47 protein-coding genes and 1 tRNA gene (2 of these 48 cut by a window edge) are annotated in these 57,671 nt (G+C 32.3%); 22 read left to right on the top strand and 26 right to left on the bottom strand.

The features are described 5' to 3' along the window. The 6 genes from DG508_RS03770 to DG508_RS03745 all read left to right on the top strand — a co-directional run. Positions 1–136 carry the 3' portion of a hypothetical protein gene (locus tag DG508_RS03770; protein ID WP_108866857.1) on the top strand. It extends 59 nt beyond the left edge of the window, so only the last 136 of its 195 coding nucleotides appear in the window; its start codon lies off the left edge, out of view; the stop codon is at positions 134–136. Between the two features lie 12 nt (positions 137–148). Beyond that, a complete protein-coding gene (locus tag DG508_RS03765) occupies positions 149–385 on the top strand; it encodes a DUF4248 domain-containing protein (RefSeq protein ID WP_108866856.1) in 237 nt (78 codons plus the stop codon). Positions 386–564: 179 nt separating this feature from the next. Next, positions 565–879 (top strand): hypothetical protein, encoded by a 315-nt coding sequence (locus tag DG508_RS03760; protein WP_108866855.1) that lies wholly within the window; start codon positions 565–567, stop codon positions 877–879. Then, positions 872–1,372: a hypothetical protein gene (locus DG508_RS03755; protein WP_108866854.1), complete on the top strand. Its 501-nt coding sequence runs from the start codon at positions 872–874 to the stop codon at positions 1,370–1,372. Before DG508_RS03760 ends, DG508_RS03755 begins: the two co-directional genes overlap by 8 nt. A 580-nt stretch (positions 1,373–1,952) precedes the next feature. Next, positions 1,953–2,111, top strand: a complete 159-nt coding sequence (locus tag DG508_RS03750) for a hypothetical protein (protein ID WP_159090649.1) — start codon at positions 1,953–1,955, stop codon at positions 2,109–2,111. 19 nt (positions 2,112–2,130) lie between these two features. Next, a complete protein-coding gene (locus tag DG508_RS03745) occupies positions 2,131–2,799 on the top strand; it encodes a hypothetical protein (protein WP_108866852.1) in 669 nt (222 codons plus the stop codon). Positions 2,800–2,813: 14 nt separating this feature from the next. Here DG508_RS03745 and DG508_RS03740 read toward each other — a convergent pair whose 3' ends face one another. Further along, positions 2,814–3,410 carry a hypothetical protein gene (locus DG508_RS03740; RefSeq protein ID WP_108866851.1) on the bottom strand — a complete coding sequence of 199 codons (597 nt, stop codon included), beginning with the start codon at positions 3,408–3,410 and terminating at the stop codon, positions 2,814–2,816. 296 nt (positions 3,411–3,706) lie between these two features. Then, complete coding sequence (locus tag DG508_RS03735) at positions 3,707–4,759, bottom strand: exodeoxyribonuclease VII large subunit (RefSeq protein WP_108866850.1); 1,053 nt, start codon at positions 4,757–4,759, stop codon at positions 3,707–3,709. Between the two features lie 163 nt (positions 4,760–4,922). Here DG508_RS03735 and DG508_RS03730 point away from each other — a divergent pair, with 163 nt between their 5' ends. The 4 genes from DG508_RS03730 to DG508_RS03715 all read left to right on the top strand — a co-directional run bounded on the left by DG508_RS03730 (position 4,923) and on the right by DG508_RS03715 (position 8,939). Further along, positions 4,923–6,134, top strand: a complete 1,212-nt coding sequence (locus DG508_RS03730; protein ID WP_108866849.1) for a DNA cytosine methyltransferase — start codon at positions 4,923–4,925, stop codon at positions 6,132–6,134. 65 nt (positions 6,135–6,199) lie between these two features. Then, the gene (locus tag DG508_RS03725) at positions 6,200–7,411 is read left to right on the top strand and encodes an antirestriction protein (protein ID WP_108866848.1); all 1,212 of its coding nucleotides are present in this window, start codon (positions 6,200–6,202) and stop codon (positions 7,409–7,411) included. A 21-nt stretch (positions 7,412–7,432) separates the two neighbouring features. Then, a complete protein-coding gene (locus tag DG508_RS03720; protein WP_159090647.1) occupies positions 7,433–8,092 on the top strand; it encodes a hypothetical protein in 660 nt (219 codons plus the stop codon). Positions 8,093–8,195: 103 nt separating this feature from the next. Further along, positions 8,196–8,939, top strand: coding sequence for a hypothetical protein (locus DG508_RS03715; RefSeq protein ID WP_108866846.1), 744 nt, complete (start codon positions 8,196–8,198; stop codon positions 8,937–8,939). Between the two features lie 38 nt (positions 8,940–8,977). On the opposite strand, the gene DG508_RS03710 is transcribed toward DG508_RS03715, so the two are convergent. From DG508_RS03710 to gyrA, 3 genes are all read right to left on the bottom strand, one after another. Further along, on the bottom strand, positions 8,978–10,195 hold the full coding sequence (locus DG508_RS03710; protein WP_108866845.1) for a site-specific integrase: 1,218 nt from the start codon (positions 10,193–10,195) through the stop codon (positions 8,978–8,980). 484 nt (positions 10,196–10,679) lie between these two features. Beyond that, complete coding sequence (locus tag DG508_RS03705) at positions 10,680–11,951, bottom strand: tetratricopeptide repeat protein (RefSeq protein WP_108866844.1); 1,272 nt, start codon at positions 11,949–11,951, stop codon at positions 10,680–10,682. A gap of 27 nt (positions 11,952–11,978) precedes the next feature. Beyond that, the gene (gene gyrA / locus DG508_RS03700) at positions 11,979–14,522 is read right to left on the bottom strand and encodes a DNA gyrase subunit A (protein WP_108866843.1); all 2,544 of its coding nucleotides are present in this window, start codon (positions 14,520–14,522) and stop codon (positions 11,979–11,981) included. A 377-nt stretch (positions 14,523–14,899) separates the two neighbouring features. Between gyrA and DG508_RS03695 the strand changes: the two genes are divergently transcribed. Together DG508_RS03695 and DG508_RS03690 are read left to right on the top strand one after the other, a co-directional pair. Continuing rightward, complete coding sequence (locus DG508_RS03695) at positions 14,900–17,461, top strand: ATP-dependent Clp protease ATP-binding subunit (protein WP_108866842.1); 2,562 nt, start codon at positions 14,900–14,902, stop codon at positions 17,459–17,461. Between the two features lie 200 nt (positions 17,462–17,661). After that, positions 17,662–17,922, top strand: coding sequence for a hypothetical protein (locus DG508_RS03690; RefSeq protein WP_108866841.1), 261 nt, complete (start codon positions 17,662–17,664; stop codon positions 17,920–17,922). Between the two features lie 235 nt (positions 17,923–18,157). Here DG508_RS03690 and murA read toward each other — a convergent pair whose 3' ends face one another. From murA to DG508_RS03655, 7 genes are all read right to left on the bottom strand, one after another. Then, positions 18,158–19,474, bottom strand: a complete 1,317-nt coding sequence (gene murA / locus DG508_RS03685) for a UDP-N-acetylglucosamine 1-carboxyvinyltransferase (RefSeq protein ID WP_108866840.1) — start codon at positions 19,472–19,474, stop codon at positions 18,158–18,160. A gap of 42 nt (positions 19,475–19,516) precedes the next feature. Beyond that, positions 19,517–20,173, bottom strand: a complete 657-nt coding sequence (locus DG508_RS03680) for a DUF4290 domain-containing protein (protein WP_108866839.1) — start codon at positions 20,171–20,173, stop codon at positions 19,517–19,519. 273 nt (positions 20,174–20,446) lie between these two features. Next, positions 20,447–20,731 (bottom strand): DUF493 family protein, encoded by a 285-nt coding sequence (locus DG508_RS03675; RefSeq protein WP_416354240.1) that lies wholly within the window; start codon positions 20,729–20,731, stop codon positions 20,447–20,449. A gap of 81 nt (positions 20,732–20,812) precedes the next feature. Then, a complete protein-coding gene (locus tag DG508_RS03670) occupies positions 20,813–21,430 on the bottom strand; it encodes a nucleotidyltransferase family protein (protein ID WP_108866837.1) in 618 nt (205 codons plus the stop codon). Further along, the gene (locus DG508_RS03665; protein WP_108866836.1) at positions 21,408–22,469 is read right to left on the bottom strand and encodes an XdhC family protein; all 1,062 of its coding nucleotides are present in this window, start codon (positions 22,467–22,469) and stop codon (positions 21,408–21,410) included. The genes DG508_RS03670 and DG508_RS03665 overlap by 23 nt, the downstream gene beginning before the upstream one ends. A gap of 12 nt (positions 22,470–22,481) precedes the next feature. Continuing rightward, positions 22,482–24,629: a xanthine dehydrogenase family protein molybdopterin-binding subunit gene (locus DG508_RS03660; RefSeq protein WP_108866835.1), complete on the bottom strand. Its 2,148-nt coding sequence runs from the start codon at positions 24,627–24,629 to the stop codon at positions 22,482–22,484. A gap of 20 nt (positions 24,630–24,649) precedes the next feature. Then, positions 24,650–25,111 (bottom strand): (2Fe-2S)-binding protein, encoded by a 462-nt coding sequence (locus DG508_RS03655; RefSeq protein ID WP_108866834.1) that lies wholly within the window; start codon positions 25,109–25,111, stop codon positions 24,650–24,652. A gap of 176 nt (positions 25,112–25,287) precedes the next feature. On the opposite strand from DG508_RS03655, the gene DG508_RS03650 reads away from it, so the two are divergent. The 5 genes from DG508_RS03650 to DG508_RS03630 all read left to right on the top strand — a co-directional run bounded on the left by DG508_RS03650 (position 25,288) and on the right by DG508_RS03630 (position 29,842). Continuing rightward, positions 25,288–25,830 carry an AAA family ATPase gene (locus DG508_RS03650; protein ID WP_108866893.1) on the top strand — a complete coding sequence of 181 codons (543 nt, stop codon included), beginning with the start codon at positions 25,288–25,290 and terminating at the stop codon, positions 25,828–25,830. Continuing rightward, on the top strand, positions 25,830–27,728 hold the full coding sequence (locus tag DG508_RS03645) for a RecQ family ATP-dependent DNA helicase (protein WP_108866833.1): 1,899 nt from the start codon (positions 25,830–25,832) through the stop codon (positions 27,726–27,728). Before DG508_RS03650 ends, DG508_RS03645 begins: the two co-directional genes overlap by 1 nt. 4 nt (positions 27,729–27,732) lie before the next feature. Next, the gene (gene fmt, locus DG508_RS03640; RefSeq protein ID WP_108866832.1) at positions 27,733–28,680 is read left to right on the top strand and encodes a methionyl-tRNA formyltransferase; all 948 of its coding nucleotides are present in this window, start codon (positions 27,733–27,735) and stop codon (positions 28,678–28,680) included. A gap of 187 nt (positions 28,681–28,867) precedes the next feature. After that, positions 28,868–29,140: an HU family DNA-binding protein gene (locus DG508_RS03635; RefSeq protein WP_103068624.1), complete on the top strand. Its 273-nt coding sequence runs from the start codon at positions 28,868–28,870 to the stop codon at positions 29,138–29,140. A 141-nt stretch (positions 29,141–29,281) separates the two neighbouring features. Beyond that, complete coding sequence (locus DG508_RS03630; RefSeq protein WP_108866831.1) at positions 29,282–29,842, top strand: YqgE/AlgH family protein; 561 nt, start codon at positions 29,282–29,284, stop codon at positions 29,840–29,842. On the opposite strand, the gene DG508_RS03625 is transcribed toward DG508_RS03630, so the two are convergent. Together DG508_RS03625 and DG508_RS03620 are read right to left on the bottom strand one after the other, a co-directional pair. Beyond that, positions 29,839–30,687, bottom strand: a complete 849-nt coding sequence (locus tag DG508_RS03625) for an aminotransferase class IV (protein WP_108866830.1) — start codon at positions 30,685–30,687, stop codon at positions 29,839–29,841. The genes DG508_RS03630 and DG508_RS03625 overlap by 4 nt on opposite strands. A gap of 62 nt (positions 30,688–30,749) precedes the next feature. Then, a complete protein-coding gene (locus tag DG508_RS03620; RefSeq protein ID WP_103863922.1) occupies positions 30,750–31,142 on the bottom strand; it encodes an START-like domain-containing protein in 393 nt (130 codons plus the stop codon). Between the two features lie 176 nt (positions 31,143–31,318). Here DG508_RS03620 and DG508_RS03615 point away from each other — a divergent pair. Further along, positions 31,319–31,392: transfer RNA gene (locus DG508_RS03615), tRNA-Met, on the top strand. A 401-nt stretch (positions 31,393–31,793) separates the two neighbouring features. Here the strand turns inward: DG508_RS03615 and DG508_RS03610 are convergent. The 9 genes from DG508_RS03610 to DG508_RS03570 form a co-directional block, all read right to left on the bottom strand. Continuing rightward, positions 31,794–32,537, bottom strand: a complete 744-nt coding sequence (locus DG508_RS03610) for an SDR family NAD(P)-dependent oxidoreductase (RefSeq protein ID WP_108866829.1) — start codon at positions 32,535–32,537, stop codon at positions 31,794–31,796. Beyond that, a complete protein-coding gene (locus DG508_RS03605) occupies positions 32,534–32,728 on the bottom strand; it encodes a tautomerase family protein (protein WP_108866828.1) in 195 nt (64 codons plus the stop codon). Before DG508_RS03605 ends, DG508_RS03610 begins: the two co-directional genes overlap by 4 nt. A gap of 116 nt (positions 32,729–32,844) precedes the next feature. Continuing rightward, positions 32,845–33,408 (bottom strand): Crp/Fnr family transcriptional regulator, encoded by a 564-nt coding sequence (locus DG508_RS03600; RefSeq protein WP_108866827.1) that lies wholly within the window; start codon positions 33,406–33,408, stop codon positions 32,845–32,847. Between the two features lie 9 nt (positions 33,409–33,417). Then, positions 33,418–33,984 carry a cysteine hydrolase family protein gene (locus DG508_RS03595; RefSeq protein WP_108866826.1) on the bottom strand — a complete coding sequence of 189 codons (567 nt, stop codon included), beginning with the start codon at positions 33,982–33,984 and terminating at the stop codon, positions 33,418–33,420. A 257-nt stretch (positions 33,985–34,241) separates the two neighbouring features. Continuing rightward, positions 34,242–36,461, bottom strand: coding sequence for a nitric-oxide reductase large subunit (locus DG508_RS03590; RefSeq protein WP_108866825.1), 2,220 nt, complete (start codon positions 36,459–36,461; stop codon positions 34,242–34,244). A 395-nt stretch (positions 36,462–36,856) separates the two neighbouring features. Then, entirely contained in the window at positions 36,857–39,913 is a 3,057-nt protein-coding gene (locus DG508_RS03585; RefSeq protein ID WP_108866824.1) for a basic secretory protein-like protein, read from the bottom strand. A gap of 371 nt (positions 39,914–40,284) precedes the next feature. Further along, on the bottom strand, positions 40,285–41,124 hold the full coding sequence (locus DG508_RS03580; protein WP_108866823.1) for an alpha/beta hydrolase family protein: 840 nt from the start codon (positions 41,122–41,124) through the stop codon (positions 40,285–40,287). 124 nt (positions 41,125–41,248) lie between these two features. Next, entirely contained in the window at positions 41,249–42,235 is a 987-nt protein-coding gene (pfkA, locus tag DG508_RS03575) for a 6-phosphofructokinase (RefSeq protein ID WP_108866822.1), read from the bottom strand. A gap of 45 nt (positions 42,236–42,280) precedes the next feature. After that, complete coding sequence (locus tag DG508_RS03570) at positions 42,281–46,687, bottom strand: translocation/assembly module TamB domain-containing protein (RefSeq protein WP_234418165.1); 4,407 nt, start codon at positions 46,685–46,687, stop codon at positions 42,281–42,283. A 105-nt stretch (positions 46,688–46,792) separates the two neighbouring features. Here DG508_RS03570 and tsaD point away from each other — a divergent pair, with 105 nt between their 5' ends. Next, complete coding sequence (tsaD, locus tag DG508_RS03565) at positions 46,793–47,815, top strand: tRNA (adenosine(37)-N6)-threonylcarbamoyltransferase complex transferase subunit TsaD (RefSeq protein ID WP_108866820.1); 1,023 nt, start codon at positions 46,793–46,795, stop codon at positions 47,813–47,815. 58 nt (positions 47,816–47,873) lie between these two features. Then, positions 47,874–48,578, top strand: coding sequence for a 16S rRNA (uracil(1498)-N(3))-methyltransferase (locus tag DG508_RS03560; RefSeq protein ID WP_108866819.1), 705 nt, complete (start codon positions 47,874–47,876; stop codon positions 48,576–48,578). A gap of 140 nt (positions 48,579–48,718) precedes the next feature. On the opposite strand, the gene DG508_RS03555 is transcribed toward DG508_RS03560, so the two are convergent. Beyond that, complete coding sequence (locus DG508_RS03555; RefSeq protein ID WP_108866818.1) at positions 48,719–50,401, bottom strand: T9SS type A sorting domain-containing protein; 1,683 nt, start codon at positions 50,399–50,401, stop codon at positions 48,719–48,721. A gap of 894 nt (positions 50,402–51,295) precedes the next feature. On the opposite strand from DG508_RS03555, the gene DG508_RS03550 reads away from it, so the two are divergent. Next, entirely contained in the window at positions 51,296–52,741 is a 1,446-nt protein-coding gene (locus tag DG508_RS03550; protein WP_108866817.1) for a hypothetical protein, read from the top strand. Between the two features lie 102 nt (positions 52,742–52,843). Further along, positions 52,844–54,118, top strand: a complete 1,275-nt coding sequence (locus DG508_RS03545) for an SH3 domain-containing protein (RefSeq protein ID WP_108866816.1) — start codon at positions 52,844–52,846, stop codon at positions 54,116–54,118. 302 nt (positions 54,119–54,420) lie between these two features. Here the strand turns inward: DG508_RS03545 and DG508_RS03540 are convergent, their stop codons facing one another. Both DG508_RS03540 and gltB read right to left on the bottom strand, forming a co-directional pair. After that, complete coding sequence (locus DG508_RS03540; protein WP_108866815.1) at positions 54,421–55,884, bottom strand: glutamate synthase subunit beta; 1,464 nt, start codon at positions 55,882–55,884, stop codon at positions 54,421–54,423. Positions 55,885–55,898: 14 nt separating this feature from the next. Beyond that, positions 55,899–57,671: the 3' end of a glutamate synthase large subunit gene (gene gltB / locus DG508_RS03535; RefSeq protein ID WP_108866814.1), read on the bottom strand. It continues 2,727 nt past the right edge of the window; the window shows 1,773 of its 4,500 coding nt (coding positions 2,728–4,500); the start codon falls outside the window, past its right edge; it ends in the stop codon at positions 55,899–55,901.

Raw genomic sequence — 57,671 nt, 5'->3', positions numbered from 1 at the left:
ATTTATCATTGCTAAAAAATATGCTCCTAAAGAAACTTATCCCTTTATTCTTATTGGTGGGTTTTTGGGTAATGTAATTGGAGAGGAGTTGATTTCTCAAGCTCCATATGAAAATCAAACTACTGCTCTTCCTTAAAAAAAATGAAACATGAATCAAAATAAAAAGACATCACAAGGAATCTATTTTGCAGGAGAAGAGCCTGTTAAAATCAAAGCGTATTATAAATATGAATTGGCGACTATGTATGATGTGTCTACTAAAACATTTTCTACATGGATTAACACTTATATAAAAGAGCTACAACAGTTTGGTTATAAAAAAACCACAAAACTATTGCGTCCCGAAGTAGTGCGGTTTCTTTTTGAAAGAATTGGAGAGCCTTGAAAAACATAAAATATGAATTTCAAATAATTATAATATTTAATCGTTTGTTTTGAGGTTTTTTCGGTTAATTCTTATAAATATTAGTTTTTTTTATGAGTAAATGGTAAAGTAATTTATATTTACAAATAATTTTACTATTTTACATACAGAATATTTTCTACGAGTTTAATTAAGCAACTATGTTTTTAAACAAAAAAAAATCTTTAGAGACTCCTAATGCCTTGGATGAGGCTTATGAGATGATGATAAAGATGGTTTATGATTATGCTCAAAAAACAAATTTGTCTGAAACAGATGTACAGGAAATAAAAGATATGATTGATGAAGTTTATGTAGAAAAGAAGAGGGAATACCTCTGTGAAGACAAGATTGAGGCGATTAATGATAAGATAAAAAAAGTTGCTTCTATTTTAGACACTTCTTCTGAGAAAAAAAAACAGAATCGAAATTTTTTATACTACAAGAATAAATCCCATTCCTTAAGTTATGAGTGATGAATTATCACAATCTAATCAAGAATTAAGTAATACTGAAGATACAGCTACCAATCAAGAGGCTAAACAAAAATTCAAGGGAGTTTTAGCAGAAATGGAAATGATGATGTCATGGCAAAAAAGTCATCAATCGAATTCAGATTTAGCTGGTTTAAATGAGAAACAGAAAGATAAGTTAATTGAGTCCGTTTTAATTAATGAGCAAAATCATTTTGAATTTAGTAAACAAAAATTAGAGGCGGAAGAGAGAGTTGAACTAAAAAGAATTGAGGCTACAACAGTTAATCAGAGAACTAAGAGATATGTAATGCTTGGAGGATTGTTTTTTATTGCAATTCTGTCAATTTTAATATTAATGCTGCAAAATGAATATTTTGTTAGTTGGTTAACTTTTCTGACAGGAATATTAGGAGGTATTGGAGTTAGTAAATCTGGAATACTTAATAATCAAGATGTAAAAAGCAATTCATTTTCTTCAGATGAAAATGAGTAGGAAGGTTAATTCCTCTATTCCTATTATTAACCCGACGGGCACAAAACTAGATTTTTAATCATGTAAAATTTTGAAATTAAGCTTTTTACGCATAATTCAAATCATGATTAATTCAAGTCAGGTTAATACTATTGAATAAAATCAAAACTTTTACAAAAAATATTATACCAGACTAAATCTTATAGTTAAAATAAAAATATTGAGGTATTCACTTTTTTTATGGTTTTGTGTAACTACACTATATTTCCTCCTTTTAATATTACCAACATTTTTTACATAAAAGTTATAGAGAAGATTTATTGTAACATATCATGTATAAGATCAATTTTATAATTTTACTAAATTATGCTAATACCGTATATAAAATATGGTTAAAAATCATTATATTGTCGTAGTTAATAATAATTTTTTTACGGCTATTCCACAAGATCATTTTTTAGGGGAAATATCTTACTAAAAAATAATCTATTTATTTGATTTATTGAGGTTTATGTTTAAATTTATCAGACTCTTTAAACTGTATTTTTAAATTAAAACCAACTTAATAATGAAAAAGATAGTATTATATCCCATTCTATTTATGATGATCATGATTGGATTTATTAGCTGTGAAGTCAATAATGTAGAACAAGAAAATATTGCCCCAGAGAATTATGATCAAGAATTTTTTGCAACTGATAAAGACCAAACTCGTCCGCTTGGAAGTTCTTCAGACGACGATGACGACGAATACTATTAAAAAATATTTTATAGGTTTTATGGTTTTATCTGGAACAATGGCCTCACTAGCTCAGGTTTTTGCTGAAGGTAACCCAAAAGATATTGTTCTTGCTAAAAAAGAATTTAAGAAGTATCGTAGCTTACGAGATGAAAACAGAAGCTATGCTGTTCTTTTATTGAAAGAAATAGCAAGTAATTCTAATGTGATTACTCCAGAAAAAAAGAATAAAGCTCTAAATTTGGTTAAAGAACATGATCTTAATCAAAAAAAATTATCTAAGCAATATACAAACCTTCAAAACCGTAAAGCTTATCATAAAATAAGAAGTTTTAAGACTTTAAATGCTTTTTTAAATGGTATTGGATTACCTGTTTTTATTTTTATGATTGGGTTTGTTTTTACGGTTTTATATGTTAATAATAAAAATATTAACTGGAATGAGATGGTGAAAATTTTCCCGCTAGTCGCCTTAATGTGTTTTATTATTTCCATGGTGTATATAACATGGGCATTAAGTCCCGAATTAGATATAGATCCATCATCCTATATTACTGGATTAATTGTTGTCTCAATTGTGTCCGTATTTTTTATTAGAAGAATAATAGCTAATTTATTCAAAATCAATCTTGATGGATTTACTATGAAAGAAGGGGTGAAAAAGTTGTTTGAAATGCAACTAAATAATAAAAAAAATAAGAATCAATAAACTATTTAAAGGCTTTATCTGTTATTCAACTCCAGAAAAAGCATAATTTCAGAAAAAGACTTCTTATTGGGAGGGATAGCACTTTGATAAGAGCATTTTTTTAGAATATCTATAGCTTTATTTACTGTATATTTTCGTGTTAGTTTTCCTTTAGGGATTCTTTGTTGATCTATTATTATTAAATTATTGAAATCTACTTTTAATTTAAGTTCAAACTTCAAAGCATTTTTACTTTTCTCCTCTATGCAGTATATTTTATATATATCTTCATCATTTCCAACTAAGTATACTGTTCCAATGCAAAAGTTATCTTTAATTTTATTCCATTTATCTGAGTTAAAAACCGTAAAACAATAACTAACGATATCTTCTATTTTTTTTACAGGAGTGTTTTTACAATATTCTTTAAACTCACTTAAAAAATCTCCGAATATCTCATGGGTACCTCCCATCATAGTTTGAAAATCTATGTATTTAATAAGGTTGTCAAAAGATTTATCAATGGGAAGACTAGAATCATTGATAATATCGCATGCCAAATTTTTATATTTGTCATTTTTAGACATCTTTAATATCACAAAATTTTTAAAAGCTACTTTTCTTGTTTCCATTTGATTACTTCATTTCTTTTTAACTGATAAAATTTTAAATCAAATTTAAGTGTTTAAAATAAAACCTATTATTTGACCTAGAGAGTCTAGGTGGATTAATTTATATAGAATGTAAACAGATTACAAAGAGTAGTCCTTTTAAAAATATTATATTAGAAAACGAATTTGCTTGTGCTTATCAGGATAAAAAGCGTACTATCAAAACTGCTAGATAGACTATAGTTAAAAAATAGAATTATTAATTTGGTTTGCTAAATTCAAAAATAGATTATTCCTTACTTAACAATTTATGATTACTACTTTAAAAAAAGTAAAACAATAATTACAAATAGCATGATGCCTATTGCAATCATAAAATTTTTAGATTGAGATTTTCTTTTTATTTCTAGATATTCTAGTTCCAACCTGTATTCTTCATCTTTTTGATTTAGAAGCTTTTTATTGAACAGATTCTTTTTATCCATTTCATTTTCAAGGGAGACAATATGGCGTTTGTAATCAATATCTTTTTGAACCAATTGTTCAAGAGCGTTGCCAAAAGCAGTCGGGGTTGCATATGATTTGTCAGCTGTTTTCTCCAGCATAGTTTTATCAGCTTCATGTCCAATGGCAGTAATAAAAGGGATGCCTATTTCTAAAACCTTTTTACAAACATCTTCTTGATCAAAAAAGCCAAGACCACTCCCTCCTCCACGAACAATTGCTAGATAATCATATTCACTTTTAATATGATCAAGAGTAGAAAAAAAATAGTTTTTATTTGAAAAATTAGTTTGTAAGGAATCTATCTGATAATATTCAGGATGGTGTAAAGCTTTTAAATAATCTCCTTCAATTTTTGCAGTTTTACCCGTTAAAACAAGAATTTTTGGATTAATACTATTCCATAATTTTTGACTAATATCGTTTTCTATATCAAAAAAGCCTTGATCGTAACGATCTTTGACTAAATTATATTCATTTTCTGTAATGAATTGTTTCTCATCTTTACTTACATCAACATTGGAAACATATAAAAGTATATCTATAGAACCAGACCGAATTTCCCTGTGTAATTGTATTTTTCCAGTAAATTGATAAGGTTCTCTGTTCTTCAGGTATTTTCTAAATTTTTTATGTAAGAATAAAGTAATATGTTTTCTAGTATCTTTATCCATTACACGATCATAATAATACATATTATTGTGATATGCCTGACTACTTACTTGTTCATAAATACCACTAAAGGTAAAAGTATGCCCATTTAAACTGGATGAGATAGAATCTCTAAACAAGACCAATAATTCAGGAATATTCGTATTAATAATATCTGGTAACGTGGTTAAAAAGCCTTTTTCTTCTTTCTTCATTGTGTTAAGTTAATACAATCTCTTTCAAATTTAGGATATAATACACACGCTTACAATTAAATAAACCGTATTTATTAACAATAAAGAGGAATGAATATGATTCATATCGAAATCGTATTTATTCATAAATGTATCATTACTCATTGTAATTTAAAATAAAGAAATGGTACTATTAGATTTATTCTCTGGAACTGGTGGTTTTGCTTTAGGGTTACAACAGGCAGGGCTAAGTTTTACAAAGCATTACTTCAGTGAAATTGATAAATATGCCATAGCCAATTATCGGTATAACTTTAAAAAGTCAATATATGCAGGCGCAATCGAGAAAATCAAAAAAGGACAACTTTCAACACCAGACATTGTTACTTTCGGATCTCCATGCCAAGATTTATCAATTGCTGGAAAACAAAAAGGAATCCGAGGAAGTAAAAGCAAGCTTTTTTTTGAGGCAATTAGAGTCTTGGACATATATCGTCCCCGTCTGTTTATCTTTGAAAATGTCAAAGGGCTTTTCTCCAGTAACCAGGGTAAAGACTTTGAAATCGTACTTAAATCGATTGCCAACATTGGGGTATATGAGTGTCAATGGCAATTGCTTAATACTGCCTGGTTTCTCCCCCAAAATCGAGAGCGAATCTACCTTGTCGGATCACTTAGAGAAAAACCCAGACCCCAAATATTTCCTATCGGAGAAAGCTGTAAAGCGATTAAAGATTGCTCTAGAGAAAGGCTCTCGAAAGCCAACATTACTCCGACAATTGTAACAGGAGTTGGCGATACCAGTGTAATGACCAATCCATTTATTATGGCACTCAGAGGAGGAAGAAATGTATCTGGAAAGAAGAAAGTAAAATTCAGAAAAGATGGGAATACAAATTGTATTACTGGGATAGATCAAGATAATTTGGTATTACCAAGTTGGAAACCTTTAGGAGTTGAACGAACAGAAAAAGCAAAAATGATTCGTAAAACAAATAGAAAAAAAGGAAAAGATTATGCTCCTTTTCGAGAAAAAAAGTTTACCCCAAGAGATGATAACAGAATAGGAACAATCACAGCACACCCTCAAAATGAAAACCTATTATTGAATCTTAATAATGTAAGAAAACTAACACCTTTAGAATGTGAAAGACTTCAAGGGTTTCCTGATAATTGGACTAAACATGGAGTCATTGATGGAAAAAGAAATGAATTAAGTGATAGTAGAAGATATCAATTATTAGGCAATGCAGTAAGCGTTCCTGTAGTACAATCTGTTGGAAAACGGATTATTAATAATTTAGAAAAGAATGACAAAGGAATTCATGGTTTGAGAACATCTAAACTTATTATAAAAGCTAAAGCGCTCAGATTACAACTTACTTTGTTAAAATAACTCCTAAAGAGAATCAAACCGAACTATCCCGAAAGGATCATATGTCTATTTTATAAAATTGAGCTATGAAAAATCAGTTTATTTGTTTTGATACCTATGAATCAGGAATTACATCTGTACATATTCCAGACTTACCAGAAGTATTACAAAAAGGGCATCACTTTTTTATGGAAGCTAAAGAGTTTTATAGGGAAGATGACCATATTAAAGAAACTATTGATCTCTATCTTGAAAGGCTAAATACATATTTATCTGCCCCACCAATAGTAAACACACTGTTATCAAAAGTAGAGGCTTATTTTTTACAACGATTCTTAGCGATGCATAAAACCATTCTCTCCAGAGAAGAATTAAAGCAATTCATATATGATTTTCAAAATGCTATCCTTAAAAAAGAAATTACCAAAGAATCTATAGTCGCCCATCATTTAGGAGAAATACAAGATAAAATCATACAGGAGCATAATAAACTTCCATATGATGGGAAAATAGAAATTGTACTTAACAAAAAATGGAGATCAGCACTTCATGCTATTCTTGATCATAAACAAAAGGAAACATTACAAGGTTATAATGATGTAATCCCTGATAGTTCTGTAAGTATCCCAAAATCAAAAAGTGCTTCACTCTTTACCCCAATCAACAAAGCCCATCAAAGAACTATTGAAAATACATTTCGTTTAAATGGAACTTTAGGAGAGTTGTTAGGAGATTTAGAAAAATTTGAATTGGCAGTTACCATTGAAGGAGATCAAGGCGGGGGGAAAACAAGATTTACCTATCAACTGGCAGATGCCTTTGCTGATATAGGAAATCGTATTGCTATATTTTCTCTGGAAATTGGAAGTCGATCTGATTTGATTACTCGTATGAAAGAACAATACCTGGAACCTGTAAACCAAGATCATATTTTTATTACGGATCAATTACCTGAAGGATATACTACTATTTCAAATGTAGCCAACGATTTTGATGTAATTGTTATAGATAGTTGGAACAAAACAGGACTGCCTTCACAAGATTTTGATCGTTTACGAAAACAACATCCAGAAACTATATTCATTGTCATTTTTCAGCGTACTACACAAAAAACAATCCGTGGAGGAACGGCTCCTCTTTTTGATGCAGGAATTAATATCGAAATTGTGAAAGCAGATGATACTTTTAAAAACAACTATGCAGTAACTACCAAAAACAGATATGGAGTCACTGGAATTAGATACAATATCTCCAGTAAAGAACTTATCGAAACAACACAGTTATCTCCCCAGCTATAAACTTCCTTAAATTGATACCTTATGAGCCGTTATATCGATCCTTTGAAAATGATCTGGAAACTACTACCTATTGCCCTAATCATTGCGCTAACGACCCTATTCTTTTTCTGGAAAAAAGAACGTCAAAAAGTAAATGATTTTCAGCAAATCCAACATGCACAATTTCAGGAAATCAAAAAATGGAAGGATAAAGAAGGTAAAAGTCGTACCAGAGCAGAAATAGCAGAAATCAATGCTAAAAATGCTAAATTGGTCATGAATCAGGAATTACGACAAATGCTAAAAAAAGAAGTAGGAAACTTAAAACGTAATCTAATCAGTTATTCAGCTGTTACAGCTTCAACAAAAGGACATTTTAAAACAAAAGGAAAAGATACTGTGTATGTGATTAATAATCTGAAACCACTTCCTGCCAAAAGATTTGATATACATACCTCTAATCTTAATTTTGAAGGGGTCTATATTCCTCAACTAGATACTCTACTGGCTAACTATAAGATCACTCATAATTTTGACCTCTACTATTACTATAAAAAACCAGGCAAATCACCTTGGAACCTATTTTGTAGAAAACGAGCTGTGGCGGAGATTAAATTTCATAACCACGGATCTCAAGCGGATAGTTTGTTTACTGTGGTTCTGGAACGTAAGAAAGGGGGGCTAAAAAGGGTTTTTAGATAATATAAATCATTAATTTCATAATTAGTTCTTTAAATATGGAGGGGTTTACTAAAAAAATAAAAAAAATAATTCATTAGAAATCATTAACTTATGAGTAATATATATGCAAAATAATGTTAAAGGTGTTATTATGACAAATCATAAATTAAAGAAGCTTATATCATATGTCATCAATATCATTATTATAATGGGTATAATCTTATTATTAGCTTTAGTTTTTTATCTTGATATAACATGGCTTAATTATTTTATCTTTTTTACAATAATTATTATACTAATTTGTATAATTCGTTCTCTATTTAAATTTAAAAAAACAGCTGAAGAATATAAAAAAGGACCTATCGAATTAATAAAAAATTTCGCAGAAATAGTAGTGTTTTTTTGTGCAGGCTTATATTTTATCTATCAATTTATTGGTAATTCTGACATAACTCCTTTGAGTACAGAAGTTATCTTAGAAAGAACTCGTACTAAGGGAAATTATGATCACTTAGTTATAAAAGCTAAATTGAATAATGGTTCAATTGCATCTCTTCGTTTGAGCAGTATAACAGCATATACAACCAACCTAAAATCCCAAGACATAACTTCTATAAATTTTCATGGTTTGAAAAAAAAATCAATAGCATCAAAATGTTCAAAGTATCATTTAAAATGTAATGAAAACAATAGATATCATTTAGCAGCAAACGAATCTACAGAATTCTCTACTCATATAATTATTGATTCAAATCAAGTTTATAGAGTTGAGATTTTAATTGTTGGGGAACGAAGAAAGTTTTTACACAAAGTATGTTCTCAATTTCAAGCATCAGCCGTAACTGTTCCTATATATAAAAATAAATGACTTGATTAATTAATAAAAGATTAGGCCTTAGAATCCGATTAAAAATCTAAAACATTGTTCAAAGCTTCATCCGTTTGAGAATGGTCAAAATTACTTTGATATCCAATTGTAGTACTTAAATTAGAATGACGATATAATTTCTGTAGCATCCTTATAGGGATATCGCTTCCAGCAATATTTCCAAAACTATGTCTTGCTATGTGAGGAGTAATTTTTTTTTCAATTCCTGCTAGTTTAGCAATTGTTTTTAGCTTGCTACTAAAAGATGCTGCTGTAGCGTTAACTTTTTTAGTAACGGCTTCTATATCTGTTCTGTCTATTCCTTTTAGTTCAGGAAATACATAATCAGTTGTACAATTTTTATCTTTCTGATAAATGGCTAAAATACATTTTACCTTTTCTGGAACTACAAGAGAATCTGCTTTTTCGTTTTTTTCCATTTGATAATACAGCCTTCCATTTTGAAAATTACTCCACTTGATCCGTAAAACATCGGAGATTCGTATTCCTGCAAAATAAAAAGAAAATAAAAAGACGTTTCGCGCATGGTCAAGTACAGGCTTTTCTGAAAGGTCTAGCTGTTCAAGGCTCTTGATCTCTTCTTTGTTCAAACCTATTTTTAGAGTTTTTACTTTACTGAAGCAAATCCCACCTCTGGAAAAAGGATAGTATTGTCGACCTACATATCCTTCTCTAATTGCTCTATTAAATAATTTCCTTACCAGAGACAAATGACCATTGATTGTCGCAGTTGCAGAATTACCATTGTTTTTCAAGTATATTATAAACCTTTTCAAAAACCCTTCTGTGATTTCCTCAAAATGAACATCTCGATTGTTTGTGTATTTTTTTAAATTATTAAAACGTATTTTTTCAGATCTATGATGATTATATTTAGAAGGAATATTAATTTCTTTAAGATAGAGATCAGTTAATTCAAAAAATGTTTTGATAGTATCTCCTTTTCCTTTTAAGATATTTATGATCTGTACTGAAGAATATTTCTTGTTTTTGGCATCATAATCTCTTACTAAGTTTGAAGCTCTGGTTTTTTCATTATCACATAAATTATTTAATAATTTATAATCTCTGTTTGAACCTCTTACTCTGGTTTTTTCTGCATTCCAATCTTTCAGATGTATGTATTCAAGAAATTTATAACTTGGCTTTCGGTCTTTGATAATACGTAAAGCTAAAGGGTGTTTTCCTTCTTTATTTTTTTTACCTTTGAACAACACAATTTCAACGGAAGTCATATCTTATATAGTATTGATTATTAGTCAAATATAAGAGAACCGTTTAAAAAAACAAGTAAAACATAGGTAAAACAAATGGAGGTTTCTAAATGAAATTAAATGATCTTAAATAGAAATAAAAACCTCCTAAACCCTTTGTTTATTAGTGATTTACGTTATTTAAAGTCATTTAGTGTAATTTTATATGAAGTTTAAACCACTTCATAATACGATTCTTAATTAGAACTATTTTTTAAAATTGTTTCCTTTTATCTCATACTTTAAAATAAAACAATCTCTGAATTTACTTAAACTTATATAACTTTTAAAATATATTGAAAACGAGCTGTTTTTCAACAAAACCTTAAACTCCACATTATCTCTAACTAAAAAATAATCGATTTAGCTAGTTTGCCTATATCCAAAATACAAGCAATAAAAAAGCGGAATAGGTAATAACCTATTCCACTTTTCTTATTTATTATAAGAATACACCTTTAATTCATTAGTTGCCTCCTTCAATTGCCTTAAGCTTATCTTTCATTTCTCCAGCTTTAGGGTCATCTAATTGATAGAATATATTCATCAAAGTACGGATTGCCTCAACATTGTCAGGGCTATTCTTTAAAGCTCCTTCTAAATAAGGGACTGCATTTTTGTACAAATCCTGTCTCTTCTTAGAAAGTTCATCATATTTTCTATTATCACTTGCAGATGTTCCAAGCGCATTCATTTCATCTACAATTTTAGTTTCTCCACCAAGAATTATTGAAGCAATATTAATTTGTGCAGCAGCATAATCAGGCTTTAACTCTAAAGCTTTTTTATAATACCCTACAGCTTGTTCATTATCACCAAGACGAGAAGCACTTACTCCTAAGTTGTATAATAAATCTGGATTTTCAGGATCGTTAGCTACGATTTTCTCCATAATTTCTTTATACTTAGCTACATTTCCTAATTTATAATATACATCTGCTTCTGCTTGCATTAATGCAGAATCATTAGGGTTTTCTTTCTTAGCATCATCTATTGCAGCAATAGCCTCTTCATCTTTTCCTTGACTCATATATATCAAAGCGATATTTTTTGCTATCTCTCCTTTTTTAGAATCAGAAACACGTACATCAGGCTTGATATACTCTCCTGATTTTACAGATAAATCTCTTATTTGCTTTGACTCAAACACTTCAACTTTAGCAGTTTTCTTATTTGTAGCTATAAATTCCTTTTTCACTCCATTAAATCCAAGAGTCTTAAGTTCTTCATAATATTTTAATGCTGTATCATAATCTTTAGCATTTACAGAATTACTAGCAGCATAATACAAATATGTTGTATCAGCCTTATTAGTAGTATATCCTAAATAAAGTTTTTCAGATGCACCTTTATAATTCTTAGCATTCTGATCTTTAATTGCATTTTCAACCAAAGCTTGACGTAGCAATTGTAATTTCTGAAAAGTTTCAGCAGTATACTTAGCCGAACCAGAAGCTTTTTCTATTTCAAGAGTTTTATTATATGCTGTTGCAGCTTTTTCTATCTTTTCTAAAGAGTCCCCTGCCCCAGAAGCCAATACTTGACCTTTTAGGAAATAATATTGAGATTTCATTTTTTCATCAGCAACATTTAATAACGCCTCAGTTTGCTTAAGCGCTTTAGATGCTTCTTCAATATTACCAGACTTTAAAGCTTTGGAAGCTGCTTTTAATTCCTTTTTTTGAGAAAATCCTATAGCACTTGTTAGTAAAAGTGCTACGATAAATTTAGTCTTCATTACTTGAGTTTTTAAAATGGGATTTATTTATTGTTTCGTTTCATTATCAATATTCGTGCCATCAGAAGAATTCCCTTCATCTATTACAGAAGAATCAACATCTTCTACATCTTCATTTTGGTCAATATCATCTTCATCATGCATTACTTTTGCTACTGCAGCAATAGAATCTTTTCCTTTTAAGTTAATAAGACGCACACCTTGTGTCGCACGCCCCATAACACGTAGATCCTCTACTGCCAATCTAATCGCAATTCCTGATTTATTGATAATCATCAGATCATCTAAATCAGTTACATTCTTTATAGCAACAAGACTTCCTGTCTTATCCGTCACAGAAATTGTCTTAACTCCTTTTCCTCCTCTATTGGTTATTCTATAATCTTCTAGTTTAGAACGTTTACCATATCCATTCTCTGACACTACAAGAATATTACTATCCATTTCATTCATAGCAACCATTCCGATTACTTCATCCTTTTCATCTGCAAGACGTATTCCTCGTACTCCAGAAGCTCCACGCCCCATAGGTCTTGTTTTTTCTTCTTCAAAACGTATCGCCTTACCAGACTTGACGGCTAGCATTACATGACTCTTACCATCAGTTAATTTTGCTTCTAGGAGCTCATCATTATCTTTTATAGTAATTGCGTTTATACCATTTGTTCTTGGTCTAGAGTATTGCTCTAAGGATGTCTTTTTGACCTGACCCTTTTTTGTTGCCATTATGACATAATGAGAATTGATATACTCTTCGTTTTTAAGATCCTGAGTGCAAATAAAAGCTTTTACCTTATCATCATTATGAATATTTATCAAATTCTGAATAGCTCTACCTTTAGAAGTTTTACTTCCTTCAGGTATTTCATATACCCGCATCCAGAAACATTTTCCTTTTTGAGTAAAGAATAACATATACTGGTGGTTTGTTCCTACAAACAAATGCTCAAGAAAATCTTCGTTACGTGTCGTACTACCTTTTTGCCCTACTCCTCCTCTATTTTGTTTCTTATATTCGTTAAGAGAAGTTCTTTTTATATACCCTGCATGAGAAATCGTAATCACTACTTTTTCATCAGGAATCATATCTTCAATACTCAAATCTCCTCCTGCATATTCTATTTGAGAACGACGCTCATCACCATACTTTTCTTTAACTTCTGCTAATTCTTCTTTAATGATCTCCATTCTGCGTTCTTTCTTCGCTAAAATATCTTTAAGATCATCAATTGTTTTCATTAACTCATCATATTCTGCACGCAACTTATCTTGCTCCAGACCGGTTAATTGACGCAAACGCATCTCTACAATTGCTTTTGCTTGTAATTCAGAAAGTTCAAATCGTTTGATCAACTTTTCACGAGCTTCATCTGCATTTGCAGAAGATCGTATCAAAGCAATTACTTCATCTATATTATCAGAAGCTATAATTAATCCTTCTAAAATATGCGCTCTTTCTTCAGCCTTTCTTAATTCATATTTTGTTCTACGAACCACAACTTCATGTCTGTGTTCTACAAAATAATGAATCATTTCTTTTACATTCAATAACAGTGGTCTTCCATTAACCAGTGCAATATTATTTACACTAAAAGAAGATTGTAATGCCGTATATTTATATAAAAGATTCAGTACTATATTAGGTATTGCATCACGTTTTAATATATATACAATACGCATTCCTTTTCTATCAGACTCATCGCGAATGGTGGCAATTCCATCTATTTTCTTATCATTAACCAGATCAGCAGTCTTTTTAATCATATCTGCTTTATTGACCTGATAAGGAATTTCACTTACAATGATACACTCTCTACCATTCACTTCCTCAAAACTAGCTTTGGCACGTATAACAACTCTACCCCTACCTGTTTTAAAAGCTTCTCTTACACCATCATATCCATATATAGTACCACCTGTAGGAAAATCAGGAGCCTTGATGTGTTGTATCAACTCATCAATTTCTATATCATTATTATCTATATAAGCTATAGTACCATCAACTACTTCACTTAGGTTATGAGGCGGCATATTTGTTGCCATACCCACAGCAATACCTGACGCTCCATTAATCAATAGTCCTGGAACTCTTGTTGGTAATACCGTTGGTTCCTTTAAAGTATCATCAAAATTAAATGTATGATCTACGGTTTCTTTTTCTATATCCGCCAACATATCCTCAGATATCTTACGCATTCTTGCTTCTGTATAACGCATTGCGGCTGGACTATCACCATCTACAGAACCAAAGTTACCTTGACCATCAACCAGCATGTATCTCAAACTCCATTCCTGAGCCATACGAACCATTGTATCGTACACAGAGGTATCCCCATGTGGGTGATATTTACCAAGTACCTCACCTACAATTCTTGCAGATTTTTTATGAGCACTATTTGCTTTTACACCCAGTTCATACATACCATATAAAACACGTCTATGTACGGGCTTAAGGCCATCCCTAACATCAGGAAGTGCACGAGAAACAATTACAGACATCGAATAATCGATGTATGCAGATTTCATCTCATCTTCTATATTGATAGGTATAAGCTTTTCTCCATCAGCCATAAATAATTATTTTATTCTAAAAATTGATTAATTAAACGCGCTAATTTAAGTAAATTAAGGCGGTTTTAACAGTCAATCACCTACCTAATATACGTAATTTATTAACAATAGTAGACATACACATAGTTAATAAGTCTGCTTTATTAGGTTTTGATTATTAATTCATTTTTTGTCTATTTACCATACAGAACTTAAAAAACTGCCAAACAACACTATATCAGGTACATTGTTTTTTAAACTGTTGGATTTATTAAGGCAAAAAACAAAGTTTTATAAAAAGATATTCATTTATCCTTGATAAAAGGCTGAGTTTTTGCCGATGTAATTCTAAAAATTACTATTTTAGTTATAAAGAATTAAAGAAAGAGAATAATTTTATGGATGATAATTTTTCACCCAGAGTTAAAGATGTTATTGCGTACAGCAAAGAAGAAGCCCTAAGATTGGGTCATGATTTTATTGGTACAGAACACCTTATGCTGGGATTGCTACGTGATGGAAGTGGAAAAGCAATTAATATTCTTGATGCATTAGATATTGACTTGACTAATTTGAGAAGAAAAGTCGAAATTCTTAGCCCTGCAAATCCAGAAGTAGCTGTAGCCTCGAATGAGAAAAAAAATTTACATTTAACTAGACAAGCAGAAAGAGCTTTAAAGACAACTTTTCTAGAAGCAAAGTTATTTCATAGTTCCTCTATTAATACTGCTCATCTTTTACTATGTATTCTTAGAAATGAAAACGACCCAACTACAAAGCTTTTAAATCGTTTAAAAGTAGATTACGATAACGTTAAAGACCAATTTAAGTTTATGATTGCTAACGAAGAAGAAGAATATATCGACAACCCAAGAGCAGAATCTTTCTCTGATGACGATGATGATTTAACTGGAGACTCTTCTAAAGAAAATCCCTTTAACTCACCTTCTGGAGGAAATAAAGCTGGAAAAAAATCTAAAACTCCTGTTTTAGATAATTTTGGACGTGATCTTACTGCTATGGCAGAAGAAGGTAAACTTGATCCTGTAGTAGGAAGATCCAAAGAAATAGAGCGCGTATCTCAAATACTGAGTAGACGAAAGAAAAATAATCCATTACTTATAGGAGAACCTGGTGTAGGTAAATCTGCAATCGCAGAGGGGCTAGCATTAAGGATTGTTAAAAGAAAAGTCTCTAGAATCTTATTTGACAAGAGAGTAGTTACACTCGATTTGGCAAGTCTGGTTGCTGGAACCAAATATAGAGGACAGTTTGAAGAACGAATGAAAGCTGTAATGAATGAATTAGAAAAGAATGATGACATCATCCTTTTTATTGATGAAATTCATACCATTGTTGGTGCTGGTGGAGCAACAGGAAGCCTTGACGCATCTAACATGTTCAAACCCGCCTTGGCTAGGGGTGAAATACAATGTATAGGAGCAACAACTCTTGATGAATACAGACAATACATCGAAAAAGATGGTGCTCTAGAAAGACGTTTCCAAAAAGTTATTGTTGAACCTACCAATATAGAAGAAACAATAGAAATCCTTAATAATATTAAGGAAAAATACGAAGAGCATCACAATGTAATCTACACTCCTCAAGCTATTGAGTCCTGTGTAAAACTAACTAATAGATATATGACAGACCGCTTTCTGCCTGACAAAGCCATAGATGCTTTAGATGAAGCAGGATCCAGAGTTCATATAACTAATATTGATGTTCCTAAAAAAGTTCTTGATCTCGAAAAAAAGCTTGAAGAAGTACGAGAACTCAAAAATAGTGTTGTAAAAAAACAAAAATACGAAGAGGCTGCCAAACTCAGAGATGACGAAAAAAATCTTGAAAAAGAACTAGCGGTTGCACAAGAACAATGGGAAAAAGAATCCAAACTACACAAAGAAACCGTTGATGAAAATGATGTAGCTGATGTTGTTTCTATGATGACAGGGATTCCTGTAAATCGTATTGCTCAAACCGAAAGCAATAAACTAGCAGAATTACCAAACCTAATTATGGGTAAAGTAATTGGTCAAGACGAAGCAGTAAGCAAAGTAGTAAAAGCAATACAACGTAATCGTGCAGGTCTTAAAGATCCAAACAAACCAATTGGCTCTTTTATTTTCTTAGGTCAAACAGGAGTTGGTAAAACACAGTTAGCAAAAGTACTTGCAAGAGAACTTTTTGACAGTGAGGATACACTTATACGTATTGACATGAGTGAATACATGGAAAAATTTGCTGTTTCTAGACTTATCGGAGCTCCTCCTGGATATGTAGGTTACGAAGAAGGTGGACAACTCACAGAAAAGGTAAGAAGAAAACCATACGCTGTAATTCTACTTGACGAAATTGAAAAAGCACATCCTGATGTGTTTAATATGATGCTACAAGTACTAGATGACGGATATCTTACTGATAGTTTAGGTCGTAAAATTGATTTTAGAAATGCCATAATTATAATGACATCTAATATTGGTGCCCGTAAACTAAAAGATTTTGGACAAGGAGTTGGTTTTGGAACTACTGCCAAAAAAACCCAAGCAGAAGACTACGCCAAAGGAGTAATAGAAAATGCCCTGAAAAAAGCATTTGCTCCTGAATTTCTAAATCGTGTAGATGATGTAATTGTATTCAACGCATTAGAGCGAGAAGATATCCATAAAATTATAGATATAGAACTTGATAAATTATACGGACGAATCAAAGGATTAGGTTATGAATTATCACTTAGCGAAAAAGCTAAAGACTACATTACCGAAAAAGGATTCGATAGACAGTATGGTGCAAGACCTTTAAAAAGAGCAATTCAAAAATACATTGAAGACGCTTTAGCCGAGGAGATCATAAATTCTCAACTGCAAGAAGGAGATAGTATCTTTATGGATATGGATGACGATTCTAGTGAGCTTACAATTACTATAAAAAAAGCTGAAGAATCTACAGAATCTTAATTAAAAGAAAAAACTCTAATCAATAAAAAAAGACTGCTATTTTTTTAAAAAAAAATAGCAGTCTTTTTTTCATAAATATATTCACCACATAACAATCTAAAAAACTGTTATCCCTAAAGATCAAATGTTATTTGATGATTACCTCTTATAATTTCTACTTCTGTCACATAGAAGTATACTAAGACTACGTAATAGCCATTATGAAAGAAGGAATTACCGTCTTACCAGAACATAATGACATCTTATTATTAATAGTAGAAAAGTACAACAAAAACAAACCATTTGTATACATTACACAGCGTATTAATTCTTATACTGTAAACCCTACTGTATATTTAGAGATCTCAAAAACACCTAGTCTTGCGGAACTTGCTGTAGCATCCAATAACCCTAAACAAAAAGTACAAACAAAACTTGAAAAAGCTTTTTTAAAAAAGAATTTCGATTGTTTGAAACTATGAAATTAGCATTGAACTGGAAAAATCAAATAATTAACCAGCATAGCTACTAATCAACCATCTCATATAAAAAAAATAAACTACTTCAAGTATAAGTCCACAAAGTATTCATCTAATAATAGACCCTTACCTTTAAGTTAGAGGTAAACTCCAGAGCATTAAAATATCGCTTAGTAAGTAAAATCCCATTCAAAAAATATTTGAATGGGATCATTATTTTGGACTACTAAAAACTATTTTATGCTTCTATTCTGGTAATTTTTGCTCCAATTGCCCTCAAACGTTCATCAATATTCTCATACCCACGATCAATCTGCTCAATATTGTGAATAGTTGACGTTCCGTTCGCACTTAACGCTGCTATAAGTAAGGATATACCTGCTCTTATATCTGGAGACACCATTGTTGTCGCTTTTAATGTAGATTTAAAATCATGACCTATAATTGTAGCTCTATGCGGGTCACACAATATAATCTTTGCCCCCATATCAATCAATTTATCTACAAAAAACAAACGACTTTCAAACATTTTTTGATGCACCATCACTTCTCCTTTAGCCTGCGTAGCTACTACCAACACTATACTAAGTAGATCTGGAGTAAACCCTGGCCAAGGAGCATCGGCAATAGTCATAAAAGAACCATCGATATAACTTTCTATCTGGTAGCCATCATTATGAGCTGGTATATAAATATCATCTCCTACTCGCTCTAATGTAATCCCCAGTTTTCTAAAAGTATTTGGTATCAGCCCTAGATTTTCCCAGCTCACATTTTTTATAGTAATCTCACTCTTTGTCATTGCAGCAAGACCTATCCATGAGCCAATTTCTATCATATCAGGTAATACCCTGTGCTCGCAACCTACCAATGAAGTTACTCCTTCTATAGTTAATAAATTAGAACCAACACCTGTGATTTTTGCCCCCATAGCATTGAGCATCTTACATAACTGTTGTAAATAAGGTTCGCAAGCCGCATTATAGATCTTCGTAGTCCCTTTAGCCAACACTGCAGCCATAACAATATTTGCAGTACCAGTAACAGATGCTTCATCCAGCAACATATAGGTTCCTGTCAAACCATTAGGTGCTTCAACTCCGTAAAAACGTTCTTCTTTATTATATCTAAATGTCGCTCCAAGGTTTATAAATCCTTCAAAATGCGTATCTAGTCGTCTTCTTCCTATTTTATCTCCTCCTGGGCGAGGTATATATCCTTTTCCAAATCTTGCCAATAGCGGACCTACAATCATAATCGATCCTCTAAGTCCACTTCCTTCTTTTTTAAACCGCTCACTCTCTAAATATTCTAAATCAAGCTCATCACTTTTAAAAGAATACTTCCCTTTTTCTAATTTCTCTACTTTAACTCCAAGGTTTTTGAGAATATCAATTAATTTATTAACATCCCGAATATCAGGAATATTAGAAATTACCACCTCTTCTGGTGTTAATAATACAGCGCAAAGAATTTGCAAGGCTTCATTTTTTGCTCCTTGTGGTGTAATTTCACCTTTGAGCTGATGGCCTCCTTCTATTTGAAAAGTCCCCATGTAATCGTTAATAGTTTATTAGTGGTTAGTTTTAATTGAGGTTTAGTAGCGTTTTTTACCTCTGTTATTTCGGTAATTCTTTTTACCACTATTATTGTTATTATTGTTATTGTGCTTTTTCTTCTTCCCTCTCATCAAATTGGTAGAATCTGTAAGATCTTCATTACTTCCTTTCATATTAATCCTACCATCACTCAACTCAAAAAGATGATTAAAGATCACACTATCTTCTACTGTATCTTTGTTCCAGTTTAGATAACATTTCTTCATATGATTAGCAATAGTTAGTGTAAGGGCAGATTTTAATTCTCCGTCCTCCCAACTATTAGCTACATCAATCATTCTTTTGATATTATTTCCATAAAAACGATATTTAGGAAAGTTCTGAGGGTAATCAAGAGGCTCTGGTCTTTCTTGTAGTTTTTCTTTAGTCAATACAGGAAATGGAGTATCCACATCAAGTTTAAAATCACTCATAATAAATAACTGATCCCACAACTTATGCTGAAACTCGGGCACATCACGTAAATGAGGTTGTAAATTACCCATTACCGCAATAATAGATTTGGCAACCTTATTACGCTCTTCTCTATCTTCTATAGCAACAGTGTGGTTAATCATCTTTTGTAAATGACGACCATATTCTGGAATGATAAGCTTTTCACGCTCTGTATTATACTCTAAGTTATTAATTTCCATAAAATGTATGTAAAAATTGTGTAGATATAATCTTAAAAATCAATTTGTAAAGTGTTTTCAGAATGAGTTTTTTGAAGACTTTATTATAAGTATATAGTTAAACTTCTATAGATTCAGTTTGCAATTGATTACTTTTTTTAGACTATTCTATAAATATGTTTCGCAAAATACTAAAATAAAATAAGTCAGCATGATCATTGTCTTATTTTATTTATCAAACAGCAAAATAATCTAGTTAGTAAACTTATAGTATTCATCAGAAAACTAAGTATATTATAATGAAATAACTCCTTCTACTTTGATAGCAACTTCTTTATATTTATTAATTACTTCATCTGGATTCTTCATTCTTACATTAATAGATACACTAGTGTATTTACCATTCTTTGATTGTTTTTTATTTATTACAGCTCCTAAATTATCAAAAATATTTTCAATTTGTGTAATTTTAGCATCATCTGTTGGAACAATAAACTTATACAAATATGCTGTTGGCCAAAGTGATGTATCTGCCAACTGTACTCTTAGTTTTTTATAAAATTCTTCCGAATCTTTCATAATATCTATCTAATCAAAAGTTGGGCAAAGATACAGGTTATTTATAAAATCAAACTTAACCGATATGGTCCTTTTATTTTTTTAAGAAGAATAGTTATTCTTTATTAAATTCTCATAGTCTGTAACTGTATCTATATCAACCCCTTCATTTTTTGCACAGATACTTTTCACTTGATCTTTATATTGTTTAATCAAATATCTGGCACCAAAATTTTCTTTCAATTTAGATAACTCATCAAAATAGATAGATGAAATTACTGATGGAACTCCTTTTTTCTCACCTAAATCTGTTGCTATAATTGAATGATCACCTTTATAAAACGATTCAAGTAATTTTTTATAATGACATGTCTGCAATAAAGGCTGATCGATTAATGAAATTAAAACAGCATCATACGGTATAGCTTTCTTTTGCAAAGTATTTATTCCACATTGTATCGTAGTTCCCATTCCTTTTTGCCAGTCTTTATTTTTGAGTATGGTTATAGGGTAATTTTTGATACTTTCATAAATAGTGTCATAATATGCTCCCAGAATCACATAAGTGGTTATACCATCCAATTCTATTGCCTGTTTTATTGCATGCCCAATCAATGTTGTACCTCTCCAAGCTAATAATTGTTTAGGTTTTCCCATTCTACTAGAACAACCTGCCGCAAGAATAAGTTGTGCTACTTTAGGTTTTGGTAGAAATGACATTTATTGTTTTCTTATTATAATGATCATGAATTGCACCCGATTTTTCTTGAAGCGATATTGGTTCTTGATTTCTAATTACTGATAATATTTCTGCAATAATAGAAATTGCTATTTCTTGTGGTGTTTCTGCTCCCAAATTTAATCCCGCTGGCCCATGTATTGTATCTAAAAATGAATCCGTAACCTCTGGAAAATACTCAATAAGAGCAGATAATAGTTTTTCTCTACGTTGGGAAGGGCCTAAAAGTCCAATATATGCAGGACACGTTTCTGTTAATGCTTGCAAATACAACAAGTCTTTAGCAAAATTATGAGACATGAGAACAATCGCTGTTTGAGTATCAATAAAACTAATATCTAAGTCTTCTGGTAAACTTTCTATAACTCTTTGAGCTCCTGGAAATTTATCCAGCTGTATTGGTGATTTTGGTGAGCTAACAATATCAACCTCCCATCCTGTAGCTGAGGCTAACTGACACAATTGTATCGCATCATGTTCAGTTCCTATGATCAATAACTTAAAACAGGGCACTATTTTTCTTACAAAACAGCTCAAATCTGTATTTACATTTGGTGATGTTCTATAAGAATAAGAAAACACTTTCGTTTCTGTAAATTTCACTATCGATCCCAAATCAGAGTGATCATATACGTTTTTAGAATAACAAGATTCTATTTCAAATGATGTTCTTGACACCAAATACTGTTGTATACTAACAATCTGATCTTGACTCATATCAAAAGGTTCAATTAGGATATATAATATTCCTTCGCATCCTAATCTATATTTACCATCATAGGTCATCATTTTTGAAATTCCAGTCATAAAAACTGATTGTGCTTGTCTCCACACTTCTTTTTCTACACAACCACCACTAACAGCTCCTGTCATTTTTCCATTCTGCAAGATTAACATACCTACTCCTGGTCTTCTATATGAGGAACCTTCTATATCTACAACTGTAGCCATAACAGCTGTTATACCTTGTTGTTTAGCTATTTGATATGATTCTAATATTTCTTTGAATTCGTGTGTCATAAAATATTATACCTAAGGTGCTTTGTTGTTCATATTTTCTATAAAAGGTTGTTTATACACGCGTATTCCTTTTGCTGCTTTGATTGCATTTGCTACAGCGGCACCTGCAGGAGGTAATGTCGGCTCTCCTAAACCTGTTGGAGCAATATCACTTTCTATAAAATGAGTTTCAACAATGGGGGTTTCATTTATTCGTATCAAGCGATAGCTGTTAAAATTTTGATCTTGTGGTGTTCCATTATTGAACGAAAAATTACCGTACATAGCATGCCCTACTCCATCAATCACCCCTCCTTCTATTTGATTCTTTGCTCCCAAAGGGTTTACAACGATCCCACAATCTACTACACAAGTTATTTTTTTTACTACTGGAATTTCATTTTCTAGTACCACATCTGCCACTTCAGCCACATGAGTGTTATGGCAATAATATGCGCTAAATCCCTGAAAAACACCTTCATTTTTACTCCCCCATCCTGATTTATCTACAGCTACTTTTATAACATTCTCTAAACGCTCAGGAGAATACTCTATCCTATCATCTGTAGTACCTTTTACTTTTTGTAGTAAATCCAATCGTAATTGTATTTTATCTATCTCTAATATTTCTGCTAATTCATCAAAAAAGCTTTGCTCTGCAAAAGAAAGAAAATTGGTATATGGAGCTCTCCATGCCCCTGTAGAAATATTACTTTGATAACTTGCTACATCTACCTGATAATTCTCAATTGCTCCTGCAGGAAAAAAGTTAGGTATCAACCCATACATATTAGAATTAACTGATGCTTCTTTGAGATGATATCCTGTAATTTTTCTATCCTTTATAGAAACTCCTATTTTATATTTTATTGAGGGTCTATATACTCCTGCTGTCATATCATCTTCTCTAGAATATACTAACTTAACTGGTTTTTGAGCAATCTTTGATATTTCTGCTACTTCTAATGCAAAATCTCCATAAAGCCTTCTTCCAAAACCTCCTCCCATTCTAGTCATTTCTACAGACACATCTTCTGGAGCTCTCTCTAATAGATCAGCAACTCTACGAGCTGTACCAGCAGGAGTTTGAATAGGCCCCACTAAACGAACTTTTTCTGGGGTTACATCTGCAAAAAAATTCATTGGTTCCATGCAATTATGTGGTAGAAAAGGAGACTCGTAAATTCTTTCTATTACTTCATCTGCTTCTATAAATGCTTTTTTCACATCCCCATCTTCTCGTAAGGTTTCAAAAGCTTCTCCATTGAGCAAGTCTGTAAGTATCCTATCATGATCTTCCGTGCTTTCTAATTTAGAATCAATCTCCCAATTTGCTTTTAGCGCTTTCTTCGCCTTCATAGCTGTCCAAGTATCTTTTGCTAGGACTGCTATTTTATCTCCAAATTTAATAATATCATACACTCCTGTAATTGCCTTAGCAGCTGTATCATCAAAATCTATCAACTTTTTACCAAAAGCAGGAGGTCTTAATACTGAAGCATACGCCATTCCCTCTTCTTTATAATCCATTCCATAAAGAGGTTTCCCTGTTATGATTTTATCAATATCTACATTAGAGATATCTTGCCCTATAATCTTAAAATCTTTAGGTTCTTTCAAAGTTATATTCTCAGGTACTTCTAGAGCGGCAGCTTCTTTTACCACTTCTCCATACCCAAGCATATCCCCATTACTATTTGTTATTACACCATTTGCTGTTTTACATTCTTTTGGATCTACTTTCCATATGACTGCAGCTGCATTAATCAACATTTGCCTAGCAGTTGCCCCAGTCTGTCGCAAAGGTTCCCATCCATGTCTCAACGACTGACTTCCTCCTGCTACTTGTCTTGTAAAATTTTTGGTATCTAGTGCCCCTTGGACTACATGTACCTTATCCCATGATACATCAAGCTCTTCTGCTATAAGCATTGGCATTGCAGTTTTTACTCCTTGTCCTATTTCTGGATTAGGAGAAAAAATGGTTACCATCCCGTTATCTGCTATTTTAATAAAAGCATTGAAATCATTGAAATTAAGTTGTGATATATCTATTGGTGGTGCTACTTCTGGTTTACATGCCTGAAATAGATTAAAACCTATTAACATTCCGCCACCAGCCAATGTTGACGTTTTTATAAAAGATCTTCTATTAAAAGAAAGAGGAAGATTCGTTTTCATTTTTGTATTCTTTAAGTAGATTAACTCATTTTATCTGCAGCAACTTCTACAGCTTTCTCTATTCTATTATAGGATGCACATCTGCAAATATTGCCACTCATCGCATCTCTAATCTCTTCTCTATTAGGATTTTTATTTTGTATTAAGAAAGCCGCAGCAGACATTATTTGTCCAGATTGACAATATCCACATTGAGGTACATCTATTTCTTTCCAAGCTTGTTGTACTGGATGCGAAGCATCATCAGACAATCCTTCTATAGTTGTTATTTCCATATTTTCTACTACAGACATTACAAGCAAGCAACTTCTTGTTGCAGAACCATCTACATGCACAGTACATGCACCACATTGACCTATACCACACCCAAACTTGGTTCCTACCATATTCAAATGGTCTCTTAACACCCAAAGTAAAGGGGTATCTGGATCAGCTTCTACAGAATGGGACTGACCATTAATTTTTAATTTATAAATTGGCATGAGTTAATTTATTACAATTATTCTTAATTAATCTAAATAAAGCAATTGTATACCAATTGCCATTTAAGGTAGCAAAAAATCATTGGGTTGCTCTAACTTTAACAGACCTTTATAGTTCTGTCAATATGATTTTCAAAATCACATTATAATTCCGAAATTTGCCTAAAATTATTCCTTTGGCAAATAAAAAGATTGTTATTATCGGAGGTCCTTCTACTGGAAAGACAACCATCATTGATTATTTAGAAAGTATAGGCGAATTATGTCTACATGAAATATCAAGACAGGTCACCCTAGAAGCTCAACAAGAAGGCATATCACAGCTGTTTCTAGAAGATCCGCTTTTATTTAGTAAAAAATTAATCGAAGGCCGTATTGCCCAACACACTAATGCAAATAACATGGCATCTTCAAGAGTATTCTTTGATAGAGGGATTCCTGATGTGATTGCATATATGGATTATGCCAACGAACCTTATCCTTCAGAATTCACAAAAGCATGTGAAACATACAGGTATGATTCTATTTTTTTACTTCCCCCATGGGAAGATATACATAAAACCGATAATGAGCGTTATGAAAGTTTTGACCAGGCACAACGTATACATCATCACCTTTATGAGACCTATACTGATCTAGGATATCACTGTATAGAAGTTCCTTTTGGAAATGTAGAAGAACGAAGTAGTTTTATCTTAGAAAATATTTTGTCTGTATAATGAATACTCCCCTGCAAATACTTAAACATTATTGGAAGTACGACACTTTCAAGCCCATGCAGGAAAAAATCATTACCGCCATACTTGAAGGTGAAGACACGTTTGCTCTATTACCAACAGGAGGAGGAAAATCTATCTGTTTTCAGGTTCCTGCATTATTGAAAGAAGGAATCTGTATTGTTGTTTCTCCACTAATAGCATTAATGCAAGATCAGGTACAAAATCTTCGTCAAAAAGATATTAAAGCAATTGCATTGCCTAGCGGAATTAAATATGCTGAATTAGATACATTGCTTGACAATTGTATCTATGGCAATTATAAATTCTTATACCTTTCTCCAGAACGACTTCAACAAGATATTGTACAAGAACGCCTAAAAAAAATGAACATCAACCTTATTGCTGTTGATGAGGCTCATTGTATTTCTCAATGGGGTAATGATTTTAGGCCTTCCTATAAAAATATAGATATTCTTAGAAAAATACATCCTTCAATTCCAATGGTTGCTCTAACTGCATCTGCTACTACTGAGGTTATTGATGATATTATTATTGAGCTTGATCTGTTTCAACCAAAAATATTTAGGCAATCATTTTTTAGAGCTAATCTAGGCTATAGGGTAAAACATGTAACTGATAAAAATCATATTCTAATAAAAATATTAAAAACCTATCCAGGAACATCAATTGTATATGTTAGAAATAGAAAATCAGCTATAGAATTAAGTGATTTCTTGAATGCTAGTGGATATTCTGCTACATATTATCACGGCGGAGTGGATGCACAAGAAAAAACAAAACGATTTACTCAATGGTTGAAAGAAGAGATTAGAATAATGGTCGCCACCAATGCTTTTGGTATGGGAATCGACAAACCTAATGTGCGTACCGTTATTCATTATACAATTCCAGAAAGTATAGAGAGTTATTTTCAAGAAGCTGGAAGAGCTGGAAGAGATGGTAAAAAAGCTCTTGCTTTTTTATTAAAAAATGAAAGTGATAGCTACCGATTACATAATCAATTTATAAAAGTTCTACCAGATATTGATGCTGTTAAACTTGTCTACAGAAAATTGTGTAATTATTTTAGAGTATCATATGGTGAAGGAGAACAAACTATTCATAGTTTTGAATTTAATGTATTTTGCAAAACCTATGAATTGAATACTTTGGTAACCTACAATGTATTACTCTTCTTGGATCGCTGTGGAGTTATTAGGTTTATAAAACGATTTACAAAAAAAAGCAGCTTACATATTCTAACCACAGGAAATCATCTTCTGGATTTTCTTGATAACAATACAGGATACCAACTAATTACTAAGGCACTTTTAAGAACTTACGGAGGTATTTTTGATGAAGAAATCGAGATAAACTTATCTTTAATTGCATCAAAAACAGAGAAATCAGAAAATGAAATTATTAACGTCTTGAATAAATTAAAAGAAGCTGAATTAATTGAGTTTACTCATAAAACCTCTGATGCCGAGATTATTTTCTTAGTCCCTAGAGAAGATCACCATACTATCAATAGAATAAAACACCATCTTACAGAACAAAATACCGCAAAAATAAAAAAAGTACATGCTATATTAAAATTCACAGAAAACAACTCTAGATGTAAAAGTAGAGAGCTTTTGGAGTATTTTGGCGAAAAAAAGACTACTGATTGCGGAATATGTAGTGTCTGTATAACCAAAAAAGAAAATAATTCATCTATAGACTTCACCAAAATACAGGAAGATATTATTAATCTTTTAACAATAAAAAACTTATCTTCAAGAGATTTACTTGCACAACTCACATACCCAGAAAAAATGACATTACAGGTATTGAGAGAGATGAATGAACATCAAATTATAAAAATTAATCACGACAACAACTATCAATTAGTATAATAAAATGAGAGACTTACGAATCCTGTTTATGGGAACTCCAGATTTTGCCGTAGAAACCTTAAAAACTATAATAGAAAATAAATACAATGTAGTGGGGGTTATTACTGCTCCTGATAAACCTGCAGGAAGAGGAAGAAAACTTAGAGCATCTGCTGTCAAAGAATATGCAGTTTCCAAAAATTTAAAAGTTCTTCAGCCTACAAACCTTAAAAACGAAGCGTTTATTGAGGAATTAGAATCATTGAAGGCTAATTTAAATATTGTCGTTGCTTTTAGAATGCTCCCAAAAATAGTTTGGAATATGCCACAGTACGGTACTTTTAATCTACATGCTTCACTGCTGCCAGACTACAGAGGAGCTGCTCCTATAAATTGGGCAATTATAAACGGAGAACAAAAGACGGGTATTACTACATTTTTTATCGATGAAAAGATAGATACTGGGCATGTTATTTTTCAGAAAGAAATTGAAATAAAAAACACTGATTCTGCAGGAGATTTGCATGATAGACTTATGACAAATGGGGCTGAATTAGTTATAGACACGATAAAAGCAATAGAAAGTAATACTGCTAGTGTTCAACCACAACCATTAGACCGTGTTTTTAAAACTGCATATAAGTTGAATCGTGAAAACACAAAAATTAACTGGAAGGAAAACATAGAAACAATCAATAATCTAATCAGAGGGTTAAGCCCATACCCTTCTGCCTGGTGTCATCTTCAAAATAATGGTGTGACCGAAAACATAAAAATATATATGGCTTGTCCTATAATAGAAGTGCATAGTCATGATATCGGAAAAATTATAGTTGAAGACTCTATTATCAAAGTAGCGGTAAAGGATGGTTATATACAAATAGATAAATTACAGCTTCCAGGAAAAAAAGCCATGGCATCAAAAGCACTGTTAAATGGCTATGTTTTTTATAGAGATGCAAAAATGAGCTAAAGCCTAATAACATAAGGGTTTAAAAAATGATATAAAACAACATTGGTTATCAACAATCACATTGAGTTATCAACAAATCCCTGTATTTACTGAGCTAATCCTTGCACGAATGATAAATCCGTATAAATTTGTAAAGCGTTTAACATAAAAGATTGGTTTAACCAACAATTAATTTAAAAACAGAATTATGAACAAAACAGAATTAATCGATGCAATGGCAGCTGACGCTGGAATTACTAAAGCAGCGGCTAAAAAAGCCTTAGAATCTTTCCTAGGAAACGTTGAAGGTACCCTTAAAAAAGGAGGTCGTGTTTCTCTAGTTGGATTTGGATCTTGGTCAGTTTCTCAAAGAGCTGCAAGAGAAGGTAGAAATCCACAGACTGGTAAGACTATCAAAATCGCTGCTAAAAACGTTGTTAAGTTTAAGGCTGGTGCTGATTTATCAAGTTCAGTAAACTAATCAGTTCGTTTTCGATATTATCTAAAAACTCCCACTTTTGGGAGTTTTTTTATGGGTTTTTCGTAAAAAAACTTCAAAAAACCTTCTACAGCTTTGATTATTAGAAATAATTATTTAGCTTTAAGATAAAGAAATGTTAATATGATATCACTTCAACCCTCAAAAGGGCATTTATTAATCGCTGAGCCATCTATCATAGGAGATGTATCTTTCAATCGCTCGGTGGTTCTTTTGGCGGATCATAGTGAACAAGGTTCTATTGGTTTTATAATGAATAAACCTTTAGAATATCTTCTTGCTGATCTTGTTCCTGAAATTGAAGTAGATTTCAAAATCTATAATGGCGGACCAGTAGAACAAGACAACCTCTATTTTATACATAAAGTTCCTGATCTTATTCCTGATAGTGTAGAAATCTCGAGTGGAATTTATTGGGGAGGAGATTTTACTATTGTATCTACATTGATAGCACAAGACAAAATTACCCCAAACGAAATTCGTTTTTTTCTTGGGTATTCTGGCTGGGATTCTGAACAATTAAACCAAGAACTCGAAGCACATTCATGGGTGATTGTCGAAAATAATTACAAAAAGAATATTTTTGGTAAATCCTGTGATACTTTCTGGAAAGAAAAAATGATAGAACTAGGTGGTGATTATCTACTTTGGTCTAATGCCCCCGAGAACCCTGCATATAATTAATTCCCTAATCGGATTTTAGTATTTAAGATTCCCAACAACCTTTTACTGGTTGTAACATTGTATTCCTTTTTCCTAAACTTGGTAACTGGTACAATACCTGTAATAACATTTGTTATAAATAACTCATCGGCTTTCTGTAGTTCAAATGGAGAAATAGACGCTTCCTCTACTGTATAATCCTTTAATTTTTCTAGAATACGCAATAATTGAGTTCTTAAGATGCCTTTTAAACATCCATCTGCCAAAGGAGCTGTTTTTATTGTATTTCCTTTTACAATAAATACATTTCCGTTTAAAGCTTCTATAACCATTTTATTAGAGTTTAATAGTAGACAATTATCAAAACCATTCTCTTTAGCAAAAATTCCTCCCAGAATATTAATCTGCTTACTGTTTGACTTAAGAGTTGATAAAATATCAATATTCACATAATGATCTTTAAATAGAGTGACTTCATATTTTTGATCAGGTATTGTATAAAATACAGACTGTATTTTTGAAACAGAAATATTATACTCTACATCATTAGAATCTGGTGTATATAAACCACCTGCAACTCTATGAACCATCAATTTAACCCTTACAGATGAGTTCATCAAGCCATTAGCTTCTATACTCTCTTTTATCTCTTTTTCTAAAAATTCAGGAGTAAATTGTGATGGTATTTGCATTCTAAGAATACGCATTGATGCCATTAATCTAAAATAATGATCCTCCCAAAACAAAATAGTCCCTGCATTGACTCTTATTGTCTCAAAAAGGGCATCTCCATAAGCATATCCTCTATTGTTTAGAGATAATATCGCTTGATTATTATCTACTATATTTCCGTTGATATTTACCATAAAAAAATCCCCATAAATTTAATGTTTATGGGAGTGTATAAAAATTTATAAAAAAGTAAGAATTATGCGGAGCCTAAAACATGTTTTAGATTACCTATCATATTATCCCAAAGCATTTTATTTTCTTCTATTTCATCATCTTCAGAATAATCTGTAATCATCAGCGAAACATCTTTTGTTATTTCGTCAACCTGAATACGCATTTCAAAATAATAATCATCGCCTTCTTCTTCATCTGCGGTCCATCTAAATTTTACACGCTCACCGCTTTTTTTGCTCAAAAGCTTGGCTGCTTCTTCAGAATCATCCCATATAAAAGTAAACAGTTCTCCCCTAGAATTTACATTATCTGCAAACCACTCCGAAAGCCCCGATGGTGTAGATATATATTGATATAATAGTTGCGGTGACGACTGTACCACAAATTCAAGTTCATATTTTGTTTTTTCAGACATATCATTAATTGTTGGTAAGCCAATATATAGATTAATTGTCGACTTTAAAAGTACATTGAAAAAAAAATTAATTCTTCAATAATGTTTGCGTCATTGCATTTTGTTTTTATATTTGCACCCTCGTTAGGATTTTTGATTAAAAACAAACATAATCTATTATTCTATAAGAGAAATTTGGCGAGGTAGCTCAGTTGGTTAGAGCGTCGGATTCATAACCCGGAGGTCGGGGGATCGTGCCCCCCTCTCGCTACACATATGAAGATAAAAAATGCGCCTAGAGCGCATTTTTTTATACCTTTAATTTCAAGTAAGTTACACCCTTAATTCTCCTTAATTAGAACCTACTAAAACACCGTTAATCTTCTTTAATTTCACGAAAATATTAGTTGATTTTTAATAGTTCTATTAAGAAAAAACGGAAGCTTTTACTAGGTGAAATAATAGAACTAAAATAGAGCTCTATATAAATTCATAAGAATATAAAAACTGTCTAATTGAGTAATTTTTCAAAATGAAATGCAGAAAAACTATATCAAGATTAGTTTTTTTTCTGAAAAAAAAATTATTATCAATACTGTTTCTCTTTTTTACAGCAAAAAATATACCCGAGTAGACAGTTTTTTATATAAAATTTAGGTTCTTTTATACAACTTAAATTGAATGACCAGCCGTATGTCCTCCTGCAACATTAATAGTTTCTCCTGTTATAAAATTAGCAGATGCCAAATAATAGGCTGCTTCTGCTATTTCATTTATTTCTCCTATTCTATTTAATAAATGCAGGCCAGCCAAACTATCAGCATCTTCAACCCCTATCTTTTTTTGTAAAGGGCTTCTAATAATCCCTGGTGCAATAGTATTCACTTTTATATTATTCTTACCAAACTCAGCCGCTAGTTGCCTTGTCAAAGCGTGTATTGCTCCTTTACTTGTAAGCGGTGCGGTAGCAGGAAATCCATCTATAGCATGCTCAACTAAAACAGTTCCTATGTTTATAATTGCCCCATTATGTTGTTTTATCATATGAGGAATAATTGCTTGAGAAGCAAAGTAAGTGCCCTTGAGGTTTACATTCCAATAAAGCTCTAAATCTGTATCTTCAACTTCTAAAAAGGGTTTTGGAGAAAACACTCCTGCATTATTGATTAATACCTCTACCGAATTGAATTTTTCTATCGCTAAATTCACTAATTTTTGTCCAGTCTCTTTTTTACTTATATCTCCTGCTAAGTATGTTGCATTGGTAGGTGAACCAAGATCTTGATATGCTTCTTTTAAGTTCTCTAGATTAGAAGAGTTCATAACAACATTACTTTTCTTTTCTATAAAGTATTTTGCTATTCCTTTTCCAATTCCAGAAGAAGCTCCTGTAATAATTACTGTTTTGTTTTTCATTTTTTTGTTCCTAAATATTGCTCTCCGTTTACACCCCAATTACCCAAAGAAATTTCTTCTATAACAACATGAGTTGTTTCTGGATCTTTGTTGAGGATATTGACTACCAATTGTGTCGCTCCTTCTATTAATTTTTGTTTTTGTTCTAGTGTTACCTGTTCATCTGTAACTTTAATGTTAATGTATGGCATATCTATATTGATTTAATTACCCTACAAATTTGGGATTAAGTGAGGTGCTAAGCGAGGAGGAATATCACTTTTTTAGAGTGATATATATCACTCCTCACACTAGAAAATAAGTGTTATTATGAGTTTAAACGACTTAGTGTTTCTCTTGAAACACCTAGATATGCAGCAATCATTTTTTTTGGAACTCGTTGAAAAAGTTTTGGGTATTGTTCCAGAAGTAAATCATATTTCTCTTTGGTAGAATTTTTAAGTAAAGATAAAATTCGATTTTGAAGTGCTATTCTACCATTTTTACTTTTTTTGGCCCAAAAACGTTCCATTTTATGCATTTGAGCGGTCAACTTATCTCTGTTTTCAAAAGATATGTATAGCAACTCACTGTCTTCTATACAATCTACAGAGGTTTTGGATTTGGTTTGTTTCACAAAAGATTCATAATCTGTAATCCACCAATTTTCCATTCCGAATTGTAGTATATGTTCTTTTCCATTGTCATCAATAAAATAGCTTTTTAAACAACCTTTTACAATCCAGTACTCTTTAGTAACAAAATCTCCTTCTTGAATAATATATTGGTGTTTCCTTTTTTTTATAGGTTCAAAATGACTCAATACAAAATCAAACTCTTCATCTGTAAGCTTGATTATTTCTTCGATATGTTTTCTAAGAGGATGTATCATTTTTAATTATTATAATAACATCATTAATTTTTCTGAATCGTATATAGTTGCAAATTCTTCATTAAGATTAGCAAGTGTTGTCAAGTGTATAGTTTCTGAGTCATATTTCTCTCCGTTAATCCCTATACGATCAAAGGTTGCTGTTGCATCAGAAATTAGGTGTGTATCATATCCAAAATTCCCTGCCATTCTGGTTGTAGTAAATACACAATGATTTGTTGTTATTCCAACGATAACAAGCGTATCAACAGTTAACTTATCTAATTGTTCTTTTAGGTCTGTTCCTATAAACGCACTATTTACATCTTTGGTTATTATAGTTTCGTTTTCTAAAGGCTGTACATATTCATTAAACTCAAAACCTTTATTTGATTTATGTAATTTAGAATTTATATTAGTTGAACTATGCCTTACATGAAAAATAGGAAGATTTAATGCTCTCCACTTATTTAAAATAGCTCCACAAATGCTTTCTGCATTTTTATTATTTCTATTCCCTCCCCAATATTCTTCATCCAGAAAAGCTTTTTGAACATCTACTAGAACAAGGGCTGGTTTTTTTTCTCGTAATTTCATTTTGTGCTAGAATTTAATTTAAACAAATTACCTCAAGACTAATACTTTGTTTATTTATTCAAAGCTAAGGAATTTTCTTTTCCTTCTGAAAGACCAAAACAGGATTTCTAAATGTTTATTTCTAAATTATTTAGATACCATTGATTATCAAACTGGTTGGATATTATAAACTTACAAAACATAAAAACACTCCCAAATACGTATAGGAGTGTCTTCTTTATAGTTTATATCAATTTACTAATTGTTAGGCTACCAACTCACTTATTTTTATCAAAACACCTTAATGTTTCTTTGATAACAAACCAGCAAAAATATCCTATTCCTATAGAAAATATTACATCTCCGATAATACGTAACCATTTAATAATTTGAAATGAGGGTGAGTATAACACCTCTGTGCTTCTTGCATACCAATATCCATGTTTGATAGAGGCTAGTGCTTGTATAATTCCTTGTGGTAGTAAACTAAAGATTACCATTGCCAGTAATCCAATATTCAAAGACCAAAATGATATTTTTAAGATTTTAGTATTCCACACTGTTTTTGAAATCATTCGTAAAGAGAACAAAATCAATCCCATTCCTAACATTCCATATACTCCAAATAATGCTGTATGTGCGTGTACAGCAGTAGTATTTAATCCTTGTATATAATATAATGCTATTGGTGGGTTTATCAAAAAACCAAAAACTCCTGCTCCCAACATATTCCAAAATGAAACAGATAGAAAAAAGTATATTGGCCATTTATATTCTAGCACCCATTCTTTTGCTTTCAGTAGTGTCCAATTTTCCCAAATTTCATATCCTATCAAAGTAAGGGGTACAACTTCTAGTGCACTAAAGGTTGCTCCTAATGCTATTGCATGGACTGGTGTTCCAGAAAAATATAAATGGTGTAATGTTCCTATAATTCCTCCTGATAAAAATATAATAGCCGATAAAACAGTAACTCTACCTGCTGTTTTTTCTTGTATAAGTTTCATTTTGGTAAATAAGAAAGCAATAACAACCGTTGCAAAAACCTCAAAAAACCCTTCTACCCATAGATGTACCAGCCACCATCTCCAATAATTGATCACTGATAGTGATGAATTTTCGCCATACATCAATCCTGAGAAGAAAAATGATCCAATGGCTATAACAGATATTAGAAATAGGATCAATAGATTCCTTGTATTATCTCTACGTCTGATACCTATCATTATGTGTCTACCTACAAGTAGTACCCACAATATCAATCCTACTCCCAATAATAGTTGCCAGAACCTACCTAGATCCATATACTCATACCCTTGGTGACCAAAGAAAAAATTGGTTGTTAGCTCCAAATATTGTTTTACCCCTAGCCACTCTCCTACCATAGAACCTAATACAACTATTAGAATTGCTATAAACAAAAAGTTTATCCCAAATTTTTGAAATTTTAGTTCTCTATTACTTACAAGTGGAGCAATAAATAGTCCTGTAGATAACCATGCTGCTGCGATCCAAAAAATAGCTAATTGGGTATGCCATGTTCTACTAATTGAATATGGAAGATATTTTGACAATTCAAATCCAAAAAAACCTTGCCCCTCTACACTGTAATGAACTGTAACAATTCCTAACACAACTTGTAGAGCTATTAATAGACTGATTACCAAAAAATATTTTAATGTTGCTTTTTGAGAGGGAAATAATGTTATTCCATTTAATGGGTTACTATCAGGAATTTGATGATCTTCATTTTCTACATGTGTACTTCTAATATGATACCATACCATAATAGCTATAAAAAAAAGGAGTAATATGATCGAAAAGCCTGACCATATTTGGGCATCAATAGTTATTGTATTATTGATCAATGGTTCGTGGGGCCAATTAGAAGTATAAGTAATAGTATCACCTAATCTATTGGTTGATGCTGCCCAGGAAGTCCAAAATAAAAATGCATTGAGATCATCTAACTTTGACTCATCTACCAACATTTCTTTTGGTATAGCATACTCCTCATGTCCTTTTGAGAATATATTTTTATAATAAGCTGCATTAGAAAGAATTGCTTCTTTTCTATCTACTGTTATCCATATATTTTTTGTTATTGTGTCATAGGTATTGGTTTTGATCAAACTCTGTAACCGTCCTTTTAACTGCCCCTGATGTTCTTCTGATAGGTTTTTATATTCATCTTTAAACTGTAATGCCCATTTATCTAATAGAAATACTGCTTCTTTATGAATCCAGTCTGCAGACCAATCGGGCGCAACATAGCTCCCATGTCCCCATATAGAACCAACCTCCATCCCGCCAATAGATTCCCATACATTTTGACCTCTTTGTATATTATGTTTTGTAAATAAAACTTCATTGGTTCCTGTTATCAATACTTTTTCTGGTATTGGGGGTTTCTCTTGATATATTTTGACACCTGCCCAAATCAAGGCGGCGAAAGAAAGTGTTATTACGGTTATAAACCCTATCCATATTTTTTTCATAATATTTGTTTTGGTTTCTATAATTTGTTAGAAACAAAACTATGACCTACATCTTCCCGTTTTTATGATCCGGATCATATTACCTAGAATGAATCTGAATAATACTGATTCTTATTTTAATAATTATACCTATTGTCTATTCAGACTATAATTCAATTCAGATCACGGTCATTTTAATAGATAATAGTAGTAATACAAAAAGAAAAACCGACAACATTGATGTTATCGGCTTCTCTATCTTATTGTTCACTTAGAAACCTAAGTAAACACTACTTTGTATTGATGATTGATCATCAATGCCATTCCCACAAAAACAAGCATTTAAATATTAATTAAAAGAACTATTACCTTCATAGGAATGGCATATTATTACAAACAATTAACTATCTATCAATTTATTGTTTAATAAAACGTGTTTTATATACTACGCTTCCTTGATAGCGTACTACGATAAAATACATTTTACTTTCTATTCCTTGTACTCCCAGCTCATTTCCTTTGGTAACAGTACTTAGTACTTTTCGTCCTTGGATGTCATATACTTCTAACTGAACTGATTTATTTTCTAGTTCTGTAGATCTTTTCAAGTATAATGTCTCACTTACAGGATTAGGATATGTAGAAACTTGAATACTTTTTCCCGTATCTCCTTGTGTAACTTGTTGTGGAGTTGATTCTGTACCAAAAAACTCTATTTCTGCTACTTGAAGAATTGATCCACTATTATTTGTTAATGATAATCTATAATATGAGTATGCTGCTGCTCCTTGTACACTAAAAGTTCTTTTTTGTCTTCTGCTTGTAAAATCTTCATTACTTCGCTGATCTAGTGTAACCCATGAGTTACCATTTACAGATCCTTGTAAACTCCAATTTTTTGGGTCTCTCTCTGGCGCATCATTTCCTGACGTAATGGTATAGGAAGCAACTTTATATGTTTTTGTTGCCTGATACTGTACCCATCCACTATTATGAAAAGTAAGGTATTTGGTACTCGCTTTATTATCTATTAGGTTGTTAATTCCTTCACGAGCTGGTGAATCTGCATGCTCATCAGATATTATACCACCATCGTTTGTAATATCAACTTCTCCAACAGGAATACCTCCATCACCTGAGCAGTCTAATACCCAAGGGTAATCACCATCATAATCCAAATTACCATTACTATTTATATAGTTTTTGTATTCGTTCCATACCTGCTCCACTCCTTTTCCTAAAATACTTTGAAATGATGCATCAAAAGACCATGATTGCCCTAAGTCTTTTGCGGCTTTATTAAACTTGTATACAAAATTCTTATCATATTTTTGTGATACATAGTGTAAGAAGAAACCTGTAGTTGTATATCCTCCTAGCCATCTTCTACTATTATTTGGATCTGGTGTTCTAGTTTGGTGAAATCCTGCATGAATTCTCACCGCGTCTGCAACACCCTCAAGACATGCCCAAAAAGGTGATGAACCATCATAGGTCCCTCCTGTTACTGGAGTATTTTGATATCCATGAGTAACCTCATGATATAGAATACCATCTATCTCATCTTTTATGACCTGAGGATCATTTCCTGATTCTCTATAAATTTTTGCCAAATGCTGTGTGCTTACTGCAATGCCAATTGCATCTCCATCTCCATACTTATACGCTACAAAATCTTCATTTTTAAGCTCAAATGTCAATTGTCTGAACCTTGGAGCATCTGATGATTTTCTATATAAAATTTTTGCTACATCCAAACAACGTTGTTGCATATGACTTTTGGCATCAGGGATAACTTGATGAAATATTTGTGAACCTATTGTTGTACCATCTAAATCCTTGAAAATTATTGTAGGAGTCAAAAAATCATTACCCCATCCACAGGTACCTGTTCCTCTTGGGGTTACCGTTATATATCCTCTTCTAGTAACTACATCAGAACCAACACTATTTATAACTTTTAATGTTACATCATATTTTCCCGCACTAGCATACCGTATTACTGGATTTCTCTCTGTGCTAGAAGCTGGGTTTCCTCCTGCAAATGTCCACTCATATCGTTCTCCTGCTGTAGATGAATTAGAGAAAGTTACCTGATTTCCTTCTGTAATAGTAGTTTGACTGGTAGAAAACGAAGCTACTGGAGCATCGACAACAATATCTGTAGCTTTTCCTATCAATTCTACTTCTGATAGTTGTAAAATTGATCCACTATTATTGGTAAGTGTTAATCGGTAGCTTTTAAAAACCCCAGCATTCTGTACAGTAAAAGTTCTTTTTTGTCTTCTATTTATAAAATCTTGGTTGTTTTTTTGATCAATCACTGTCCAATTAGTTCCATTTATAGAACCTTCTAATGTCCAGTTTTTTGGGTCTCTCTCAGGAGTATCATTACCAGAAGTAATTGTATATGATGATAACTTATATGTTTTTGTTGCTTGATACTGTACCCATCCACTTTTATTAAAAGTAAGGTATTTGGTATTGCTATTATTGTCTATTAATTGATTAATTCCTTCTCCATTTGGAGAATCCTGATGCTGATCAGAAACAATACCACCATCATTGGTAATATCTTCATCTGTAACTGGGTTACCACCCCCGCCTGCGCAGTCTAACACCCAAGGGTATACACCGTCATAATCTAGGTTTCCATTACCAGAAATAAAGTTTTTGTATTCATTCCATACTTGTTCTACTCCTTTTCCTAAGATACTTTGAAATGATGCATCAAAAGACCATGATTGTCCTAAATCTTTTGCTTCTTTGTTAAATTTATACACAAAGTTTTTATCATATTTTTGCGATACATAGTGTAGGAAGAATCCTGTAGTTGTATAGCCTCCTAACCATTTTCTGCTATTATTTGGATCTGGTGTTCTAGTTTGGTGAAATCCTGCATGAATTCTCACTGCATCTGCAACACCTTCAAGACATGCCCAAAAAGGTGATGAACCATCATAGGTTCCTCCTGTTACTGGAGTATTTTGATATCCATGAGTGACCTCATGATATAGAATACCATCTATCTCATCTTTTATGACCTGAGGATCATTTCCTGATTCCCTATAGATTTTTGCCAAATGCTGTGTGCTTACTGCAATACCAATAGCATCTCCATCTCCATATTTATACGCTACAAAATCTTCATTTTTAAGCTCAAATGTCAACTGTCTGAATCTTGGAGCATTTGATGATTTTCTATATAAAATTTTTGCCACGTCCAAACAACGTTGTTGCATATGGCTTTTGGCATCAGGAATAACTTGATGAAATATTTGTGAACCTATTGTTGTGCCATCTAAATCCTTGAAGATTATTGTTGGGGTCAAAAAATTATTTCCCCATTCACAAGGTTGTACATTAATTGATTCTGTCTTTTTGAAGTGTTTTTCGGGGTTGGGTTCTTTTCCCGAAACCATAACTGCTGCCATCATACTTAGTCCAAGTATGACTTTTGTTTTAGTTTTCATGTTGAGTTTATGTTTCGTTTCTTATGGGTAAGAAACTATTTGTATGAAGGATTAAAATTACTTATTGCAAAGCTAAAAACTCATTTTACGTATAAATTCAGTGAATATTTTTGTAAATATTTCGATAAAAAGTTTTTTTTACTTTTAAAAACTAAAAAAAACGTCCTTACCCGTTTTTTTTCAGAGAGTTATTCGTCTTATCTCTTCATCCTTTTATCTTGAAAAAATAGAAAAACCTTTTAATTCAATCAAAAACCTATTTTTATTATAAATAATTAAACAACAATATATTGCAAGAGTGCATCTTATAAAATTATGTACAAACTATTATATACATATTTAAGGGTGTAATTTGAGTGAATATCTATTTTTCAGATTAAGTTTTCCCATAGTTTTTCAGATTTTTTTGAAAAAAAACCAAAGTGGCCAATTTTTTTAAAGCCAAAGGAGCTTGGTGTTATTTCAATTTCTTCAATAACAGTTTGATCATAATAGCTTAAAAGTTGTTTATTTGCTTTTTTACTAACAATTGTATCATCTGTAAAAATCATTGATTTTATAGGCCCTGAAAGTTTTGCAAAAGATTTTTTATTCAAGCTATTTTCAAGTTCGGTTTCCCAATAATTTTTATTTAAACACCATTTCCGCCATTGCAAAGCAACTCCTTTAGGCAAATTCTCACCCTGTTTGATTTTCTTTGCATTCGCAAATCCATAAATGAATGTAGATAATGGCATATAAATATACCAAAGAAATGGCATTAAAAGTTTCAATTTCCCTTTTGGCATATCTTTCCAATACCCAGTACCAGAAGCAATAATAATTAGCTTATCTATTTTTTGATTATTTTGCATAAAACCAACCAATTGACCTCCCATACTATGCCCTATCATTATTTTTTGTAACGCTGGATACTTGCAAATTGACCAATCTAAAATCGAAGTCATATCCAAAGTTGCCCACTCCAAATTTGTAGCTTTAAAACCTCTAAGCATTTTTGGTTTAGAGTCTCCGATTCCTCTATAGTCATAAACAATAGTTACGTATCCTTGTTTGGTTAAGTAATTAGCAAAATGCTTATAAAAACGCTTTGGTATTCCAGTTCCAGAGTTAATTTGTACAACACCTTTAATCTCTATTTTTGGTTCTCTTACATATGCACCAAGCTCAAATCCATCTTTTGCTCTAATTGTTATTTTTTTTTCATTCATTATTATTTTGTTTTACTGAATGTAATAAAAACTATTGTTTAGGTTAAATTTTAGATAAAATACAAGGTGGTGCTCTTGATATAGACTTTAAAGCTATACTAAGAATGCGTATTTAGAAAACAATTTATGTAGAGAGTATATCTGATATACGAAGTAATTCTTTATTAATTCCGTGATCTTCTTGTAGTCCAACATCAAAACTTGTGGCTGAAATTTTATTATCTATAATCCCTACCATTACATTTTTTTTACCATCTAAAAGTAATTCTACTGCTTTTACACATAATCTACTAGCCAAGGTTCTATCAAAACAAGAAGGTGATCCTCCTCGTTGCATATGTCCTAATACAGTAACTCTTACATCATAATCTGGTAAATTCTCTGTCACATAATCTGCCAACTCAAACACGTTCTTTCCTGTTTTATCTCCTTCGCTTACCACAACGATACTAGATGCTTTTCCTGAGCGCTTACTTCTCTTTAATGATTCTAATAATCGATCAAGTCCTAAATCTTCTTCGGGAATTAAAATTTCTTCTGCACCTGCACCCACTCCGCTATTTAGTGCTATAAAACCTGCATCTCTTCCCATTACTTCTATAAAAAACAACCTGTCATGAGAACTAGCGGTATCTCTTATCTTATCTATGGCATCGATCACTGTGTTTAATGCTGTATCGTATCCTATTGTATAATTAGTTCCAGCAATGTCATTATCAATTGTACCAGGAACACCAATTACAGGAATATTATATTCTTCACTAAATATCTGTCCTCCTCTAAAGGTTCCGTCTCCCCCTATCAACACCATAGCATCTACTCCAATTTCTTTAAGATGATCTGCTGCTTTTTTTCTACCCTCTGGGGTCATAAAGTCTTTAGATCGTGCAGATTTTAGTATGGTTCCTCCCATGCTTATAATATTACGTACACTTCTAGCATTCATAACACTATAATCTCCTTCTATCATACCTTGATATCCTCGATAAAACCCTATACATTTTACATTATAATATGCACATGCTCTAGCTACTGCACGTATTGCAGCATTCATTCCTGGGGCATCACCTCCTGATGTCATAACACCAATAGTTCTTATCTCTTTGGCCATACTTAGCTATTTGTTCAATAATTTTAGATTATACTAATACGTTGATTAGTTCTTCTTTTCTGTAAAGTTAATAAATTCAGGAGTCTTTATTTTGACTGTATCTTTTGGTTTTGGGATAGAGTCTTTCACTTTTTTGTTTTTGAATATTTTAGTCCATAATTCATTAAAATTATCAAAATCTACAGAATAAGACAAACCTACACCTTGCTCGTACCCTTGGTTTCCTGAACCTATATATTGAATTGTATTTTCTCTATTAAAAATTTTCCCTCGTAGTGTTCCATCCTCATTAAACAAATATTCTACTTCAACATCTCCAACAACATTGGATTCATTGACCCCTCCAATAGGAACCCCAACTCTACCATTAATTAGAATACGATTACTAATCTGGGTAGAGAGCGTTAATCCAAATTGATCTGCATCTTCTTGATCCAGATTACGTACTCCTTGTACATAGTTTAACCCTACCTGAAACTTATCATCTTCATCAGAGAATATCCCGTTAAACAAGCTTGATGCACGTTCTGCCACCAAACCACCAGTTAAGGCATTGGCATCAAATGTTCCGTTATAAAACTGCCCCGATGACACCAAAGAGAGTGCTTGTAATTCTTTGTTAGACTGATCACTAAGTTTATAATCTAATTCGCTTTTTACAATAGAACTCAAATTAGGAAATTCTATATTGAAGTTAACATTGGGTTGTATTAACTGTCCTTGAAGGTCTACTACTACTTCTACTGGTATTTTACGATTTACAGATGAGTTTTCTAGCAATATTGCTGGGTTTGCTTCTGTTTTATACACTGCACTTAGATCCAGAACTGCACGAGAAGGACTCCCATCCCAATTAATAGTTCCTCCTTCTCTAACGGTAAATAGTTTTTCTACAAAGGCTCCATATCTAAAATTATAAGTTCCTTCATACGCCACAAAATCCCCCCACATTTTAAATTTTCCGTTGGTATTGATCTCAATAAGTAATGTTCCTGCACCACGTCCTTTTAATGAGCTACCTGTATTCTTATCTACTACGACCTCTACTTCTGCATTATCATTTACGTCTAATTCAAAATTAAGTTCTAATCCTTTTATATCATCAAGGATTATTTCTTTTCCTGCTAGTCTTGCTCTTTTTTCCTCGGGACTCAAAAAGTGAATATAAGAGTTATCTCCTATCGATTCTGATTCATTTAATGGGATTTTAAAAATAGTTCCCTTTTCTGTAGTAGCATTAACATCTATAACCAATTCATCTGTAGGTCCCTTTATGGTTGCTTCTCCGCTAATGAAACCTGTACCATAATACAATGATTCTTCGTCTTCTTTTGTGTCTAATACTAGTAATCTCTCATCAACAGACAACTCTAATCCCATCATCCATCTTGAAAAATTCCTATGTGCTATATACCCTCCTAAGACTCCTTCTGTTTTATATTTTGTATCGGTAATATTGATATTATCAAAATTAAACTTTCGTTTTTCTAATAGCACTCTAGCGTTTTCTTCAAAATCCAAATCTACATTAAGGTATGGGATTGTAAGTCCTGCTCCATTCAAATTGAGTACTCCATTAATCTCTGGGTTTTTGTAGCTGCCTGATATTTTTGCATTTCCTGATACAAAGCCTCGAAGTTTTTTAAGTACAATACCTCCCAAAGGGCTGAATTCTGAAATATTAAATTGATCTAATGCTACATCTACATCTATCGAAGGGTTATTCTTTGAAACATTAATAGCTCCAATTGCAGACAATGTTTTTTGTTTCTCAGGATTAACTAATCGTGTATTAACTGTATATTCTGTAAGGTCTTCGTTTCCTGAAAAATTAAGTCTTAATTCTCCCAAAAGAGTTTTATTAATTCCTAAATCATGGATTGTAATAGTAGAGCTAGGAAAATAAACACCTTCTTCTTGTAATATAGATAAATCTCCATCGACTCTACCAGAAAAATTAAGGCTATCAATTCTTGGTGTAATTTTATCAAGATCTACATTCTTGAAAACAGCTTTGATATCTTTGTAATCCTTGCCTCTGGCAGTACCACTAATTTTGATTTTCTCATTTAAATAATTTAGAATAATCGGCTGTATATCAATATTCTTAAAATCATTGTCAAATATGATTTTATTATTTTCTTTATTTTTATCCTTATTAGCAAACCATGTATAGCCTTTGTAAGTAAAGTCAGATTTTCTTAATCCAACTACAGAATTGTTATCCTCATTAATCGTATGATAGAATTCTAAATTATAATTATCTTTATTTCCTTTACCTCCTTTGAACTCTGAATGCATAAACAGTGTGTCTTGTAGCGTCACATTGATCAAACTAAACTCAGAAACATCATAATATTTGGAGTTAATACTATCGATGGCTACATAGGTATTAAATAAAGGGTTTTTGTTATCAATCTGAACATCTACTTTATTCATAAAATTATCAAAAACCTGAATAGATGGTGATTTAAAAGTTAGTTTAAATTCTGATTCATTACTTTCTACTTTACCTTTGATAATGGTATTTGGAGCGAACTGAACTTCAGGAAAAAACACATCTACTATTTTATTATAAATAGTAAAATTAAACTCCATAAATTCATCGTCTGTAATTTCTGTAGCTTCAAAATTGGTATAGAGACTTCCTATTGAGTTTCTAAATAAGTCATATACATTTTCAAATCTAAATACTCCTTTTACATTACCTTCTACAATATCTGGGCTATTGATTGTGATAGTTCGCACATCATCATCATCAAATCTTGATGTGATATCAAAGTCTTCAAAATAATATCCTGCATCTTGATTGGTGTACAGTGTTTTTTCAAAAGAAATAGTTCCAAAAGCATCATTAATTCCTGCCCCTTTTATATTCATATATACATCCCCATTAAAAACAGAAACACTATCTCTGGTAAATAGATTTACCTTCTTAAGGTCTATATGATCTACATAGGCTCTAAAATTATAATTATGTATTTCTTCTGATAAATCAGCTACCCCACTAAAGTTAAACCGTACATTAGGATCTTTGGAATCTAGAACACCATCAAACACTCTGTCTTTAAGGTTTCCTCGGGCTTTGATATTTGTGTATGTATATTCATTAAAAACCAATTTACTGATATCTCCTTCTATTTTTGTATCAAGGCTCTCTAGAGTAAAACCATTTCCGTCTACATGAATATCAAAGGCTGCATTTCCTATTGATTTTTTTCCTAACAATTGACCAATATTAAGGTTATTAGACGTTATATTCCCATTATAGGCTACTTTCTTCATGTTATCAAGATTTTCTAACAATACAAAAGCATTCATCTTTCCTAATCGTGAGAACAAATCCATATCAACATCTACATCTTTTATAGTTACAATAGTATTACCTACTGCTTTTACACTTCCAAATTGATATAATTGTCTAGGTAGTGATTTACCTAACACACGAGGAAGAAGATTTACCAAGTCATAGTAATTACTGGTCAAATTAGTAAAATCACCTTCTAGTTTAAATTTTGATCTATTGCTTACGGCATTTTTTATCCTAATATCTCCTCTTATTACAGATCTATCTAACCCATAAATATCTGCATTGATTATTTTAAAATCATTGAGTTTACCTTTGACCAATGTATTTTGTAGCTTTATTGTCTGATCTTTTCCAAACTCTTTATAAAAAGGAATTAAATCATTTGTAGAAACTAAAGCTCTCTCAAAATTTGCTTGTATGTCTACTTTATTTACAAAATCACTCAGACCATCTCGTTCATAAGAAAATAATATTTCTCCTTCTACTCTGGAGCCTTCTGTTTCTATAACCAACTCTTGAAAGTCCATATTTTCTGGAGTGATAGAAAAACAAGCTTGTAATTTAGATATCTGTAATCCTCTAGCGTCATAAAATGATAAACCATCTATATTGATATACACATCTTCTCCTTCTACCAATAAGCTTTCTGCATCTAGAATAATATTACTATAATCTACAATTTTATGAGTTCCTAAATTCTCATTGGTAAAACTATAGCTACCTTGTTGTAAACTAATTTCTTTTGTAGATAATACAAATTTATTTTTTGAAGGTGTTTTTTTTCCTGTATTGAATTTTCTTACAAAGGTCATGAGGTTATCACTATTCTCATCTTTGTAAATTTTCATGGTAAAGATTAAATCTTCTATAGCTACTTTTCCTAGTTTTGGCTGCCCTTTAGAAATTTCTTTGAGGCTTAGAATAGAAGTCTCTATACTTCCTGCATATAATAACGTATCCTGATGGTGGTCTTTTATAAAAATTTCTTTCAGGCTTACATTACCTGCATATGTCAACCCAATACGCTCAATATTAATGTCTACATCATAGGTTGTATTCAGGTAATTGGTAAGTTTTTTACCAAAATGTGTCTGCACTGCGGGGATAGAAAACAGTACTACTAACAATACAAATAGTGACAAAAGGACCAAAAATGTCCTCAACAATATTTTCTTAAATTTCCTGATACGTTTTATTGTTTTAACTTTGTTGACAATATTAACAATTTCTATGCCCTTTTCCTCATAATGATTCCACAAAAAACATACATTCTTGGTATCGAATCTTCTTGTGATGATACTTCTGCTGCTGTATTATGTAATGGACAGGTATTATCCAATGTTGTTGCATCCCAAAAAATACATGAACAATATGGTGGTGTTGTACCTGAACTAGCCTCTAGAGCACACCAACAAAATATTGTTCCTGTAATAGATCAGGCTATCAAACAGGCAAATATATCAAAAGAAGATTTACATGCAATTGCTTTTACACAAGGCCCTGGTTTAATGGGTTCTTTGCTTGTAGGCACTTCTTTTGCAAAATCAATGGCTTTGGCTCTAGATATTCCTTTGATAGATGTAAATCATATGCAAGCGCATATCCTAGCCCATTTTATTGAAGAAGAAGATGCTACCTCACCTGATTTTCCATTTCTGGCGATGACCATAAGCGGGGGACATACACAAATCGTTAAGGTCACTGATCATTTTGATATGGAAGTCATAGGTGAAACCATTGATGATGCTGTGGGAGAAGCATTTGATAAAAGTGCAAAAATATTTGGCTTACCATATCCTGGTGGCCCATTGATCGATAAATACGCTCAAACAGGTGATCCAAAAGCATTTCCTTTTCCTAAACCAAAAGTAGGTGACCTCAATTTTAGTTTTAGTGGTCTTAAAACATCAGTGCTCTACTTTGTTCAGAAACAACAAAAGGAAAATCCTGCTTTTGTTCAAGAAAACCTTGAAGATATTTGTGCTTCGCTACAATATACGATCATCAATATTCTTATTGATAAACTAAAAAAGGCATCCAAACAAACAGGTATTAAACGCATTGCTATTGGGGGGGGGGTATCTGCAAATTCAGGAATCAGAAAAGCACTAAAAGATGGTGAATACAAATACGGTTGGAAAACATTTATTCCTAAATTTGAATATACTACAGATAATGCTGCAATGATAGGAATTGTAGGGTATTTGAAATATTTAAAAAAGGATTTTACTGATATGAATGTTGTAGCCAAGGCTCGAATAAAATTTTGAGTATCATTATAACATTAATAGAAAATCAAAAAAAACATCATTTTGAAGCACTAATAAAATGCAACTATTCTATAATCAAACACTAACCATTGCTAGTACTGAGGTAAAATTTTCTAGAGAAGAAAGTAAGCATATTGCCAAAGTACTGAGAAAAAAAGAAGGTGACCTCTTATATATCACCAATGGCTCTGGAGTCATGTTTACTGCTATTATTGTTCTATCAACCCCATCAAAATGCATTGCACAAATTGAAAACTACAAACAGCAGGAACCCAAAAACTACAGTCTTCACCTTGCAGTAGCTCCTACCAAAATGAATGATCGATATGAATGGTTTTTGGAAAAAGCTACAGAAATAGGTATTGATCAAATTACACCTATCATTTGTGATCACAGTGAGAGAAAAATAATTAAACCAGAACGGTTTGAGCGAATCTTGCTAAGCGCTATGAAGCAATCTATACAATCTTTTTTACCCAAACTAAACCCTGCTATTTCTTTTTCTGATTTTATACAACAAGACACTACTGGTCAATTATTGATTGCTCATTGTGACGAGGCCAAAAAGCTGGCTTTAAAAGATATCATCATTCCTAAATCAGACACGACTATACTTATTGGCCCAGAAGGAGATTTTTCTACAAAAGAAATTGAACTGGCTTTGACCTCTGGTTATACAGCGGTTACTTTGGGTGCTACTAGGCTACGTACAGAAACAGCCGCAATAGTTGCTACACATAGTATCGCTTTTATGAATTCTTAAGCAGTAAACCCGCTTTATTCATTATCAAATATCAATAAAAAAATTGAGCCACCAAAAAATATCAACTATTTAAAAGTGGCTCAACACATATTAACACTGCATCTATTTTACAGCTATAAGTCTATGTATATACTATAGACCTATTTTTTGACAAATTTAATTATTTGAGTATCGCCTTTTTTGGTGCTTAACTTTACTACATAAGTTCCTTGACTTAATGTTTCTGTAGACAATTCAATCTTCCTTTTCTTACCTACATCATTTTTTGCAAGAACCATTGTTCCTTGTATATCAAAAACTTCTACTTTGATAATCATAGCTTTGTTTTTATTTTCTATAGTAAGAAGGTTACTCACTGGGTTAGGAAACAATGCAATACTTGACTCTTCTATACTCTTGGTCTTTTCTGTATTTGCATCAAAAATAGGGTTACACCTACTTTGTTTGTATTCTATTTTTTTATCTTTGACTTCTATTTTCTTATAGTCTTTCACAAAAAATTGCTTAGCAATTTTAGCAATACAAGGTTGGTGTTTTTTTACTTCTAGCTGCATTTCTTTTTGACAGAATGTATTTGTTTTACCTGTGGCTGTTGTTTCTACCAAATAAATATCTCGATCACCTGCCCCCAATGAGGTTGTATACCCTGTAAATGCATATCCTCTATCATAAACATCTTTTACAATCTCTAAGCCACTTTCGTCTTTGTTATCTCCATATTTAAATGCCCAAGTTGGAACTCCCCAACTATTTACCTGTAGCATTATTGCTTTATAAGATGTCGTTTTCTGGTGACCTACTATAGTATAAGAAGAATTACCCGCAGAATCTACAGTTTCTTCTAATCCATACCCTTGCTCTGTTGCCTTTGTTCCATAAGTTTTTAGACCTAATAAACCGCCATTTCCATCTAAGTAAAGCATAAACACATCATACGAGTCATTTATTCCGAAACTATTTGTGTATCCTGTAAGCACATAATTACCTTGATTATTTTGTTTTACACAAGTAGCTTCATTTCTATATCCAACTGTAGGGTTCAATTGCTCAGGATACCCAAAAACTCTATCCCACTCTACGGATAAATCTGGTTTTAACTTAATCACAAAAATATCTGTAGGAGGATGCGCTATTGTTGTATTCACTCCACACCAATAATTGGTAGTAGAACCAGAAACAATATACCCTCCATCTTTGGTTTGCTCGATCCACAACCCTCTTTGGTTTCCTTCATTACCAATTACGGTCGCTGCTTTAAGATTTCCAAAAAGATCTGTTTTTACTACATATACATTTGTTCCTGGTAACGAATTTGCATAACTATTTGTTTCTCCTACAAATATATATCCAGGCTCTCCTGTTACATCTCTATTATTTTGAATACAATGTGCTACATCGTATTCTTTTCCTCCATAAACCGTAGAAAAAACAGGAGTTCCATTAACATCTACTCCTTGCATATAGGCATCTCCCCCACCATGACCATAACTACGTGTTATTCCTGCAGCTACATAGGCTACTGGATTATTAGGGCTAAAATATGTAGATTGTCTTACTGAATTAAAAAACTCATAATCTTGCCCCCCGTAAACATGAGACCATACTTGATTTCCTGCAAGATTTGTTTTGACCAAGGTAGCATCCAAATTTCCTATGTAGCCCCTAGAAGTGTACCCTGCTACAAGGTATCCTTTTTCAACCTCATGTAATTGTGTAAGAGATTTACCTAGTTCTGTTTTTGCGGTTCCAAACGAATGTTGGAATTGTGAAAAGCTCATGCTTACTATAAAGCAAAAAGCTACGCTACTAAAAACTGTTTTCATATGATTTGTATAAATGGTTAATAAATATTTTAAAGCGTTATACTTATTATTTATCGTAATTATAACTCATAACACATCAATTTTTTAAGACTTTATCAAAAAGGTAATTGAGTAAGAATAATTATTGATTTTACACATCTATAATCTTTTACTAATTTACAAAATAAACAAATGAATATCAAGCGGTTACACCCTTAAAAAACAAAGGAAAAAACTTGTTGTTTATTAAGGTTCAACATACAAGACACGATGATTTTACTTATCTATCATTTGTTACACCAGTGATCTATACAATAGAACTTGATTTACTTCAATTTTGTTCAACAAAAAAAATGAAAAAAAAATCTCAGTTTCAAAAAACGTGACTACTATGATGTATCATTGCCTACAGTTATCTATGGGGGGCTCTGAGAATTAAATCAAAATAGGAGTAGTATTTATGTAATGATGGGATAAAAAATGACCATAAATAATATGTCTTTAGCCCTCTGATAACACTATAGATATCTTTTCATGAATATTTAGACTGACTAGGATACTAGCAAATAACTCTGTAATAACGAACGTAAATTTTGTTTTTCGAACTCTTCTAAAACAAAATTTAAACCTCCAAATGGGCTTATGTATGAAGAATTTAATACTTTCATATCAGTGTTTTATCGCAACACCAATTTAGGTGGAAATACTAAAAACCGTAAACCTTCTGTTTACAAGAGTTTACAGTTCCTTCTAATCTAATACATACGGATTTAAGGTTGTAACTAGTGCCGATAAGAGTAAGCAATACAATATCTAACAAAACCACAGCATAATGTTGTTTTTAAAAATAATTTCATTCAAACTATCAATTTTATATTCTGAAAGACAAAAAATATTTGATTATTAAATTAGCGTATGAATAAAAAAATAAATTCTCTTATCATCTTAATTATATTTCTTCTGAACTGTAAGAAGCAACACGAGCATTTTGAAAACGAGATCAATACATCTTTAAAAAATGAAAAATCATCAATAAGGGAGGCAATAAACAAAGATCTCGATAAGAAAATGCTCCCAGACTCAACATCTTTAAAGCTACTTGAAATGAAACGGCATATAGAGGTAATAGATCTGGATAGGGATAAGCTATTAGATGGTGTTGTATTCTTATCCGCCTTTCGCAAAAAAAATAACTCTTTTATGCAAACAGCTATTATACATTATGATAATAATGGAAAAGAAATGTGTTTGATAAGTGCAATAACTTCTAATAGCTTAGTCTTTCCAATACAGGATAATGAAGACTCTACAGTTGTTTATAAAAAGAACCACATAAACACTAAAGAAATTGAACCTGACAATTCAGGAAAGTTAGATTCATCTAAAACAAGAAGTGGTTATATCGAGTTAAACAAAGGGCAATTAATTTATAAAAAAGTTACAGGCTGGGACCATTATGATAGAAATAACACTCTTAGAATATCTAGAGTCGATCACCATAAATATGTAACAGCAAAAAATGGGCTTATTTATAGAGATGAACCAGATGGTAAAGCCCTCGGAACGTTTCCTTTTGAAACAATGGTACATATTATAGGAAAAACAGGATGGAAAAAAACAATATATGACACTGACTTTAAGGGAGATATTGAGGGGGAATGGGTACAGGTAAATATCAATGAGTATTCTGATGAAACAGCATTTGTGTTTGATGGATTTTTAAGTGAAGAAATTAACTTAAAACCCAATGCAGTTTTTAGAATTACTGATGAAAAAGGAATTATTTTACCAGGTAATTATTCTGTTTATAATGAAGCTTTAACTAAAACAAAACAGATCAAAGTACAAGAAATTGAAGAAGTATCTATTTTAAGAAAAACAGAGCAAAAAAGGCCTAATAAAAGAGGGCAAGATTATTGTGAATGGTCTAATTATGTGGAAGTTTTATACAAAGAAGAGCCTTTAATTATATTTGGCGAAAAGCTCTTATCTATTTCTAGTGAAAAAGAATATAAGTTAGATAATTATAACATAGATTTGATTACTGGAGAAAATTTCACAATGGGAGCTGCTGATGAAAATGGCTTAACTGGTTGTGATGATTATAGTGATATTATCATAAAAGCGAACGCGACATATTCTTTCCTGTTTGAGGATAATTCAAAAAGCGATGTAGCCAAAGTATTTTATCACGACGAGGGTATGTTTGAAGATATAAAACAAGCCTATGTAAAAAATGATACTTTAGTAGCTCAAATCAGTCAAAGTTTTCAAGAAGGTACAGGTAAATATACACTTAAGATATTCTATGATGAAGGTTGGAAATATTTGGAATCAGAAAACGCTAGAAGTTATGAATGATAAATATTCAAGAAAATTAGATTCCCCATGTTCCCCACTAGTTTGTAGCTAGTGGCAATAAGAGTAAACAATATAATAAAATACATGTACATTGAAAATCATATGAAAATTCGAATAGTTTTATTACTAATAATATTACTTTGTACTGGCTGTAAGAAAGAGAAAAACCAATCTAATCCACCTTCTAACATTTCTAATAAGATAGAATACAATTCTCTAGTGGCCAGTCATTATGAAATAGAATACTCTGCTACAGGAGATCTTAATGGTGATAAATTAAATGATTTGGCATTAGTTGTAAAAAAAAGAGATAAGTCAAATGGGATTAGGGAAGTAATGGTATTTTTAAAAAACTCAAAAGGCTATAGCCTTGATATTACTTCAAAAACGGTTTTTCCTGAAAAGTATTTGTCTGAGGAAGATGATATAAAAAACTACGTTCAGGAAGAAATAGAAATTAAAGATCAGACGCTATTTATAAATTTGTATGGTATAGGTCCGCAGAGTAATACTTTCAGTCATTACAAATATCAAAAAGAAACATTAAGTCTTATTTATGTAGAATCTTATGCAATGGGTGCAGGTAGTCATTCGAATTTAGAATATAACGTGTCAGAGGGAAAAATAAAATTAGAGACAACAAATACTACGAGAGATGATATGCCAACTAAAGTTGAAACTATAAATGTTGATGGTATGGGGTATTCTTTTAACACGTGTAATCCAGAGGAGCTAATTTCTTATGCTTATGATCGTATGAGAGATAGAAACAGGTTTGTAGTAATAGCTAAAAATGGCTTATTGATAAGAGAAAGACCAGACATATATAGTGAGCGTATTTGGCAACTACCGTTTAATAAAGATATAGAAGTTTTAGAAAAAACAGATGTTTCTTTTTCTTTTAAAGATGAAGAGAGTTATGTTACTATAGATGGACACTGGGTTAAGGTTGCTTTTGATAATGTTAACGGAAACAACCAACATGGGTATGTATTTGATGGATTTCTTCAACCATATGAAGCTCCTACTATCTTTAGAGGCTGGAGTTATTTAGATCATATTTATTTGAGCATACATAAAAACGCTATAACTTACGAGTTACATGGTCAGTGCCATTATTCATTTCCAACAAAAGTCTTAAATAAAAAAGACGTTGAACTTATTTGGGATTATAATGCAGATTGCGTTTTTGACAGTCAATTGAGTAATGATTTTGGTTTACAAAAACCTCCAGTTGTAGGGAAACCATTTGCTAAATACTCATTAGAAGGAAGAGTATTAAAAGTAACATATTATTATAAAGAATGGGTTAAGGCGTATTCTGAAAACGTGAACCGAGAGACTTTTCCTAATGAATTCATAGAACGTTATTATTAACATCCCCTCTACCACTCCTAGTATACGCCACAGCAAATTTGGAGCTTGTGGTGTGTATGTGTAAAAAATATGATACTCAATTAATATTTTTGCTTTCTATCTATAAACTAGAAATAGCCATGACCTCTCAATCTGGGGTTCACAGTCTGAGAAAATTGATAGAGTAACATGCTAATAATTGGGGTCATAAAATTAAAGAAGACCGTTTATTTATAGATAAACAGCCTTCTTTCCTTAACAAAAAACCCTAAAGATTTTGAAAATATTAAAATATACTCAAAAACAAGTCATGCGGGTATTTTTTATATTCTTGGTAAATCTCCTTCTCCTTTTAGTGGTAAATTAGAACTTCCCATTAGGTAAGCATCTACATGGTGTGCTGCCTGTCTACCTTCTGCAATTGCCCATACAATCAAGGATTGCCCTCTACGGGTATCTCCTGCAGCAAAAACACCTTTTACATTGGTTGCATAATTATCTGCTGTAGCTTTGATATTGGTTCTGGCATCCATATCTATTCCTAATTGTTCTGCAATGGTAGGTTCTGATCCTGTAAATCCTAGTGCTAATAATGCGAGTTCGCATTTCCATTCTTTTTCGGTACCAGAAATTTCATGCAATGTAAAACGTCCGTTTTCTTTTACCCATTCTACCTCTGTAGTTATGACTCCGCGCAAGCTCCCATCCTCATCCCCAAGAAATTCTTTGGTAGAGATACTCCAGTTACGCTCTACTCCTTCTTGATGAGAGGTACTGGTACGCAAACGCATTGGCCAAAATGGCCATGGTTGATTTTGTGGTCGCTCTATGGTTCCTTTTCCCATAATCTCAAAATTTGTTACAGAAGTTGCGCCATGTCGTACAGATGTACCTATACAATCTGATCCTGTATCTCCTCCTCCGATTACAATAACATTTTTATCGGTAGCCATTATTTCTTCTCCCAAGTCTTTGATACCATCTACTCTACGATTGTTTTGTGGTAAAAAATCCATAGCCTGCACTACTCCTTTGAGCTCTGCTCCTTTTATAGGAAGGTTACGCCGTACGGTTGCTCCTGTACATAATACGACTGCATCAAAATCATCTTTTAATTCATTTGCCAGAACATCTTTACCTATATGTACTCCAGTTTTGAATATAATTCCTTCTTCTTGCAAAACTGTTGCTCTACGATCAATTACTTGTTTTTCCATCTTAAAATCTGGGATACCATATCGTAAAAGTCCTCCTACTTTTTCATCTCTTTCAAAAACAGTAACCAAATGCCCCGCACGATTCAATTGTTGTGCTGTGGCTAGCCCAGCGGGTCCCGATCCTATTATCGCAACTGTTTTACCTGTTCGTTCTTTGGGAGGGTTTGCTTTTATCCATCCGTTTTCAAAAGCTTGTTCTACAATATTTTTTTCTATATTCTCTATAGTAATTGGGTTTTCATTGATTCCTAATACACAGGCTTCTTCACAAGGTGCTGGACATAATCTACCTGTAAATTCAGGAAAATTATTGGTTGAATGCAGTATATATGCTGCTTTTTCCCATTTACCACGATATACAGCATCATTAAAATCAGGAATCAAATTACCAAGTGGGCATCCACTATGGCAAAAGGGAATCCCACAATCCATGCATCGTGCTCCTTGGTTTTTGAGTTTTTTTTCAGGCATTTTGACCGTAAACTCTTTATATCCTTTTACACGATCTTTAACAGATTGATACTGTTCTGTTTCTCTTTTAAATTCTAAAAATCCAGTTGTCTTTCCCATGGTCGATATCGTTTTTATGCTTGTGCTAATTTTTCTTCTTCTAATCGTATTAATGCCTGTTTATATTCTTCTGGTAGAATTTTAATAAACTTTGGCAATTCACTTTCCCAATTTTCCAAAATTCTTTGTGCCAAAGGACTTAATGTGGCATTATAATGATTCTCGATTAGTGTTCTCAATGCATTAATATCTTTTTGTTCTTCTACAGGATCTAGATTAAGAGCTTCAGCATTACAATGTGCTTCAAATGTTTTTTCTTTATCATAGATATATGCAATACCTCCAGACATTCCTGCTCCAAAATTACGTCCAACCTCTCCTAGAATAACAGCTATACCTCCTGTCATATACTCACATCCATGATCACCTATTCCTTCTACAACGGCTGTTGCTCCAGAGTTTCGCACACAGAATCGCTCTCCTGCTTTACCATTAATGTATACTTCTCCTGCGGTAGCCCCATATAAGGTTACATTTCCTGTAATTACATTTTTTTCAGGAACAATGGTAGACTCTTCGGGTACTTTGATGATCACTTTTGCTCCTGACAGTCCTTTTCCTAAATAATCATTGGTATTACCATTGACCACCATGGTAAGTCCCTTGGTTGCAAACGCCCCAAAACTTTGTCCTGCTGCTCCTGTAAAATTGAGTTTTAATGTGTTCTCTGGTAATCCCTGAGCTCCATATATTTTAGAGATTTCATTACTTAATATTGCCCCAACTGCTCTATCTGTATTTACGATATCAAAATCTAGGGCTATTCTTTCTTTACGGAATAGCGCTGGGTGTGCTTTTTCTATAATTTTAAAATCTATGGATTTTTCTAACCCATGATCTTGTTTTTCTGTATTATATATTGATCTACCTTCTGGGGTTTCTACTTGATGTAAAACAGGGGTTAGATCTATTCCTGCCGCTTTATAATGATTGATAGCTTTTTTATGATCCAGTTTACTTACCTGCCCTATCATCTCATTGATGGTTCTAAAACCAAGTTGCGCCATAATTTCTCTCAATTCCTGAGCTACGAAATACATATAATTTACAACATGTTCTGGTTTGCCTTTGAATTTTTTACGCAATTCTGGATTTTGGGTAGCAATACCAACGGGACAGGTATTAAGGTGACATACACGCATCATTACACATCCTGAAGCTACTAGCGGTGCCGTTGCAAATCCAAATTCTTCTGCACCTAGCAAACATGCTATGGCAACATCTCTACCTGTTTTTAACTGTCCGTCACATTCTAATACAATACGACTACGCAGATTATTTCCTACTAGTGTTTGCTGTGCTTCTGCTATTCCTAGTTCCCAAGGTAACCCTGCATGTTTTAGGGATGTCAAAGGTGAAGCTCCTGTACCTCCATCAAAACCAGAGATCAATACTACATCTGCTTTTGCTTTTGCTACTCCTGCCGCAATAGTACCTACTCCTACCTCTGATACTAGTTTTACATTAATTCTCGCTTCTCTATTTGCAGATTTTAGGTCATAAATCAATTGCGATAAGTCTTCTATAGAGTAAATATCGTGATGTGGTGGTGGTGATATTAAACCTACATAAGGAGTTGAGTTTCTGGTCTTGGCTATTTCAGGATTTACTTTTGGCCCTGGCAACTGCCCTCCTTCTCCTGGTTTTGCTCCTTGAGCCATTTTTATCTGAATCTCTGCTGCACTGGTTAAATAATTTGAGGATACTCCAAACCTACCTGATGCTACTTGTTTTATTGCACTGTTTTTCCAATCCCCGTTTACATCTTTATAAAAACGAAGTGGATT

This window comes from Aquimarina aquimarini (assembly GCF_900299535.1).
Classification (GTDB): domain Bacteria; phylum Bacteroidota; class Bacteroidia; order Flavobacteriales; family Flavobacteriaceae; genus Aquimarina; species Aquimarina aquimarini.
Note: the sequence above shows the minus strand (reverse complement) of the source record. Positions and strands in the feature narration are given on the sequence as shown.

Excerpts from the sequence above, each read along its gene's own strand:
- DG508_RS03765 (WP_108866856.1), top strand. The coding sequence starts at position 149 with ATGAATCAAAATAAAAAGACATCACAAGGAATCTATTTTGCAGGAGAA.
- DG508_RS03760 (WP_108866855.1), top strand. The coding sequence starts at position 565 with ATGTTTTTAAACAAAAAAAAATCTTTAGAGACTCCTAATGCCTTGGAT.
- DG508_RS03755 (WP_108866854.1), top strand. The coding sequence starts at position 872 with ATGAGTGATGAATTATCACAATCTAATCAAGAATTAAGTAATACTGAA.
- DG508_RS03750 (WP_159090649.1), top strand. The coding sequence starts at position 1,953 with ATGATGATCATGATTGGATTTATTAGCTGTGAAGTCAATAATGTAGAA.
- DG508_RS03745 (WP_108866852.1), top strand. The coding sequence starts at position 2,131 with ATGGTTTTATCTGGAACAATGGCCTCACTAGCTCAGGTTTTTGCTGAA.
- DG508_RS03740 (WP_108866851.1), bottom strand. The coding sequence starts at position 3,410 with ATGGAAACAAGAAAAGTAGCTTTTAAAAATTTTGTGATATTAAAGATG.
- DG508_RS03735 (WP_108866850.1), bottom strand. The coding sequence starts at position 4,759 with ATGAAGAAAGAAGAAAAAGGCTTTTTAACCACGTTACCAGATATTATT.
- DG508_RS03730 (WP_108866849.1), top strand. The coding sequence starts at position 4,923 with ATGGTACTATTAGATTTATTCTCTGGAACTGGTGGTTTTGCTTTAGGG.
- DG508_RS03725 (WP_108866848.1), top strand. The coding sequence starts at position 6,200 with ATGAAAAATCAGTTTATTTGTTTTGATACCTATGAATCAGGAATTACA.
- DG508_RS03720 (WP_159090647.1), top strand. The coding sequence starts at position 7,433 with ATGAGCCGTTATATCGATCCTTTGAAAATGATCTGGAAACTACTACCT.
- DG508_RS03715 (WP_108866846.1), top strand. The coding sequence starts at position 8,196 with ATGCAAAATAATGTTAAAGGTGTTATTATGACAAATCATAAATTAAAG.
- DG508_RS03710 (WP_108866845.1), bottom strand. The coding sequence starts at position 10,195 with ATGACTTCCGTTGAAATTGTGTTGTTCAAAGGTAAAAAAAATAAAGAA.
- DG508_RS03705 (WP_108866844.1), bottom strand. The coding sequence starts at position 11,951 with ATGAAGACTAAATTTATCGTAGCACTTTTACTAACAAGTGCTATAGGA.
- gyrA (WP_108866843.1), bottom strand. The coding sequence starts at position 14,522 with ATGGCTGATGGAGAAAAGCTTATACCTATCAATATAGAAGATGAGATG.
- DG508_RS03695 (WP_108866842.1), top strand. The coding sequence starts at position 14,900 with ATGGATGATAATTTTTCACCCAGAGTTAAAGATGTTATTGCGTACAGC.
- DG508_RS03690 (WP_108866841.1), top strand. The coding sequence starts at position 17,662 with ATGAAAGAAGGAATTACCGTCTTACCAGAACATAATGACATCTTATTA.
- murA (WP_108866840.1), bottom strand. The coding sequence starts at position 19,474 with ATGGGGACTTTTCAAATAGAAGGAGGCCATCAGCTCAAAGGTGAAATT.
- DG508_RS03680 (WP_108866839.1), bottom strand. The coding sequence starts at position 20,173 with ATGGAAATTAATAACTTAGAGTATAATACAGAGCGTGAAAAGCTTATC.
- DG508_RS03675 (WP_416354240.1), bottom strand. The coding sequence starts at position 20,731 with ATGAAAGATTCGGAAGAATTTTATAAAAAACTAAGAGTACAGTTGGCA.
- DG508_RS03670 (WP_108866837.1), bottom strand. The coding sequence starts at position 21,430 with ATGTCATTTCTACCAAAACCTAAAGTAGCACAACTTATTCTTGCGGCA.
- DG508_RS03665 (WP_108866836.1), bottom strand. The coding sequence starts at position 22,469 with ATGACACACGAATTCAAAGAAATATTAGAATCATATCAAATAGCTAAA.
- DG508_RS03660 (WP_108866835.1), bottom strand. The coding sequence starts at position 24,629 with ATGAAAACGAATCTTCCTCTTTCTTTTAATAGAAGATCTTTTATAAAA.
- DG508_RS03655 (WP_108866834.1), bottom strand. The coding sequence starts at position 25,111 with ATGCCAATTTATAAATTAAAAATTAATGGTCAGTCCCATTCTGTAGAA.
- DG508_RS03645 (WP_108866833.1), top strand. The coding sequence starts at position 25,830 with ATGAATACTCCCCTGCAAATACTTAAACATTATTGGAAGTACGACACT.
- fmt (WP_108866832.1), top strand. The coding sequence starts at position 27,733 with ATGAGAGACTTACGAATCCTGTTTATGGGAACTCCAGATTTTGCCGTA.
- DG508_RS03635 (WP_103068624.1), top strand. The coding sequence starts at position 28,868 with ATGAACAAAACAGAATTAATCGATGCAATGGCAGCTGACGCTGGAATT.
- DG508_RS03630 (WP_108866831.1), top strand. The coding sequence starts at position 29,282 with ATGATATCACTTCAACCCTCAAAAGGGCATTTATTAATCGCTGAGCCA.
- DG508_RS03625 (WP_108866830.1), bottom strand. The coding sequence starts at position 30,687 with ATGGTAAATATCAACGGAAATATAGTAGATAATAATCAAGCGATATTA.
- DG508_RS03620 (WP_103863922.1), bottom strand. The coding sequence starts at position 31,142 with ATGTCTGAAAAAACAAAATATGAACTTGAATTTGTGGTACAGTCGTCA.
- DG508_RS03610 (WP_108866829.1), bottom strand. The coding sequence starts at position 32,537 with ATGAAAAACAAAACAGTAATTATTACAGGAGCTTCTTCTGGAATTGGA.
- DG508_RS03605 (WP_108866828.1), bottom strand. The coding sequence starts at position 32,728 with ATGCCATACATTAACATTAAAGTTACAGATGAACAGGTAACACTAGAA.
- DG508_RS03600 (WP_108866827.1), bottom strand. The coding sequence starts at position 33,408 with ATGATACATCCTCTTAGAAAACATATCGAAGAAATAATCAAGCTTACA.
- DG508_RS03595 (WP_108866826.1), bottom strand. The coding sequence starts at position 33,984 with ATGAAATTACGAGAAAAAAAACCAGCCCTTGTTCTAGTAGATGTTCAA.
- DG508_RS03590 (WP_108866825.1), bottom strand. The coding sequence starts at position 36,461 with ATGAAAAAAATATGGATAGGGTTTATAACCGTAATAACACTTTCTTTC.
- DG508_RS03585 (WP_108866824.1), bottom strand. The coding sequence starts at position 39,913 with ATGAAAACTAAAACAAAAGTCATACTTGGACTAAGTATGATGGCAGCA.
- DG508_RS03580 (WP_108866823.1), bottom strand. The coding sequence starts at position 41,124 with ATGAATGAAAAAAAAATAACAATTAGAGCAAAAGATGGATTTGAGCTT.
- pfkA (WP_108866822.1), bottom strand. The coding sequence starts at position 42,235 with ATGGCCAAAGAGATAAGAACTATTGGTGTTATGACATCAGGAGGTGAT.
- tsaD (WP_108866820.1), top strand. The coding sequence starts at position 46,793 with ATGATTCCACAAAAAACATACATTCTTGGTATCGAATCTTCTTGTGAT.
- DG508_RS03560 (WP_108866819.1), top strand. The coding sequence starts at position 47,874 with ATGCAACTATTCTATAATCAAACACTAACCATTGCTAGTACTGAGGTA.
- DG508_RS03555 (WP_108866818.1), bottom strand. The coding sequence starts at position 50,401 with ATGAAAACAGTTTTTAGTAGCGTAGCTTTTTGCTTTATAGTAAGCATG.
- DG508_RS03550 (WP_108866817.1), top strand. The coding sequence starts at position 51,296 with ATGAATAAAAAAATAAATTCTCTTATCATCTTAATTATATTTCTTCTG.
- DG508_RS03545 (WP_108866816.1), top strand. The coding sequence starts at position 52,844 with ATGAAAATTCGAATAGTTTTATTACTAATAATATTACTTTGTACTGGC.
- DG508_RS03540 (WP_108866815.1), bottom strand. The coding sequence starts at position 55,884 with ATGGGAAAGACAACTGGATTTTTAGAATTTAAAAGAGAAACAGAACAG.